Annotated in this window: 60 protein-coding genes (2 of these 60 running past the window's edge); 25 read left to right on the plus strand and 35 right to left on the minus strand. The window is 56.3% G+C overall.

Annotated elements, in window-relative coordinates:
• From C8N30_RS00805 to C8N30_RS00830, 6 genes are all read left to right on the plus strand, one after another.
• Positions 1 to 749: the 3' portion of a glycosyltransferase family 2 protein gene (locus C8N30_RS00805; RefSeq protein WP_025062588.1), read on the plus strand. 307 nt of this gene lie to the left of the window's left edge; only the last 749 of its 1,056 coding nucleotides appear in the window; the start codon falls outside the window, past its left edge; the stop codon is at positions 747 to 749.
• A 101-nt stretch (positions 750 to 850) separates the two neighbouring features.
• Positions 851 to 1,807: a hypothetical protein gene (locus tag C8N30_RS00810; RefSeq protein WP_025062589.1), complete on the plus strand. Its 957-nt coding sequence runs from the start codon at positions 851 to 853 to the stop codon at positions 1,805 to 1,807.
• A 32-nt stretch (positions 1,808 to 1,839) separates the two neighbouring features.
• Complete coding sequence (gene pyrC / locus C8N30_RS00815; RefSeq protein WP_025062590.1) at positions 1,840 to 2,871, plus strand: dihydroorotase; 1,032 nt, start codon at positions 1,840 to 1,842, stop codon at positions 2,869 to 2,871.
• Between the two features lie 72 nt (positions 2,872 to 2,943).
• On the plus strand, positions 2,944 to 3,621 hold the full coding sequence (locus tag C8N30_RS00820; RefSeq protein WP_025062591.1) for an orotate phosphoribosyltransferase: 678 nt from the start codon (positions 2,944 to 2,946) through the stop codon (positions 3,619 to 3,621).
• 143 nt (positions 3,622 to 3,764) lie between these two features.
• Positions 3,765 to 5,261 carry a replicative DNA helicase gene (locus tag C8N30_RS00825; protein ID WP_025062592.1) on the plus strand — a complete coding sequence of 499 codons (1,497 nt, stop codon included), beginning with the start codon at positions 3,765 to 3,767 and terminating at the stop codon, positions 5,259 to 5,261.
• 113 nt (positions 5,262 to 5,374) lie between these two features.
• Positions 5,375 to 6,712 (plus strand): MBL fold metallo-hydrolase, encoded by a 1,338-nt coding sequence (locus tag C8N30_RS00830; protein ID WP_025062593.1) that lies wholly within the window; start codon positions 5,375 to 5,377, stop codon positions 6,710 to 6,712.
• 21 nt (positions 6,713 to 6,733) lie between these two features.
• On the opposite strand, the gene C8N30_RS00835 is transcribed toward C8N30_RS00830, so the two are convergent.
• Positions 6,734 to 8,047, minus strand: a complete 1,314-nt coding sequence (locus tag C8N30_RS00835) for an alpha/beta hydrolase family protein (RefSeq protein WP_025062594.1) — start codon at positions 8,045 to 8,047, stop codon at positions 6,734 to 6,736.
• 153 nt (positions 8,048 to 8,200) lie between these two features.
• Between C8N30_RS00835 and C8N30_RS00840 the strand changes: the two genes are divergently transcribed.
• The 14 genes from C8N30_RS00840 to C8N30_RS00905 all read left to right on the plus strand — a co-directional run bounded on the left by C8N30_RS00840 (position 8,201) and on the right by C8N30_RS00905 (position 20,756).
• Entirely contained in the window at positions 8,201 to 9,016 is an 816-nt protein-coding gene (locus tag C8N30_RS00840; RefSeq protein WP_025062595.1) for a DUF1194 domain-containing protein, read from the plus strand.
• A 54-nt stretch (positions 9,017 to 9,070) separates the two neighbouring features.
• Positions 9,071 to 10,105, plus strand: coding sequence for an alanine racemase (gene alr, locus C8N30_RS00845; RefSeq protein ID WP_025062596.1), 1,035 nt, complete (start codon positions 9,071 to 9,073; stop codon positions 10,103 to 10,105).
• Positions 10,102 to 10,551, plus strand: coding sequence for a paraquat-inducible protein A (locus C8N30_RS00850; protein WP_037967938.1), 450 nt, complete (start codon positions 10,102 to 10,104; stop codon positions 10,549 to 10,551). Before alr ends, C8N30_RS00850 begins: the two co-directional genes overlap by 4 nt.
• Positions 10,552 to 10,704: 153 nt before the next feature.
• Positions 10,705 to 11,514 carry a DNA repair protein gene (locus tag C8N30_RS00855; protein WP_198021478.1) on the plus strand — a complete coding sequence of 270 codons (810 nt, stop codon included), beginning with the start codon at positions 10,705 to 10,707 and terminating at the stop codon, positions 11,512 to 11,514.
• Positions 11,515 to 11,656: 142 nt separating this feature from the next.
• Positions 11,657 to 13,024, plus strand: a complete 1,368-nt coding sequence (gene radA, locus C8N30_RS00860) for a DNA repair protein RadA (RefSeq protein WP_025062599.1) — start codon at positions 11,657 to 11,659, stop codon at positions 13,022 to 13,024.
• 30 nt (positions 13,025 to 13,054) lie between these two features.
• Complete coding sequence (locus C8N30_RS00865) at positions 13,055 to 13,612, plus strand: CvpA family protein (protein WP_025062600.1); 558 nt, start codon at positions 13,055 to 13,057, stop codon at positions 13,610 to 13,612.
• Positions 13,613 to 13,679: 67 nt separating this feature from the next.
• Positions 13,680 to 14,825: a PAS domain-containing sensor histidine kinase gene (locus C8N30_RS00870; RefSeq protein WP_025062601.1), complete on the plus strand. Its 1,146-nt coding sequence runs from the start codon at positions 13,680 to 13,682 to the stop codon at positions 14,823 to 14,825.
• A 104-nt stretch (positions 14,826 to 14,929) separates the two neighbouring features.
• The gene (gene purF, locus C8N30_RS00875) at positions 14,930 to 16,414 is read left to right on the plus strand and encodes an amidophosphoribosyltransferase (protein WP_025062602.1); all 1,485 of its coding nucleotides are present in this window, start codon (positions 14,930 to 14,932) and stop codon (positions 16,412 to 16,414) included.
• 81 nt (positions 16,415 to 16,495) lie between these two features.
• Entirely contained in the window at positions 16,496 to 16,888 is a 393-nt protein-coding gene (locus C8N30_RS00880) for a DUF1801 domain-containing protein (protein ID WP_025062603.1), read from the plus strand.
• A gap of 116 nt (positions 16,889 to 17,004) precedes the next feature.
• Positions 17,005 to 17,271, plus strand: a complete 267-nt coding sequence (locus C8N30_RS00885) for a hypothetical protein (RefSeq protein WP_037968364.1) — start codon at positions 17,005 to 17,007, stop codon at positions 17,269 to 17,271.
• A 42-nt stretch (positions 17,272 to 17,313) separates the two neighbouring features.
• Entirely contained in the window at positions 17,314 to 17,958 is a 645-nt protein-coding gene (locus C8N30_RS00890) for an SDR family NAD(P)-dependent oxidoreductase (RefSeq protein WP_025062605.1), read from the plus strand.
• Positions 17,959 to 18,018: 60 nt separating this feature from the next.
• Positions 18,019 to 18,804 (plus strand): 5'/3'-nucleotidase SurE, encoded by a 786-nt coding sequence (gene surE, locus C8N30_RS00895; RefSeq protein ID WP_025062606.1) that lies wholly within the window; start codon positions 18,019 to 18,021, stop codon positions 18,802 to 18,804.
• On the plus strand, positions 18,801 to 19,466 hold the full coding sequence (locus C8N30_RS00900; RefSeq protein ID WP_025062607.1) for a protein-L-isoaspartate(D-aspartate) O-methyltransferase: 666 nt from the start codon (positions 18,801 to 18,803) through the stop codon (positions 19,464 to 19,466). Before surE ends, C8N30_RS00900 begins: the two co-directional genes overlap by 4 nt.
• A gap of 60 nt (positions 19,467 to 19,526) precedes the next feature.
• Entirely contained in the window at positions 19,527 to 20,756 is a 1,230-nt protein-coding gene (locus C8N30_RS00905) for a LysM peptidoglycan-binding domain-containing M23 family metallopeptidase (RefSeq protein ID WP_025062608.1), read from the plus strand.
• A gap of 68 nt (positions 20,757 to 20,824) precedes the next feature.
• Here the strand turns inward: C8N30_RS00905 and C8N30_RS00910 are convergent, their stop codons facing one another.
• The 4 genes from C8N30_RS00910 to tatA are packed head-to-tail and all read right to left on the minus strand — an operon-like array spanning position 20,825 to position 23,274.
• A complete protein-coding gene (locus C8N30_RS00910; protein ID WP_025062609.1) occupies positions 20,825 to 21,673 on the minus strand; it encodes an ATP-binding protein in 849 nt (282 codons plus the stop codon).
• Positions 21,670 to 22,584, minus strand: coding sequence for a twin-arginine translocase subunit TatC (tatC, locus tag C8N30_RS00915; RefSeq protein ID WP_025062610.1), 915 nt, complete (start codon positions 22,582 to 22,584; stop codon positions 21,670 to 21,672). The genes C8N30_RS00910 and tatC overlap by 4 nt, the downstream gene beginning before the upstream one ends.
• Complete coding sequence (gene tatB / locus C8N30_RS00920; protein WP_025062611.1) at positions 22,581 to 23,048, minus strand: Sec-independent protein translocase protein TatB; 468 nt, start codon at positions 23,046 to 23,048, stop codon at positions 22,581 to 22,583. The genes tatC and tatB overlap by 4 nt, the downstream gene beginning before the upstream one ends.
• Before the next feature lie 4 nt (positions 23,049 to 23,052).
• Entirely contained in the window at positions 23,053 to 23,274 is a 222-nt protein-coding gene (gene tatA, locus C8N30_RS00925) for a twin-arginine translocase TatA/TatE family subunit (RefSeq protein ID WP_025062612.1), read from the minus strand.
• 176 nt (positions 23,275 to 23,450) lie between these two features.
• Here tatA and C8N30_RS00930 point away from each other — a divergent pair, with 176 nt between their 5' ends.
• The gene (locus C8N30_RS00930) at positions 23,451 to 24,116 is read left to right on the plus strand and encodes a helix-turn-helix transcriptional regulator (protein WP_025062613.1); all 666 of its coding nucleotides are present in this window, start codon (positions 23,451 to 23,453) and stop codon (positions 24,114 to 24,116) included.
• On the opposite strand, the gene C8N30_RS00935 is transcribed toward C8N30_RS00930, so the two are convergent.
• The 6 genes from C8N30_RS00935 to C8N30_RS00960 form a co-directional block, all read right to left on the minus strand.
• Positions 24,113 to 24,469: a Lin0512 family protein gene (locus tag C8N30_RS00935; protein ID WP_025062614.1), complete on the minus strand. Its 357-nt coding sequence runs from the start codon at positions 24,467 to 24,469 to the stop codon at positions 24,113 to 24,115. The genes C8N30_RS00930 and C8N30_RS00935 overlap by 4 nt on opposite strands.
• An 8-nt stretch (positions 24,470 to 24,477) precedes the next feature.
• Positions 24,478 to 24,825, minus strand: coding sequence for a Lin0512 family protein (locus tag C8N30_RS00940; RefSeq protein ID WP_025062615.1), 348 nt, complete (start codon positions 24,823 to 24,825; stop codon positions 24,478 to 24,480).
• A gap of 9 nt (positions 24,826 to 24,834) precedes the next feature.
• A complete protein-coding gene (locus C8N30_RS00945) occupies positions 24,835 to 25,920 on the minus strand; it encodes an ABC transporter ATP-binding protein (protein ID WP_025062616.1) in 1,086 nt (361 codons plus the stop codon).
• Between the two features lie 37 nt (positions 25,921 to 25,957).
• Positions 25,958 to 27,313, minus strand: a complete 1,356-nt coding sequence (locus tag C8N30_RS00950) for an SLC5/6 family protein (protein ID WP_025062617.1) — start codon at positions 27,311 to 27,313, stop codon at positions 25,958 to 25,960.
• Between the two features lie 92 nt (positions 27,314 to 27,405).
• Positions 27,406 to 28,527 (minus strand): DNA alkylation repair protein, encoded by a 1,122-nt coding sequence (locus C8N30_RS00955; RefSeq protein WP_025062618.1) that lies wholly within the window; start codon positions 28,525 to 28,527, stop codon positions 27,406 to 27,408.
• Positions 28,527 to 29,306 carry an SDR family oxidoreductase gene (locus C8N30_RS00960; RefSeq protein ID WP_025062619.1) on the minus strand — a complete coding sequence of 260 codons (780 nt, stop codon included), beginning with the start codon at positions 29,304 to 29,306 and terminating at the stop codon, positions 28,527 to 28,529. Before C8N30_RS00960 ends, C8N30_RS00955 begins: the two co-directional genes overlap by 1 nt.
• A gap of 155 nt (positions 29,307 to 29,461) precedes the next feature.
• Between C8N30_RS00960 and C8N30_RS00965 the strand changes: the two genes are divergently transcribed.
• The 4 genes from C8N30_RS00965 (at position 29,462) to C8N30_RS00980 (ending at position 34,944) form a co-directional block, all read left to right on the plus strand.
• Positions 29,462 to 30,472: a Hint domain-containing protein gene (locus C8N30_RS00965; RefSeq protein WP_025062620.1), complete on the plus strand. Its 1,011-nt coding sequence runs from the start codon at positions 29,462 to 29,464 to the stop codon at positions 30,470 to 30,472.
• Between the two features lie 119 nt (positions 30,473 to 30,591).
• Positions 30,592 to 32,211 carry a peptide chain release factor 3 gene (locus C8N30_RS00970; protein WP_025062621.1) on the plus strand — a complete coding sequence of 540 codons (1,620 nt, stop codon included), beginning with the start codon at positions 30,592 to 30,594 and terminating at the stop codon, positions 32,209 to 32,211.
• Positions 32,211 to 33,167 (plus strand): glycosyltransferase family 2 protein, encoded by a 957-nt coding sequence (locus C8N30_RS00975; RefSeq protein ID WP_025062622.1) that lies wholly within the window; start codon positions 32,211 to 32,213, stop codon positions 33,165 to 33,167. Before C8N30_RS00970 ends, C8N30_RS00975 begins: the two co-directional genes overlap by 1 nt.
• 124 nt (positions 33,168 to 33,291) lie before the next feature.
• Positions 33,292 to 34,944, plus strand: coding sequence for a DEAD/DEAH box helicase (locus tag C8N30_RS00980; RefSeq protein WP_025062623.1), 1,653 nt, complete (start codon positions 33,292 to 33,294; stop codon positions 34,942 to 34,944).
• Between the two features lie 82 nt (positions 34,945 to 35,026).
• Here the strand turns inward: C8N30_RS00980 and C8N30_RS00985 are convergent, their stop codons facing one another.
• The 24 genes from C8N30_RS00985 to C8N30_RS01100 all read right to left on the minus strand — a co-directional run.
• Positions 35,027 to 36,694 carry a ribonuclease J gene (locus tag C8N30_RS00985; protein ID WP_025062624.1) on the minus strand — a complete coding sequence of 556 codons (1,668 nt, stop codon included), beginning with the start codon at positions 36,692 to 36,694 and terminating at the stop codon, positions 35,027 to 35,029.
• Positions 36,691 to 37,470, minus strand: coding sequence for a type III pantothenate kinase (locus tag C8N30_RS00990; protein ID WP_025062625.1), 780 nt, complete (start codon positions 37,468 to 37,470; stop codon positions 36,691 to 36,693). Before C8N30_RS00990 ends, C8N30_RS00985 begins: the two co-directional genes overlap by 4 nt.
• A gap of 20 nt (positions 37,471 to 37,490) precedes the next feature.
• Complete coding sequence (locus C8N30_RS00995; protein ID WP_025062626.1) at positions 37,491 to 38,225, minus strand: biotin--[acetyl-CoA-carboxylase] ligase; 735 nt, start codon at positions 38,223 to 38,225, stop codon at positions 37,491 to 37,493.
• Between the two features lie 28 nt (positions 38,226 to 38,253).
• Positions 38,254 to 39,693, minus strand: a complete 1,440-nt coding sequence (gene nuoN / locus C8N30_RS01000) for an NADH-quinone oxidoreductase subunit NuoN (RefSeq protein ID WP_025062627.1) — start codon at positions 39,691 to 39,693, stop codon at positions 38,254 to 38,256.
• 10 nt (positions 39,694 to 39,703) lie between these two features.
• Positions 39,704 to 41,266: an NADH-quinone oxidoreductase subunit M gene (locus C8N30_RS01005; protein ID WP_025062628.1), complete on the minus strand. Its 1,563-nt coding sequence runs from the start codon at positions 41,264 to 41,266 to the stop codon at positions 39,704 to 39,706.
• On the minus strand, positions 41,266 to 43,362 hold the full coding sequence (nuoL, locus tag C8N30_RS01010) for an NADH-quinone oxidoreductase subunit L (RefSeq protein ID WP_025062629.1): 2,097 nt from the start codon (positions 43,360 to 43,362) through the stop codon (positions 41,266 to 41,268). The genes C8N30_RS01005 and nuoL overlap by 1 nt, the downstream gene beginning before the upstream one ends.
• A 4-nt stretch (positions 43,363 to 43,366) precedes the next feature.
• A complete protein-coding gene (gene nuoK / locus C8N30_RS01015) occupies positions 43,367 to 43,672 on the minus strand; it encodes an NADH-quinone oxidoreductase subunit NuoK (protein WP_025062630.1) in 306 nt (101 codons plus the stop codon).
• Between the two features lie 255 nt (positions 43,673 to 43,927).
• Entirely contained in the window at positions 43,928 to 44,530 is a 603-nt protein-coding gene (locus tag C8N30_RS01020) for an NADH-quinone oxidoreductase subunit J (protein WP_025062631.1), read from the minus strand.
• Positions 44,527 to 44,949 (minus strand): carboxymuconolactone decarboxylase family protein, encoded by a 423-nt coding sequence (locus tag C8N30_RS01025; RefSeq protein WP_025062632.1) that lies wholly within the window; start codon positions 44,947 to 44,949, stop codon positions 44,527 to 44,529. Before C8N30_RS01025 ends, C8N30_RS01020 begins: the two co-directional genes overlap by 4 nt.
• The gene (nuoI, locus tag C8N30_RS01030) at positions 44,946 to 45,434 is read right to left on the minus strand and encodes an NADH-quinone oxidoreductase subunit NuoI (protein ID WP_025062633.1); all 489 of its coding nucleotides are present in this window, start codon (positions 45,432 to 45,434) and stop codon (positions 44,946 to 44,948) included. Before nuoI ends, C8N30_RS01025 begins: the two co-directional genes overlap by 4 nt.
• A gap of 1 nt (position 45,435) precedes the next feature.
• Complete coding sequence (gene nuoH, locus C8N30_RS01035; protein ID WP_025062634.1) at positions 45,436 to 46,476, minus strand: NADH-quinone oxidoreductase subunit NuoH; 1,041 nt, start codon at positions 46,474 to 46,476, stop codon at positions 45,436 to 45,438.
• 6 nt (positions 46,477 to 46,482) lie between these two features.
• Positions 46,483 to 46,839: a hypothetical protein gene (locus C8N30_RS01040; RefSeq protein ID WP_037967939.1), complete on the minus strand. Its 357-nt coding sequence runs from the start codon at positions 46,837 to 46,839 to the stop codon at positions 46,483 to 46,485.
• A gap of 23 nt (positions 46,840 to 46,862) precedes the next feature.
• Positions 46,863 to 48,878: an NADH-quinone oxidoreductase subunit NuoG gene (gene nuoG, locus C8N30_RS01045; protein ID WP_025062636.1), complete on the minus strand. Its 2,016-nt coding sequence runs from the start codon at positions 48,876 to 48,878 to the stop codon at positions 46,863 to 46,865.
• A 4-nt stretch (positions 48,879 to 48,882) separates the two neighbouring features.
• On the minus strand, positions 48,883 to 49,284 hold the full coding sequence (locus C8N30_RS01050) for a DUF5333 domain-containing protein (RefSeq protein ID WP_025062637.1): 402 nt from the start codon (positions 49,282 to 49,284) through the stop codon (positions 48,883 to 48,885).
• Positions 49,285 to 49,400: 116 nt separating this feature from the next.
• On the minus strand, positions 49,401 to 49,733 hold the full coding sequence (locus tag C8N30_RS01055; protein WP_025062638.1) for a hypothetical protein: 333 nt from the start codon (positions 49,731 to 49,733) through the stop codon (positions 49,401 to 49,403).
• A 91-nt stretch (positions 49,734 to 49,824) separates the two neighbouring features.
• Positions 49,825 to 50,064 (minus strand): hypothetical protein, encoded by a 240-nt coding sequence (locus C8N30_RS01060; protein ID WP_025062639.1) that lies wholly within the window; start codon positions 50,062 to 50,064, stop codon positions 49,825 to 49,827.
• A 252-nt stretch (positions 50,065 to 50,316) separates the two neighbouring features.
• Positions 50,317 to 50,616, minus strand: a complete 300-nt coding sequence (locus C8N30_RS01065; RefSeq protein ID WP_025062640.1) for a hypothetical protein — start codon at positions 50,614 to 50,616, stop codon at positions 50,317 to 50,319.
• A 3-nt stretch (positions 50,617 to 50,619) separates the two neighbouring features.
• Positions 50,620 to 51,918, minus strand: a complete 1,299-nt coding sequence (gene nuoF, locus C8N30_RS01070; RefSeq protein WP_025062641.1) for an NADH-quinone oxidoreductase subunit NuoF — start codon at positions 51,916 to 51,918, stop codon at positions 50,620 to 50,622.
• A 5-nt stretch (positions 51,919 to 51,923) separates the two neighbouring features.
• A complete protein-coding gene (locus tag C8N30_RS01075) occupies positions 51,924 to 52,148 on the minus strand; it encodes a DUF5337 family protein (RefSeq protein WP_025062642.1) in 225 nt (74 codons plus the stop codon).
• A gap of 15 nt (positions 52,149 to 52,163) precedes the next feature.
• Positions 52,164 to 53,105 carry a hypothetical protein gene (locus C8N30_RS19540; protein WP_025062643.1) on the minus strand — a complete coding sequence of 314 codons (942 nt, stop codon included), beginning with the start codon at positions 53,103 to 53,105 and terminating at the stop codon, positions 52,164 to 52,166.
• Between the two features lie 37 nt (positions 53,106 to 53,142).
• Positions 53,143 to 54,399: an NADH-quinone oxidoreductase subunit E gene (locus tag C8N30_RS01085; protein ID WP_025062644.1), complete on the minus strand. Its 1,257-nt coding sequence runs from the start codon at positions 54,397 to 54,399 to the stop codon at positions 53,143 to 53,145.
• 186 nt (positions 54,400 to 54,585) lie between these two features.
• A complete protein-coding gene (locus tag C8N30_RS01090) occupies positions 54,586 to 54,996 on the minus strand; it encodes a hypothetical protein (RefSeq protein WP_025062645.1) in 411 nt (136 codons plus the stop codon).
• Positions 54,993 to 56,216, minus strand: a complete 1,224-nt coding sequence (locus tag C8N30_RS01095) for an NADH-quinone oxidoreductase subunit D (RefSeq protein WP_198021496.1) — start codon at positions 56,214 to 56,216, stop codon at positions 54,993 to 54,995. The genes C8N30_RS01090 and C8N30_RS01095 overlap by 4 nt, the downstream gene beginning before the upstream one ends.
• Positions 56,216 to 56,502 carry the 3' end of an NADH-quinone oxidoreductase subunit C gene (locus C8N30_RS01100; protein WP_025062647.1) on the minus strand. It continues 325 nt past the right edge of the window, so the window shows 287 of its 612 coding nt (coding positions 326–612); its start codon lies off the right edge, out of view; it ends in the stop codon at positions 56,216 to 56,218. The genes C8N30_RS01095 and C8N30_RS01100 overlap by 1 nt, the downstream gene beginning before the upstream one ends.

Here is a 56,502-nt window from a genome sequence, read left to right on the forward strand (position 1 = left end):
GCGATCACACGCTCTCTGCCCTTCACACAGCCATCCCAGACGCCACAGCGATCACCCTGACATGGCGGCTCTTCGGGGCAGCATCGCAAGTACGCTACGCCGATACCCCCGTGCTTGAGACATTCACCCGCGCTGCGCCCGCTGTATTGTACTGGCCCTGGCGTGCATCGATGTTCAAAACGCTATACCGCAACGATGGCGTTTATAAAAAACCAGGGGTTCATCGCCCCCGCGACAGCAATGAGAAAAAGCTGGCCAAAGCACGTTGGTATGATGGAAATGGAACGGTCTTGCCGGAGCAATTCGCCACCAAACGTATATTCTCGAATTTCGGGCAGGATAATTACGGCCTCGTCCAGCTCAACCACTACCCCCTTGGCGCGATGGAGAGCTACGTCCTCAAAGCTGACCGCGGCCGCGCTGTGCACAGCGATGATTTGCTGGGGCTGGACTATTGGGTGGAGCGGAATTTCAACACTGAGGAGGACCTCACAATCCAGTCCCTCGCCGGACCGCGCAATGCCGCTCTCAAGGCGCTCAAAAGCGATCCAGCCCTGGCACAGATGCACGAGGACTCAGTTTCTTGGCGCAGCTCCAGATTTAGCCAGTTGCTGCAAAAAGAACCTTTTCGTGCGTTGTTTGGCCGCCTGATGATGACCCCGCCCTCACATCCAGTGACGCGACAAGCTGCGCAATTTATGATAAAACACGCCAATCTTGGCCGGAAAGTCCACAAATCCGCGCCTTAATATGGCGCGAAGTTTACGCAATTTTGCCCTATTTCTCTGCTAGCCCCTGTTATGAAACCGCCTGCAATCTATGCCATGCGGATCAACATGAGGACGCAGACATGGCGCAGGACAGCCTGAATTTCGAGACATCGCTTGCCGGTATGAAAAAAGCTGACTGGATCGCAGCTGTTGAACAACTCTGCGATGTTGACGGCTATTTCGAGCATCTGGGTCAAAGGCACTATGCCGCGTTTATCGAAAAATCCCCGATATTGCTGGTGTCCTTCGAGACCCTTCAGGGAATTCCCGCATTGTCATCGCTGGCGCAACCGCTGGGCTGGGAGATGATGCTCGAGCATGGATGGTCGAGTTTGTGCATCGCATCCAACGGCGACACATGGTTCCGCGACCAGTCGGTTTACGGCTTTTTCGACAAACTCATTGATGACGGATTCTTTGACGATTTTGAACAGGTCATTTTTTACGGTGCTGGGCCTTGTGGCTATGCCGCCGCCGCCTATTCCGTGGCATCGCCCGAGGCACGCGTACTGGCCGTACAGCCGCAAGCAACGCTCGATCCGCGCATCACGGAATGGGACGACCGTTTCACCGATATGCGCCGGACAGATTTCACATCGCGCTACGGATATGCGCCCGACATGCTTGATGCTGCCAACGCGGCATATGTCGTCTACGATCCCCGCGCGCATCTTGATGCGATGCATGCCGCCCTGTTCACCAAACCACATACGCGCAAACTACGATTGCGTCACATGGGCGATGCCATCCAGACCGACCTGCTGGAAATGGAGCAATTGGCCCCCCTGCTGTTCGCGATTGCAAATGGCAAGCTGGACGAGCTGACCTTTGCGCGCATGATGCGGGCACGCCGGATGCACCCGCCGTATCTGCGCAATCTACTGGCAGCACTTGATGCAGACGGGCGCGAAGAATTCGCGCTGGCACTGGCCCGCAACGTCACCGCAAGGATGCACGCACCACGGTTTGCCCGACGCCTTGCCAGCAGCGCTAAAACCAGCGCCGCTTCTAAAGACGAGGACAACGAAGAAGACTAGCGCGTCAAACGCGTGCGTGCTAGCACGCTGCCATGACAAAAACACTCACGATCCGCCGTCCAGACGACTGGCACCTGCATCTGCGTGACGGCGATATGCTGCGCGCTGTTCTGCCACACACATCCCGCCATTTCGCGCGGGCGATCATCATGCCCAATCTGGTGCCGCCTGTTGTGACAGCTGCCGATGCCCGCGGCTACCGCGACCGGATCATGGCCGCTCTGCCTGAGGGTGATGATTTCACTCCTCTCATGACACTTTATCTGACCGAAGACACCGATCCCGCCGATGTCGCAGCCGCGCATGCCGAAGGTCTGGTCACTGCCGTAAAATTGTATCCCGCTGGGGCTACAACAAACTCGGCCTCCGGTGTCTCTAATTTCGCCAATGTCGCTAAAGTATTGGAGAAAATGGCCGAAATCGGATTGCCGCTGTGCACACATGGCGAAGTTACGGATCACAGCGTTGATATTTTCGATCGCGAAGCCGTATTTATCGACCGCATCCTTGGCCCGATGCGCCGCGACCATCCCGATCTGCGCGTGGTGATGGAGCATATCACCACATCTAATGCTGTTGATTACGTACGCGCTAACGACAAGAACCTCGCCGCAACAATCACAACCCACCATCTGGTAATAAACCGCAACCACATACTCGCGGGTGGCATCAAGCCGCATTACTATTGTCTGCCCGTTGCCAAGCGTGAGGAACACCGCCTTGCCCTGCGCGCTGCCGCAACCTCCGGCGATGCACGCTTCTTTCTTGGCACTGATTCCGCCCCCCACACAGACGCCAACAAGCTGCTGCCCTGTGGATGCGCAGGCTGCTTTACCGCCCTGAACACAATGTCGATCCTCGCCGAAGTGTTCGAGCAGGATGGCGCACTGGATACGCTTGAAGCTTTCACCTCCCGCAACGGAGCCGCCTATTACGGCCTGCCGGTCAACGAGAGTACGTTGACCCTGACACGGACTGCACCCACACATCCGGCGCAGATCCATACGTCCGAAGGGCCTGTTACGGTATTTGACCCCGCCATTCCTCTCCACTGGTCTGCCTGATCACCGCGCTTACCAGATTTTCCTTCCTTCCCTAGAACTCTCTTCAACCTCTGCCGCCAAGGACCAGCTGCCATGATCCCCACCACTTATCCCGACGCGTCCGAGATTGCCCGCCTGACTGCCCGCATGCTGCTGGAAATTGGCGCTGTAAACTTTAATACAGATACGCCCTATACGCTGGCATCTGGCTTGCCCTCGCCCAGCTATATCGACTGCCGCAAGCTGATCTCCTATCCACGCATCCGCTCGACACTGATGGACTTCCTCACCATCACTGTCATGCGCAACGCGGGCTTTGAGGCATTTGACAACATCGCAGGGGGCGAGACGGCGGGCATCCCTTTCGCCGCGCTCGTGGCCGAGCGGATGGCCCTTCCCATGACCTACGTTCGCAAAAAGCCAAAGGGCTACGGCCGCAATGCCCGTATCGAGGGCGACATGAGCGAAGGTCAACGTGTATTGCTGGTTGAAGACCTGACCACCGATGGCGGCTCTAAACTAAGCTTTGTCGATGCGATCCGCGAAACAGGTGCAACCTGCGGCCACACTGCCGTAATTTTCTATTATGATATCTTTCCAGAAACACGCAAAACGCTGGGGGACCATGGGGTCGAATTGCACCATTTGTGCACATGGTGGGACGTACTCGCCGAGGCTAAGGACCAAGGCATATTCCCTGAAGAAACACTCGCAGAGGTGGAAAATTTCTTGAAATCTCCCCGTATTTGGCAGGACGCTCGCAAGACCTGACACCACTGGTTGACACGGACCCTCCTCGCAACCCAAGATGTAGAGGCGCTGAAACCTACCCAAGGTTATCCACAAAAACATACAATTTGCGCACCACCTTCCCCTTCGCTATGACGACCAACGGGGATCAACGGGGGTACAATATGAACGAGATTTCAACGCTGGGCACGACCGGCATCGCGATCCAGTCCGCTGAAACCATGCCGAACTCCATCGAGGCAGAGCAGCAATTGCTGGGTGCGATTCTGACGAATAACGACATCTATGATCGTGTTGCGTCGATCATTGGCCCCAAACATTTCTACGACCCCGTGCACGCCCGTATTTTCGAAATCGCAGCAGCACGCATTGCAAAAAACAATCTCGCGAGCCCTGTGACGCTAAAGGCGTTTATGGAAGACGACGAAGGGCTGAAGGAACTTGGCGGGCCTGCATACCTCGCGCGCCTTGCCGGTGCAGCTATCTCCGCCTTCGCGGTTCGTGACTACGCGCAGATGATCTATGATCTGGCCGTCCGCCGTGATCTTATCTCTCTTGGGCGCGACATTGCCGCAAAGGCAGCCAGTGTCGATGTCGCCAACGAGCCGCGCGAGCAAATCGTCGAGGCAGAGCAAGCGCTTTACAAACTCGCCGAGCAAGGGCAAACCGAAAGCGGATTTCAAAGCTTTCTCAAAGCCGTAACAGACGCCGTTAATGTGGCAAACGCCGCATACCAGCGCGACGGTGGTCTGTCCGGCGTCTCGACCGGCCTGATTGATATGGACAAAAAGCTGGGCGGTTTGCACCCCTCCGACCTCTTGATCCTTGCGGGTCGTCCTTCGATGGGGAAAACCTCGCTGGCGACAAACATCGCGTTCAACGTGGCCAAAGCTTATAAGCGAGGCACGCTGCCTGACGGAACGGAAGGTGCCGTAGATGGCGGTGTCGTCGGATTCTACAGCCTTGAAATGAGCGCAGAGCAACTTGCTGCGCGGATCCTGTCGGAAGCTTCTGAAATCCCGTCCCAGCAGATCCGCTCGGGCGACATGACAGAGCAGGAGTTCCGCCGTTTCGTTGATGCGGCCAAGGCTCTGGAAGCCTGCCCCCTTTATATTGATGACACGCCCGCGCTGCCGATCTCGCAGCTGGCCGCCCGTGCGCGCCGGCTTAAACGGACCCACGGCCTTGATGTTCTGATTATCGACTATCTCCAGTTGGTGCGCGGCACCGGCAAGAACGAGAACCGCGTGAACGAGATCTCCGAGATTACCATGGGCTTGAAGGCGATCGCCAAGGAGCTGCACATCCCTGTGATCGCCCTGTCGCAGCTGTCGCGTCAGGTTGAGAACCGCGAGGACAAGCGGCCACAGCTTTCCGACCTCCGCGAATCCGGCTCGATCGAGCAGGATGCCGACGTGGTGATGTTCGTGTTTCGGGAAGAGTATTACAAAGAGCGTGAAAAACCCGGCGATCACGAGCTGGACAAAATGGCGATCTGGCAAGAAGAAATGGAGCGCCTGCATGGTCGCGCCGAAGTTGTAATCGGCAAGCAGCGTCACGGCCCCATTGGCACCGTTGAGCTCAGCTTTGAGGGTCGCTTTACCCGCTTTGGGAATCTGGTCAAACCATGGCAGCAAAACGGAGACGAGCAAGAGTTCTAGCGCCAGTGGATAACATTGTGCGCAAGATTGGAACGATCCATACTTAGGCAATATTAACAATAGACTGCGGTGCATTCCTCATGTGTGTGACCAAGGGTCAATAGCGAGGTATTATGCACATCGAATTCGTAAATCACGCCTCTGTTCTAATCCGCCACGGCAACATCGGATTGCTCAGTGATCCATGGTACGAAGGTCCAGCGTTTCACAAAGGCTGGCGGTTGCTGGTTGAGACCGACGCGCCCGAAGTCGAAGCTTTGCTAGGCCGTACCACCCATATCTGGGTCAGCCACGAACACCCCGATCACTTCTCTGTCGGCTTTTTTAAACGCTTCGGCCAGATTATTCGCGACCGTGGCATCACCTTGCTGTTTCAGGAAATCGACGACCAGCGCGTTGCAGATTTCCTGCGCGCAGAGGGGTTCACGATCATCTTCCTGCCGTTTGGACACGCTGTTGATCTGGGCGATGAGGTCTCGGTCACCTGCATCAAGGACGAGTTTATCGACAGCGCCCTCTCTATCCGCGCGGGGGATACCCATATCCTCAACCTTAATGATTGCAATGTGGGGACCATCGCGCGCGCGCAAGAGTTCCGCGATGCCGTCGGTACCTGCGATATACTCCTCACCCAGTTCAGCTATGCTGCCTGGAAAGGCGGACGCGATAATCGTGCCTGGCGCGTGACGGCGGCACAGGAAAAGCTTTGTAATATCGCCGTGCAGGCCGAGGTGCTGCAACCGCGCATGATCATTCCCTTTGCCAGCTTTGTAACTTTCGCCCATGAGCGCAATCACTACCTCAACGATGCTGCCAACACCCCCGACACAGTCGTTGCTAATTTTCAGGCGGCCCCTTTCGCTGTGCAGGTCATGGCGCCCGGTGATGTGACCGATGGCACCACCGATCCCGCCGCAAGTGCCGCCGCATGCGGTTGGTGGCGCGGCAAGTACGCCAAGGCGTCTGATACGCTGATGACCTACGAAAGCGTTCAAGCCTCTGCGCTGGAGGCCGCTTTTGCCAAATGGCGCAAACGCGTTTTCCAGAACAACAGTGTGGCGACAATGAAGTTCGCGCAAAAATTCAGCCCTGTAAAAGTATTGCAGCCTGTGGTGGTCGAGTTGGACGATCTGGTCAGCAGTTGGCAGATCGATCCACCCAAGGGCACATTCACGCGAACAGACGCCCCTGCGGACCTGATCATGCACTCAGAATCGCTTGAGTTTATGTTTCTCAATTCATTCGGGTTCGACACCCTCACCGTCAGCGGAACCTTCGAAGAGGCGCGCGATGGCGGGTTCAGCCGTGCCGCCCGCTCCATCGCGATCGAGAACCTGAATAATCTGGGCATCCGCTTTGGTATGGGGCTTTTGTTCAACCCTAAAATCATCGCCGTCATTCTGGAGCGCCTGCGCGGTGTCAGCGCCAAAATGGGTCGCAAGGAGGCCTAACGCCCCCTTGCGCGCTGTCGCTTATTTCGGTGATTTAACTTCGTACTTCAGTCCCTTGGCCGTACCTTTGGCAAAGCCCTTCCAGTGGGAATGATCCTCTTTTTCAGTGCCGTCTTCGTTCATTGACCAAACCCCCGCATTCGAATCCTCGACCAGTGTCAAGTATTCGGCGGCGGTGGCATCCCCTTTGAGTTGTTCATTCATCCACGCGGTTACAAAGTGCTGCGCGATGTTGTTCATCCGCACTGTATCCCAAACCTGATCGCTGTAGTGCTCGGAGATGTTAAATCCCTTCTCCTCGTTGAAGTAATAGCTTTCTTTGGGCGCTGGCATAGGGGCCGCGGCGTTGTGACCAGCGTTCACATACGTAAGCAAGGCAGTGTCGACGCCGCTTACATTCTCCCAGATTGCGCGAACGCCCTGCTCGTAGAGCGATGTCTCGTCCTGCGAGCCCGCGATGAACAGCATCGGGATCTGCACACCGGCGAGGCCCTCTGCGTCCCAAAACCCTGTATTCATGCCCCAAGGGCCGATGGCAACAGCGGTTTTTATACGCGGGTCTGGCAAAGCGTTATGCGTGTCCGAGCCTGCGAGGTGAATGCCCAATGTGCCATGTGGCCCGCCCCAGCTGTAATCAACGGATGCCTGCGTGACCCCGCCACCGGCTGTGATGATCGCGCCGTAACCGCCCATAGAATAACCGATAAGACCTGCATTGCTTGCATCATAAAGCCCCGCAAATTCAGCACCCTCCGCCGCCTTACCTGCCATTTCTTCGAGGACAAACAACTGGTCCAGCGAGCGGTTCACCAGTGTCGAGCCGAACGCCGCCTGCGTCTGGTAGGTGCTGTCGGTATGGTCGATTGAAGTCACGACATAGCCCTTGGAAGCCAGATTTTCCGCCAGATGCGACATCAGGAAACGGTTTCCGGGATAGCCATGGCTGATCAGCACCAATGGATAGGGTGTGTCGGTGGCCGCAGGGGCCGCATCGCGCATAGCACGGCCTGTCAGCGTTACCTCGGTCGTACCATCCCGCAAATATGCACGGAATTCATTTGAGCCGGTAGCATCAGCCGCCGCCGGATACCACATCTCGACCGTAAGAGGGCGATCATAGCGTGGCAGTTCCGCAGGTTTGTCAGCCGCCGGATCAATTGCCAGAATATTGATCTGGTCAGGGTTCACCAGCTCGATCTGACGCACACCAACGGGTAGATCACCATATGCAGCAAGGGTGGGCGCATTAGGCAATTGTCCATCAACCGGATTGGCCATTGCTGCTCCCGCAACCATCATCGCGGTCGGCACCAGTGTTTTCACAAGCGTTTTCATTGTCGTATCCTCCTCTGTTTTCGGTACTCTAGCGAGGTTAACCACCCTCACAAGCAATTGTTTGTCTGACGTTACGAACCAAGCTTTGTGTCAAAAGGAAGCGGGGATAAAACGTGATTGGACAGAAAGCGCACGAGTTGCCAACCTCCTATCATGCTCACCTTTACGCTCCTCTTCTGGACCAGTTTGCTGTGGGGCCTGTTTCCGCCCGCTGCGGCCTTTGCCCGTGAAGTGGATTTGGAGTTGGTCCTGGCGGTGGATGTTTCCCGCTCAATGTCGGCAGAGGAACTTGAACTGCAAAGGCGCGGCTACGCCGAGGCACTTGGATCACCGGAAGTAATAAAGGCCATCGAGGGCGGTTTGCTGGGCCGCATTGCTCTCACTTATCTGGAGTGGGCGGGCGCCGGTAGCCAGCGGGTGATTGTCCCTTGGACCGAAATTTCGGATGCCACGCAGGCCGGAGCGGTGGCGTTGCGGATCGGAAGCTACTACGATGCAAGCCTGCGCCGTACGTCGATCTCCTCTGCGCTGCGCTACAGTGCGCGCAGCATCGAGACGAATGGTTTCGAGGGAATGCGCCGTGTGATCGACATATCAGGCGATGGCCCTAACAATATGGGCATTCCTGTTGCTGCCGCGCGCGATGAGGTCGTCGCACGCGGCATAACCATCAACGGCCTGCCCCTGATGACCGAGGATATTCTGAGCGAGATGTGGGGCATTCCCGATCTAGATCTCTACTACACCCGCTGCGTGATCGGCGGGGCCGGTGCGTTTGTGGTGCCGGTGTTGACGTGGGATGCCTTTCCCGCCGCCGTGAAACGCAAAATGGTTCTGGAAATCGCAAGCGCACCCGCAGCCCCCCCCATAGGTGCACAGCTTTTCAAGGCACAGGAGAAAGCGCCCTATGACTGTCTTGTGGGCGAAAAAATGTGGAAACAGAATCGCACCTATTTTGATATTCCGTAGCCGTGCTGCGCAGATGATCTTGACGCCGCGGGCAAGACGGTCAAAACCAGAGCCATGAGTACAGGCACCCTGACAATCGACCTAAACGCCATTGTTGCCAACTGGCATGCGTTGGCAAAACTTGCGCAGGTCGAGGCAGGCGCGGTCATCAAGGCGGATGCCTACGGGCTGGGTGTTGACCGTGTAGGGCGACACCTTGCAGCAGCCGGAGCGCGCCAGTTTTTTGTGGCTGTAGCCGAAGAAGGCGTGGCCTTGCGTCGCGCCATCGGGTCCGGTCCGTCGATCTCGGTGTTTTCGGGCCACATGGCCGGCGATGCGGATATGATCGCAGGTGCCAACCTTACGCCGCTGATCAATTCAGTCGACCAAATGCTGCATCACGTCGAATCCCTGCCTGGGCACCCTTTCGGTCTTCAACTGGATACCGGCATGAACCGTCTGGGGATGGAACCGGCCGAGTGGTCGGCCCTGCGCGATATCGCCCTTGCCCAGAACCCGACACTGCTGATGTCACATTTGGCCTGCGCGGATGAGCGGGACCACCCCATGAACGAACAACAGCGGATGGTGTTCGAGGATATGACCGAAGGCCTCGACATTCCGCGCTCGCTTTCGGCGACAGGCGGGACATTACTGGGTGAGGCCTACCATTATGATATGGTGAGACCGGGCATAGGCCTTTATGGTGGGTTGCCATTTGTGGACGCTGTACCCGTCGTTACACTCGACCTGCCGGTGGTTCAGGTGCGCGATGTCCTCGCTGGTGAAACAGTCGGTTATGCAAATGCGTGGAGCGCGAAAGTGAACTCCAGAATTGCGACGGTCTCGGGCGGCTATGCGGACGGCTTGCTCCGGGCAATGGGGCCAAACGCAAAATTCCACCACAACGACATCGCGGTGCCTGTCGTGGGCCGCATCTCGATGGATCTGATAACCGTGGATGTAACAGCCCTGCCCCAAGCGCCTTCCAGCCTGCAACTTATCGGCATGAACCAGTCCGTCGATACCGCCGCCGATTTTGCTGGCACCATCGGCTATGAAATTCTCACCAGCCTCGGGTCACGGTACAAACGCGTCTGGCTGGAATGACACTGCTAAAACCTGCGAACCTGTTGCTGCTGGTTCTCTATCCAGTCGCATGGTTTGCGCCACTTATGCGCGCGGGCCTGCTGCCGCTTTTTGGCCTGAGTGAAATTTCCGTCATGACGGGTCTGCAATCGCTTTGGGGCACTGACACCTTTCTGGCGATCGTGGTGGCCACGTTTGCACTCGTGGCACCTTATGTGAAAACGATTGGTCTGTCCCTCATCCACTTTGGCCTGATCGGTCCCCGCATCACTAAATTGCTCGAGCTTTTGGGAAAGCTCGCTATGGCTGATGTTTTTTTGATTGCGCTCTACATCACCCTGACAAAGGGAATCGGCGTCGGGCGCATCGAAGTTGCGTGGGGACTGTACCTTTTTACTTTCTGCATCCTCACGTCGCTTTATATCAGCTGGAAAACGCACCAATTAACCCGAAAAGACCTGAATTGAGTGGCATGAGGGAAACAGTCACGACTCATTGCGACCATTTATAGTCCCTTTTTCCTTTTCAGATCAGCGCAAGCCCTTTACTCTCATACTCAAGGGTATGAGCGAGACCTTGCTCATTGGGCCATCTGCCAAATCGGCCATCTGGGGATAATGATGCAACAGATGAAAACCCTCGGGTTTCTTCTTCAATATATAATGCAGCGTCTGGCGCTGGTATTTTTCGCGGCTTGTGCGGCGGCTCTCACGACGGCCACTATCATGGCAGCCTTGGGCAACTGGGCATGGGTTGAAGTTCCGTTAGGATATTCGGGTGAACCCGTCGAGAACGCGGGTATGTATCTGCAGATCGGCGCGACTGTACTGGCCGCAGGTATCTGCTTTTTCCTGCCCGCAAACGCCCGCATCATGAAGCTCGAGAATTCGCACCGCCGTTTCACTGTTTCGATGGATGATGTTGCCCGCGCTTATGGCGCTGTCCATGCCGCCGATCGTGGTCGGAATTTTCAGCTCAGCTCGGAATTTGATGCTGTGCGCGAGCGCCTTGCCTATTTGCGCGATCATCCTGATCTCAGTACGCTCGAGCCTGCCCTGCTGGAGACCGCCGCCCAGATGAGCCACATCAGCCGCGAATTGGCGGAGATTTACTCAGACGAAAAAATTGGCCGCGCCCGCGACTTCTTAAAACAGCGTCAGGAAGAAATCAGCCAGTTCAACAGTCGTCTTGATCAGGCGAAGTCAATCTCTACAGAGATGAAGCACTGGCTGCACGAGGTCGAACTGGAAGAAAGCGTGGCCGCTGCCCAGCTTGCCCGCCTTGCCGAGGAAATGAACGAGGTGTTGCCCCAAATCGGCCGCCAAACAGTTCTGCGCGTGCCTACCGTCAACGCTCCTGTTGAAGAAGCCCCCCTTGACAGCACAGCTCTCGACAATTCGCTCTACGAGCTGCCTAAGGCCGCTGAATAACGCCATTGCCGCCGCCCGACTGACACTCGCAGCGTTACAAGCGCCCTTTTCCTAGAGCACTGGCAAAGATTTTCAGCGCCTTTGTCCCTCTTTTGTTCCGTTTGTCATTGATCCCGTTCGCAACGCGGGGCATCAACACGTCATGGCAAAACCGATCAAAAACTTTTCCTGCACGAAATGCGCTGCGACATTTTCCAAATGGTCCGGCCGTTGTGACAATTGCGGCGAATGGAACACCATTCAGGAAGACAAAGGCATAAGCGCAGGCCCGCCCTCCAAATCACTGGGCGCGCGGCGCGGCTCTGCAATGGCCTTGATGGATCTCGCCACTGAAGAAGCCCCACCACCGCGCACCATGTCAGGCTTGGGAGAGCTTGACCGTGTGCTCGGCGGTGGTCTGGTCGCGGCATCGGCTATTCTGGTTGGCGGTGATCCCGGCATCGGTAAGTCAACGCTTCTGCTTCAGGCCGCTGCGGCGTTTGCCAATCAGGGGCTCAAGGTGGTCTACATCTCGGGCGAAGAGGCCTCCGCGCAGGTGCGCATGCGCGCGCAGCGGCTTGGCCTGTCGGACGCTGCCGTGAAGTTGGGCGCCGAGACCAACCTGCGCGACATCCTGACCACACTCGACAAGGAGCGGCCTGCCCTTGCTATTATCGATTCGATCCAGACTATGTGGGCCGATAACGTCGAAAGCGCGCCGGGCTCCGTTTCTCAGGTCCGCGCCGCTAGCCATGAGCTTACCAGTTTTGCCAAACGCACCGGCACCTCTGTAGTCTTGGTCGGCCATGTCACCAAAGAAGGACAGATCGCCGGTCCGCGCGTGGTCGAGCATATGGTTGATACCGTGCTCTATTTCGAGGGTGAGCGCGGGCATCCGTTCCGCATACTACGCTCCGTCAAAAACCGCTTCGGCCCTGCCGACGAAATCGGCGTGTTCGAGATGACAGGACGTGGCTTGGCGGAAGTTACCAACCCCTCTGCCCTTTTCCTGTCCGAGCGCGGTGCACCAAGCCCTGGATCAGTGGTGTTTGCTGGCATCGAGGGCACACGCCCTGTGCTGGTCGAGATACAGGCGCTCGTTGCGCCATCGCCCCATTCTCAGGCCCGCCGTACTGTCGTGGGGTGGGATGGCGGCCGCCTGGCGATGATCCTTGCGGTGCTTGAGGCGCGCTGCGGGATTCCCTTTGCAGGGCTTGATGTATACCTCAATGTGGCAGGTGGCATGAAAATTTCCGAACCTGCCGCCGATCTCGCGGTTGCTTGCGCGCTTTTGAGCGCACGCGAGGATACAGCATTACCAGCAGAAACCGTGGTTTTCGGGGAACTTAGCCTCTCTGGAGCGCTCCGGCCTGCCACCCAGACCGAAAACAGGTTGAAAGAGGCGCAAAAACTTGGTTTTACCTCGGCAATAGCTCCAAAGGGCGGCAAGGCAGTTGTTGTTGACGGGATCGCGATGCGCCCGATGACCGACCTTACCGAATTTGTGGGCGAGATATTCGGCGCAGGCTAACGCGCCCCTCAGACAAAAGGCGAGACGAGCATGGAAGGTTTTACCATCATTGACGGCGTGGTTGCGCTGGTCATTGTGATGTCGGCGCTGCTCGCCTATGGCCGCGGATTCGTCCGCGAGTTAATGGCAATTGTTGGTTGGATCGCCGCTGCTGTCCTCGCTTATCTTTTTGCACCGCAGGTTGAGCCGCTGGTACGCGAAATTCCAGTGGTCGGTGATTTCCTCGCCGACAGCTGCGAGCTGTCAATCATTGGGGCCTTCACGCTGGTTCTTGCTGTTACACTCGTAATTGTATCGCTGTTCACACCGCTATTTTCATCGCTGGTACAGCGGTCGTTTTTAGGGGGCTTTGATCAGGCGATGGGGTTTGTTTTCGGGGTGGCGCGGGGCATTTTACTGGTCGCAATCGCTTTCTTTGTCTACTCGACCGTCATCACAGGACAGCAATTTACAATCGTTGACGAAAGCCGCTCGGCGCTGGTGTTTGGCCGCTTTTCTGACGATATCCAGAACTCCGATCCGGATCAGGCACTTGGCTGGATCACAGGCCGCTACGAGCAACTGGTTTCGAGCTGTTCCGCAGGCTGAGACGCCCAGTTTAAGCAAGTCGTAACTGTCAGCGGGTATGCATCTTTCCAAAGCGGAGAGATCACGGATGGCACTAGACGAATTTTTCAAGCTGATCGACTGCGTGCCTACGCCTATCTTCGTGATGGATGTCACACCGGGCCAGCTGCCCGTCTATGCGCACTATAACGTCGCCGCGCGGGAAAAGACGGGGCGCAAGCTTGAAGATATTGTCGGAAAAAACTCAATTGAGGTATTCGGTCCCACGTTTGGCGCAGCGGCCTGTGAAGAGCAGCGCTTGACGATTCTGCACCGCAAACAGCGCGAATATGAATATGAGATCCCGCTTAAAGACGAAATCCGGATCGTTCGGACGACAATGAACCCTCAATTTGACGCGCAGGGCAACGTGATACGCCTTATCGGCAATCCCACAGATATCTCCATTGAATGGATGGCTCAAAGCGCCCAAACAAAGCTTGAAACGATCACGACGGAGGTAGAGCAATTTATCGCCATGGCCGCGCATGACCTGCGCACGCCAATGCGAAATGTTTTGTCGCTTACAGAAATGCTGGAAGAAGGGTTTGAAAACCACGGCGACGGCAAGCTTGAATTAATCAAACTACTCAAAGAAACATCAGAAAAATCAATGGATTTGATCTCCGATGTGCTCTCTTACGCCAGCACTCTCAATCTGGCGAATACCCATACACTATATCCTCTACAAAAGATGTGCGCCAATCTGATGGAGGTTCTTGATCCACACGGAAAACACCGCATCACTGCGACTGATATTACCCTCTCGGGCGAGAAAAACGTAATGCAGATCGTCCTGCATAACCTGATTGATAATGCGCTAAAACACGGAAATAGCCCGAAACTGACACTCAGATGCGATGCTGTATTACTCGGCACCTCCCAGATCGAAATTACAATGCGCGATGATGGCGCCGGCTTTGACAATCCCGGAAAGCTTTTCCTCGAAACTGGCGAGTTTCTCGTCGACAGCGGTTACGGGCTTCTGGCCGTGCGCAAGCTTGTCCTCGCACGCGGCGGGACGATCACGGCTTTTAATGATCCGCATACGGGTGGCAGCGCCGTGCGCTTCACCCTCCCGAACAAAGCCGTAACCGTCTCCAAAAGCCTTAAACCCTTCGAGCACGACCACAATCCGCCGAGCGCGCCTACTCCGGCAACTGCTCTCATGCACCATCCTGTGTCCGGCGGGTGAATTTCGAGATTAGCAGCGTGACTCTTCGCTCAAGGTCTCGTAAACCCCCCGCATCCCTTGTCGGTCGCAGGAGCGCTCCCTTGTCCCATATCCCGCCCAAGAAAATGCCGCCCGCCCATCCTTTCGACAGTACGTACTTCTCGGACTTCGAGGACGGTGACAAACTGAAGGAAGAATGCGGGATTTTTGGCGTTGTCGGTGTCGCAGATGCCGCAAATTTCGTAGCTCTCGGACTGCACGCGCTACAGCATCGCGGTCAAGAGGCCGGGGGAATCGTGACATACGACCCCGAAGCAGGTTTCCAATCTGCCCGGCGCTTTGGCTATGTACGTGACAACTTCACCAGCCAAAAAGTGATGGAAACCCTGCCCGGTTCGCTCGGCATTGGTCACGTGCGTTATTCCACCTCCGGCTCCAAGGGGCAGACCGCAATCCGCGATGTACAACCCTTCTTCGGTGAGTTCGCCATGGGCGGTGCTGCGATTGCGCATAACGGTAACATCACCAATGCCAACGCTCTGCGCCGTGAACTGATTGGGCGTGGCTCGATCTTCCAGTCTTCATCTGACAGCGAATGTATCATCCATCTGATGGCCCGCTCCCTCCAGCAGACCATTCCCGAACGGATGGAAGACGCGCTGCGCCGCGTCGAGGGTGCATTTTCGATCGTCGCGATGACCCGGACAAAGCTGATCGGTGTGCGCGATCCGCTTGGCGTGCGCCCGCTGGTGTTGGGCAAACTTGGTGACGGATACGCCCTCAGTTCCGAGACCTGTGCACTTGATATCATCGGCGCTGATTTCGTGCGCGAGATCGAGCCAGGTGAGATGGTCGTCATTACGGAGAAAGGCATCCAAAGCCATTTCCCGTTCCGCCGCCAGCCATCGAAATTTTGCATTTTCGAACATGTCTATTTCTCCCGCCCCGACAGTATTCTTGGTGGCAGGTCGGTCTATGAGACCCGCGAGGCGATTGGCCGCGAACTTGCGAAAGAGGCGCCCGTCGATGCCGATATGGTCTGTCCTGTGCCCGATTCAGGGACGCCTGCGGCCATCGGATACAGCCTCGAGAGCGGGATACCCTATGCCATGGGGATCATTCGGAACCAATATATGGGTCGTACGTTCATTGAGCCTACGGAGAGCATCCGCAACATGGGTGTGCGCCTCAAGCTCAACGTGAACCGTGCGCTGGTGCGTGGCAAACGCATCATTCTGGTTGACGATTCTGTGGTGCGCGGCACCACCAGCCGCAAGATTAAGGAAATGATCCTTGATGCTGGTGCTGCGGAGGTACACTTCCGCATTGCATCCCCTCCGACTGCATGGCCTTGCTTTTATGGCGTCGACACGCCGGACCGCGACAAGCTGCTGGCCGCGACCATGTCAGAGGACGAGATGCGCGAGCATCTGGGTGTGGACAGCCTCAAGTTTATCTCGCTCAACGGGCTATATCGCGCCGTGGGTGAGGCCGAGGGGCGTAATAAATCCTGCCCTCAATATTGCGATGCCTGCTTCTCAGGAGAGTACCCTGTAGTACCTTCCGATAAGGTCGAAAGCGGCTTTGTCATGAAACCGGCTGCAGAATAAATAGGCTTTCAGGCCGTGCAATTGTCGCGCGGCCTGAACCTTTGCAAACTGCCTCTGCCAGTTTTGTGCTAAAACTCCCTCATGACCGATATATTCGATGAAACCGTCGCGATGTGGCCTTTAGGGGCACGGAAAAAATTTAACACGATGCGTGCACTGATTCTCACTTCAGCTGTGCAAGCAAATGCAGGACCCATAGAGGAGAGCCTAAAATGGGGCGAGCCTGCATGGCGTCCAAAACGTCCGAAACAGGGTACGACTCTCCGCTTATGTTGGCACAATAAATCGCCCTCCACGATTGCGCTGTTGGTCGGTTGCCGCACAAGCATAAGTGCTACCATGCAGGAGGTTTATCCAACTGTTTTTCAATATGAATCCAATCGCGCCTTGCGTCTAGGTCTGGGTGATCCACTGCCGGTTGAAGCTCTCGATCATCTCGTGCGGCTCACGTTTACCTACCACCGCAAACCGTAACAGGCACACCTCCGCCGAGGCTGTGGCAACCATTTGCTGACAGCAGGCACCCCCTCTTTTTTCCAGCCTGAACAAGGCCTAGCTCCGCGTAGAGATAACGCACAGGAGCCGAAATGATGGCCACGCAAACCGACGGTACACCCACCCCGCCCGAAGTAGAAAAGCACGCAACCGAAGAGGCAAAGCTGGAGCGGCTGGCCCTTTTGGGTACGTTTGGTGCTTCTCATGCACCGCGTGCGCTTGTGCGCCTGCGCCGCGGCGCAACCCAAACTGTCAACATCGGGGACAGCGTAGACGGGCGCACCGTGCAGGCCATCGGCCATGGAGAATTGGTGCTGATGCACAACGGGACGGTGAAAATCCTGCGCATGCCGCAGGTTTGAGCCCCCCTTGACGGCGCGGACTGGCCCGCGCATATCCCCTTTATGACAGAGAAAACCGCATTGATCACCGGCGCGTCCCGCGGCCTTGGTGCAGCCCTCGCCGAGGCGCTCGCGCCCACTCATCATATCATCGCCGTCGGCCGCACCGTAGGCGCGCTGGAGGAGCTTGACGACAGAATCAAAGCCCGCGGCGGCAGTGCAACACTGGCACCGATGAACGTGAATGATACTGGGGCTATGCAAACCCTGTGTCGCGGCATCCACGACCGGTGGGGACACCTTGATATGTGGTTGCATACGGCAATTCATGCAGCGCCGCTGACCCCCAGCCACCACATTGATACCAAAGATCTGGAGAAATCCGTAGCAGGTAACATCACGGCAACGGCCACCCTGATCAATTATATCAGCCCCCTGCTAGGCGAGGCGGGCCAGGCTGTGTTCTTTGACGACCCGATCGTAGGTCAAAAGTTCTATGGCAGCTACGGCGCAACAAAAGCCGCGCAAATCGCGCTGGCACGCAGCTGGCAGGCCGAGACGGTACGCATTGGGCCACGCGTCGATATTTTAACACCTCAGCCAATGCCCACCGCCACCCGTGCGCGCTTCTTTCCGGGCGAAAATCGCGAAGGCCTACACGATATCCACACCGAAGCGGCCCGCCTTTTGGCAATCCTCCAGAAATAAGCGCGCCCTCGCTTGCCCGCGCCGCAGCCCTCGCCTATCAAGGTAAAAAGGGGCAATTTGATGCGTATACTGGTTACCAATGACGATGGCATAAATGCACCGGGTTTACGTGTGCTCGAAGGTATCGCGGCCACCTTGGCCGGACCACAGGGCGAAGTATGGACTATCGCGCCCGCATTCGAGCAATCAGGCGTGGGCCATTGTATAAATTACACCAAACCGACCCTGATCACCGAACTTTCACCGCGCAGGTACATGATCGAAGGTAGTCCCGCCGACTGCATCCTATGCGCCCTTTACGACCCGATGAAAGATGCACTGCCCGATCTGATCCTGTCCGGCGTAAACCGCGGGAACAACGCCGCCGAGAATACGCTATACTCCGGCACCATCGGTGCGGCTATCGAGGGGGCGCTTCAAGGTGTGCTGTCGATAGCATTGTCCCAGTTTTATGGCCCTGAAAACCGCGATCTTGACGACCCGTTCGAGGCGGCTGTCGAGCATGGTGCAGATGTGTGCCGCCGGATCCTTGCGCAAAAACGCAACGATGCAAACGGCTATAGCGTGTTCTGGAACGTGAACTTCCCGCCAGTTGCCGCTGCCGATGTAAAGGGTATCCGCCTTGCGCCGCAGGGGCGCAGACCCGGTGTCAACTTTTCGACTATACCCCATGACGCCCCAAACGGACGTCGCTTTTTGTGGATCTCCGGCGGCAACCAGCAAATCGCCCCCGCAGACGGTACAGATGCTGCCATTAATCTAGAAGGCTACATCTCTGTCACGCCCATGCGTGCAGATCTGACAGCTCATGATGTATTCAGCGGCATTACGGACCTCGACACATGAACGACGGGCACGAAGAGGCCGTCACCGAGGCAGAGCGCAAGATGCAGTTTCTCTATGCTCTGCGCTCCAAGGGGGTGACCGACAAGGACGTGCTCGGCGCGATGGAATCGGTGGACCGTGGCCCCTTTATCCGAGGATTGTTCGCGGGGCGCGCTTATGAGGACATGCCACTCCCAATTGCCTGCGGGCAAACCATAAGCCAGCCGTCCGTGGTAGGCCTGATGACCCAGGCATTAGAGGTGACGCCTCGCGACAAGGTTCTCGAAATAGGCACCGGCTCGGGCTATCAGGCAGCAATCCTGAGCAAACTTGCGCGGCGCGTTTACACGATCGACCGCCACCGCCGTCTCGTTCACGAGGCCCGCGTGGTGTTCGAGGCATTGGACCTCAACAATATTACTGCCATCACGGCCGATGGCAGTTTCGGCTTACCCGAACAGGCCCCCTTTGATCGCATCATTGTGACAGCCGCCGCAGAAGATCCCCCCGGTCCGTTGCTGGCACAACTCAAGGAAGGCGGCATCATGGTGTTGCCAGTAGGTCAATCGGACGCCGTTCAACACCTGATCCGTGTGCGAAAGACCGCAGAAGGGCTGGAATATGACGAAATGCGCGCAGTTCGCTTCGTTCCGCTTCTCGAGGGGTTGGGCAAGGACACATAATCTGGTATAGACACTCAAAATCTCGGGTACACGAGATGGGCAGTGACAAGGACAACCCAGATGAAACTTTCAGACATGCGCGTATCTGTGCGCGTCCCGCTCCTTACGGGTGTTGCATGCATCACGCTTGCCGCCTGTAACCAGCCACTTGATTTTGACATGCGTGGCATAGGTGGCGGCTTTAGCACGGCGAATGCTGCACAAGCTGCCTTGGACGGGCGCCCCGCACCTGACGATCGCGGCGTCATCTCCTATCCGAACTATCAGGTTGCCGTTGCGCGGCAGGGCGACACACTTGTGGATGTTGCAAACCGCCTTGGGCTCGACGCGCCTCAGCTAGCACGCTTTAACGGGATCAACCCCAATGTACCGCTGCGCAAGGATGAAATCATCGCCCTGCCATCACGTGTGGCAGAGCCATCCCCCGCAACCGGCGCCATCGGTACAGGTCCCATCAAACCTGTCGACATTTCCACAGTTGCAGGAGGTGCGATCGCGCGCACGCCGGCCACGCCCGGTGTTCAGACGACCACCCTGGCTCCGCTACCAGCAGCCAAGGCCCCGTCGCAAACCGGAAAAGAACCGATCCGCCATAAGGTCGAGCGTGGTGAAACTGCGTTCACCGTTGCGCGGCTATACTCCGTTCCAGCCAAAGATCTGGCCGAATGGAATGGTCTGGGCGCTGATTTCGCAATCCGCGAAGGTCAGTATCTGCTGATCCCTGTCCCCTCACAAAACCCACCAAAGGCAGCACCGGCACAAAGCGCGTCTGCAACAACGCTGCCTGGTGTTGGCTCGGTCACGCCGACGCCACCATCAGCAACGAAACCCCTGCCCGCAGAAAAGATCGAGCCGGCTGCACAAACGAAACCGGTCCAAACTGCGGTGGTAACCCCGAAACCGGTTGCGGATGTCGGTAAAACAACTGCACCTGCCGCTACCGGCAAGCTGGTTAAGCCGGTCAGCGGAACGATCATCCGCGACTATGCTAAAGGCAAGAATGAGGGCATCAACATTAAGGCAGCTCCCGGCACAGCGGTAAAAGCGGCTGATGCTGGAACGGTCGCAGCCATCACTCAAAGCGCGGATGGTGTGCCCATCATTGTGGTTCGTCACGCTGATAACCTGCTCACCGTCTATGCAAACGTGACCGATGTGGGCGTGAAGCGCGGCGATACTGTCTCGCGCGGCCAGAGCATCGCGAAACTGCGCGGAGGCGATGATTCTTTTGTTCATTTTGAAGTGCGTAAAGGTTTCGACAGCGTCGATCCAAACCCCTTCCTAAACTAGGTATCGTATTTCAGGTCAGTGGCATTGATGCCCGGTCCGGTATTCTCACCGAACCGGGCGTTTTCATTTCAGCCGCTAATCGTAACACCCTGCCGCCCAGCAAGGTCGGTGAAAAACTGCCACGCAACGCGCCCCGAACGACTGCCCCGCGTGGCTTGCCACTCGATCGCCTGCGCACGTAAATCAGCGTCGTTGATTGCCACACCATGTGCGTCGCAATAGCCGCGGATCATCGCAAGGTATTGATCCTGATCGCAGGCATGAAAACCCAGCCAAAGGCCGAAGCGGTCTGAAAGAGACACCTTCTCTTCTACTGCTTCGTTGGGGTTTATGGCTGAGCCGCGCTCGTTCTCGATCATGTCACGGGCCATCAGATGGCGGCGGTTCGATGTGGCATAAAGGACTACATTCTCGGGCCGCCCCTCGATCCCGCCATCCAACACAGCTTTCAACGATTTGTAATGGGCATCGTCATGGTCAAAACTCAGATCATCGCAAAACAGAATAAAGCGTTCCGTATGCGCACCGCGAAGCATATTGAGCAATCGTCCGACCGACGGCAGATCTTCGCGCTGTAATTCGACAACCTTGAGATGGGGGTATTCTGCATCAAGTGCGCCATGCACTGCCTTAACAAGGCTCGACTTTCCCATGCCGCGCGCCCCCCACAAGAGCGCATTGTTCGCAGGCAATCCGGCTGCAAACTGTCGGGTATTCTGCAAGAGTGTATCGCGCGCACGCGCAACCCCGAGCAGCAGGTCGATGTCCACCCGCGAGACATGCGCCACGGGCTCTAGACGGTCAGGCGACGTGTGCCAGACAAATGCCGAAGCGCTGGTGAAATCGGGCGCGACAACAGGCGCTGGAGACATCCGCTCCAGCGCCTGTGCAATGCGGTCCATCGGATCATCGATCATATATCGCGTTCCTTGGTTTCCTCGACGATCGGATCCTCGCGGTCGATATCGTCATAATCCCCCTCGTCCTCGTCATCGTAAAAGCCATCAGCGCGCAGTTCTTTTTCGCGCTTGGCATCCACACGGGACACGAGGAAAATCGAAATCTCGTAGAGGCCGTAAACCACAACAAACAGGATCAGCTGTGTCACCACATCCGGTGGCGTCACCAATGCAGCAAGCAGCAAAATTCCCACAAGCGCATATTTGCGCACATTGCGCAGGCCCTCGGCAGTAACAAGCCCTGCCTTACCCATCAGCGTAAGCAGCACAGGAAGCTGGAAACAAAGCCCGAAGGCCACTATCATTTTAAGCGTAATATCGAGGCTTTCGTTCACTTTACCGTTAAAAACGATGTCGATCCCCGAGGTTTTCGTCTCGCCGTTGGCCAGCATTGCAGACAGGTAAGAAGCCGCATCCGAGAACCCAAGAAAGAACTGCATCGCCAGTGGCACAACCACGTAATGCGCAAAAGATGCCCCCAAAAGGAACAGTAAAGGCGAGGCGATCAAAAAGGGAAGAAATGCGTTCTTCTCGTTTCTATAAAGCCCCGGCGCAACGAAGCGCCAAAGCTGTGTTGCTATCACCGGAAAACTGATTGCGAGGCCACCCACCATCGAAATGCGAACGAGCGTGAAAAAATATTCCTGTGGTGCTGTGTATTGCATTACAGGATTAGGGTTCCCCAGATCGCGCATCGTATTTTCAATCGGCACCAGCAAAAAATCAAGGATCGCGCTGCCGAACGAAAAACAGATAATCATCCCCACCACAAACGCGAGGACGGAGCGGATCAGCCGCGTACGCAACTCCGCCAGATGTTCGATCAGCGGGGCTGCGCTGTCGTCAATGTCGTTATCCGAGGCACTCATGAATCCGCTTTCTTTTGCGCTAGCTTTGCCTGTAACGAGGCATCCAGTTCGTCGGCCTTGGCCAATGCTTCCGCAGCTTCGCGTGCCTTGCGCTCTGCAGCAGCCCGTGCCGTGCCCGCCTGAATACGTGCTACATCCTCCGCCCGTTTGGCAGAGAGTTTGCCTGTTTCGCTATCGGGTTCGACCTTCGTGAGCGAGCTTGCCGCGTCTTTCACGCCGTCCATCGCCGTGCCAATCGGGTTACTTGCTGCTTTGAGCGATTTGCTCAGGCCCGAAGACACCTCACGCATGCCCGACTGGTCCGCCGCATCGTTCATTGCACTGGAAAACTCCCGCGCCATGCCTTTGGCCTTGCCGACAAACTGGCCCACGCGGCGAAACATCACCGGCAGATCCTTGGGGCCCACGACGATCAGCGCCACAACCCCCACCACCAGCATTTCGGTCATGCCAATATCGAACATGGTGTTACACCTTGTCCTTAGGCTCGACATCAGGCTGGGGCACATCAGCCACATCATCTGCCTTGGAATCGAGCAGCTCTTTCTCACCCTCATTGATGCCTTTTTTGAAGCTGGTAATTCCCTTACCCACTTCGCCCATCAACGAGGAAATCTTACCCCGACCAAACAGCACCAATACAACCACCGCGATGAGCAGCAGACCCGGCAAACCAATATTGTTCAGCATATCTTTTCTCCTATCAAAAATATCTGGCCCGCCAGCGACGACGGGATGTTGGAATTATGAATATCAAAAGTGCCGCACTGCAAAAATGACAAACGTCTGATTCGCGCATGAAACGTGATAAAGGCCGCCATTTTTTTGATCTTGTCGGAGGCAACTGACAGGTCTATGTCAGGAGCATGCCCCGTTCTGATCGCCTTTTTGATATCATCCAAATCTTGCGCGACGGAGAAGTGCACAAGGCGCAAGATCTTGCGGTGGATACAGGCGTATCTGTGCGCACCCTCTATCGCGACATGGATACTCTTGCCGCTTCGGGTGTTCCGGTTGTCGGCGCACGCGGCACCGGCTACCGGCTACCGCCCGGCATCACATTGCCGCCACTCACCCTCACCCCAACCGAGCTTGAGGCGCTGAATCTGTGTCTTGCCATCGCTGCGGAAGTGGCCGATCCCGACCTGAAAACCGCAGTTCAAACCCTCATCGAAAAGTTTGATGCTGTGTTGCCCGAAACCGCCGTGGCCGAGGCAGATGCATGGCAATTTGCCGTGACGCCTTTTTCGGATGCTGCGCGGGGGTTTGCCCGCATGCCAACAATGCGCGCAGCGATCAAAGCGCGCCAAAAGCTGCGGATAACCTACACATCACAAGGCGGCACTGTGACCACCCGCACCATAAGGCCGCTCCATATGGAATATACCGGACGTATCTGGACCCTGATTGCGTGGTGTGAGTGGCGCAAGGAACACCGCGTTTTCCGCCTTGACCTCATCAACACCGCCGAAGCCCTGCCACAGCTTTTTGGCGACGAGGCGGGAACGATGCTGGCCGATTACAGGCGTTAAACTTTGAGCGCCCAACCGTCCTGCGGGGATAGAAACGCCTCCACGCTGGCTTGTGCAATTACGATGGTCTCGCCGTTTGACGGTACATTGAGGCCACCATGAACGGCACGCACTTCCGCACGCCCCCGTGGCAGCACAGCACGGAGCACCTCCAGATCTAGGGCATCGGGTTCCTGAACTCCGACGGTCACCTGCACGCGCATCGCGTCATGCGGCAGCTCCAGTGCGCCGAACAGGGGCAGAGAGGAGTGGCGCAACGCGTCCTCAATAGCACGTTTGGCAGCCTTGGTGTAATCCATACCGTGCAGGTCATTGCCCATGCCCATCTCGATAATCACACGTTGTCCGATCATTGGATCGCTCATCTGCGTTTCTCCATATCAAATCCGACAGACAGTGCGACATTGGCCATGATCGTCGGATTGCCAGTGCCCTCGGGCCGTGGCACATCCAGACCGCCCTTGACCACATTCACCGTGACTTGCCCGTATGGAAACACGGCTCGAAGAACGTCTGCATCCACCGCATCCGGCTTTTGCACGCCTACATCCAGCGTGATGCGCATATCCGCTTTGTCAAAGCCGAACAGCTCAGCAAGGTTGATCGAGTTGTGCCAAAGCGCGTCCTTTATCGCCCGCTCGGCGGCTTGGGTATAGTCCCCGCGCCGCAATGAGGTGCCCATCCCGAATTCTACCAACAGCTTTTGCATCGTAGTCCCCTATTTCCCGACACCAAAAACGAAACATTTGTCCCGCCGGATTGTCAGCCACATCACAGTGCCCGCACTGGGCATGAACACGTTCGGCACCGTCGCCCTGAGCAAGGAGCCATCGTGATCCATACGGTATTCGATCAGACTCTCGTTTCCCATAAACCGCGCCCGCTCGACGACAGCGCGGGCAGGCGTTCCATCGGCGGCTGTGGGCAGCGGCCCCTTGCCCGCACGGTCAAAATCAATGCGCACATGCTGGGGCCGGAAAACAATATCCACCGAGGTACCATCAGGAATACCAGGGGCTAGAAACCGCCCAAAGGCAGTGTGCGCCAGCGCACCCGATACTTCAGCACGCACAACATTTGCATCCGAAAAAAATGCCACCGCCGCACGGTCCAAAGGGCGGGTATAAACGTTATAAGGCGCGCCCTGCTGGACGATCTTGCCGTCCCGCATCAGGGCAATCTCGTCGGCCATCCGCATCGCCTCGTCGGGCTCATGCGTTACCAGCAGAACCGCAGTGTCCTCTTCTTTGAGAATGCTCAACGTTTCGTCGCGGATGCCATCGCGCAGGCGGTTATCGAGGCCGCTGAACGGCTCGTCCATCAGCATGATACGCGGACGCGGGGCCAATGCACGGGCGAGTGCGACGCGCTGCTGCTCGCCACCAGACAGCTGGTGCGGATAGCCGTCGATAAAGCGCTTGAGGTCCACCCGCTCCAGCAACTCCTCCACCCGCGCCCGCTTGGACGCTTTGTTGCCGCGAAGGCCGTAGCCAACATTATCGGCTACACTCAGATGCGGAAATAATGCGAAGTCCTGAAACATCAGGCCAATCTCGCGCCGTTCGGGCGGGACGCGAAAGATCGTATCGCAAATCAGCGCACCGTCCACATGGATGGTACCGCTATCCTGCATTTCGACCCCGGCAATCATGCGCAGCGTTGTTGATTTCCCGCACCCCGAAGGCCCCAGAAGGCAAGTCACCTGCCCCGGCATAATCTTGAGGCTCACGTCGTCGACAACAGCGCGACCGTCAAACCGGCGCACGAGATTGCGAATTTCCAGACGTGGCGTGTCAGACGGCATGGGCGTTAATCCGATCATTTCTGTCGGATAGCAGGTATCAGCGCTGCCGCGCACCTGCAAGCACCGCCGCAAACCCGCTGACCAGAACACAGGCACAAATCAGCAAAAGCTGCTCGTATTTATGCCCTTCCATCAGCCATGGCGTCACAAAATCCGATGTACGCACAAGATAGATCAGCGACCCGAGCATTGCCGACCCAAACGCCACAACATAAGCCCAGAGTTCGATCTGACGCCCCATTACCAGCCCGACAATCAGGATTGGCGTCAAAAACATCGAGGCAGTCCCGCTTACAGCCACCGCATCAAACAGAGTGGCATTGCCCCAAAGTGTGAGCAATGTTCCCCCCAGCATAAACGCCACCATAACGGCCCGTCCAGAAGTAAGGGTGCGTGGCAGGCCGCCTTCCTCGACCACCAGCCGCGAGGCGGAACTGAGCGCAGAATCGAGTGTGCTAAGCGCCGATACCAGCAGCGAGATCATCAGCAGCCCAAACACCCATGACGGGAACATGGTCGCCCATGTGCCGATCAGCTCCCCCTCGTAGGCGGCACCAAGAAGGCCAGCCTGAATGCCGAAAAAACCGAACCCGATAATGCACAGCGTGCTGATCCAGAAGGCGTGCCTAAACGATGCCCGCGTGGTGGCACGGTCCGCTATGAATCCACGATCCATCATCACCGGATCGTGCGCGGGGTAGCTGAACACCTGCAACGCGGCCACAGCCAACAAGATCCAGCCATTGTAGCTACCCGAAGTTCCCGGTGCCGTCACCACCGCGCCCAGATCAAATGCAGGGCTGGTCACCAGCGCGCCAAATGCCACACCGAACACTACAAGGAAAACTATCATCTGCACCACATCTGTGCGCAGCGCCGCCGACAGCCCGCCCCATGCGGAATAGGCCAACCCCAATACAGCGACGATCCAGATCGCAGTTGTCCCGCTCCCCTCCAGAACAGCGTTAAAAATGAGGCCAACAACAACCAGATTTGCAAACACCTCCGACAGCAAGCGCAGGGCAATTACAAAATTATAGCATGCGTTACCAATGCTGCCAAACCGCACCCCGAGCCAGTCCTGAACCGAGGTTGCACCGCCCTCGCGCAGTCGCTCGACAATATATCCCCCCGTCAGGAACGAACCATAGTAGGCTGCATAGGCCAGCGTACCTATTATTCCGTAATAGTAACCAAGGATCGCGGCATTCATCAGACTTCGCGCGAAAATCCATGTTGTCACCTGACTGAGGACCAGAACCCAAAGGCCAGGACTACGCCCCGAAGCCCCCGTCCCACCGAAAAATCCGTCGATCGTGGCGCGGCGCGGCGCGGCCAGCACGGACGCAACAAGGATGACGCCAAAGGCGGCGATCAGGACAACGGGGTTCATGGCGGACCTTTCATAAAAACCTTCACCAGCGCTATGCCAGCCAAAGCCCGCAATCCATCAAAAATTCTACTACTGTCAAAAATGTGAAGAGCTTAGGCTACCAGCGTAAAATCCGCTTGAGCCGCATTGCGCCCGTTAACCTGCACTGTGATCACATGCGCGCCGACGTGTAGAGCAAATGTGCTCATCGTTCCGTTGAACTTGTGTGATTTGGGAAGGGTCAGCGGCACCCCTGCGACGATCATCACCGCCTTGAGCTTGAAAACCTTTTGCGCGACCTTTCCGGACGCACGCGCGAAAGTAATGCAGTAGTCGACCAGTACGGGCAGGTCTGTATCGCTGTTCAGAACCACATCGAACACAAGCGCATTGCCCATGGCGACGCTGGTCTGCGCAAGCGTGAGCGTGGCGCGCACTGGCGCATCTGGTTCATACCCTAGTACAGTCATCGCCCCGCTGTGGCCCTTCTTTACCAGTGTGCGCAATGCGTGGCGCCTGATCCAGTCAAGCTCTTTCGCATCTTGTTGGCTGCTGTCACGCCAGCTTTCCAATCGCGCCAACACGGCATCGGGATCAATCTTGCTTAGATCATTCAGATGATTCGCAACCGAGCGCGTAACATAGCGTGTCCGGTCACTGTGCAGTTCATCCAGCAGTGGCAATCTTTGCGCAGTCGTCAGACCCACATTAACCGCCCACGGCAGGCGCGGTCGCGTGCCCTCGCTCACCAATCGGCGCACGTGGTAATTTTCATCATGTGCCCAGCGGGTCAAATCCGCAAGTGTCTCCTCGGGCCATCGGTTAAGGAAATGGCGGATGTAGAATTCCATCGAGAAGCGCTGCGTTGCCTCATGGATCAAGGCCATAGCACGGGCGCGGTGATGCTCCAGACCGTGACGTGCAGCTAGGATACCAGGTACGGCATGGATAAACCGGCCAAAATCACCGTCTTGCCTGTCAGGATCGAGACGCGGCGGCATCGACGCCTCCAGCTGCACGGCCATCGTAGGAAAATCATCCGCCAATTGCACGGCGATGCAATCGGCAAGCCACTCCATCCGCGCCATCAACTCACGCTCGGGCAAACCGGCCATGGCTTGCGCCATAAATGCTGCCGCGTCAAAGCCGGAGACGCCGGCGGCAAATTCTGCCGCCAGCTGCCCGACTGTCTGCGCGTTGAACAGATGGTCCTTAAGCGAGAACTTTTCAGCCATCACATTGTGATGTTCGTCGCCCCACCGTCCAGCAGGATTGATTGCCCCACGATGAACCCTGCATGGGTGGAGCACAAAAACGCACAGGCCGCACCAAATTCGTCGCGGGTGCCATAACGCCCTGCAGGAATGCCTGCTGCCCGCTCGGTCCGCGCCTCTTCCAGCGTGATGCCCTTGGCCTTGACCACACCACCATCAAGCGCATCTGCGCGATCGGTCGCGTGGATACCAGGCAGAAGATTGTTGATCGTAACCCCCTTACCGGCTACCTGCCGCGAGGTGCCCGCCACATACCCCGTAAGACCAGTACGCGCCGAATTGCTCAGGCCCAGAACGCCGATGGGCGCACGTACCGATTGCGACGTAATGTTGACCACACGCCCCCAACCACGGTCCATCATCGCAGGCACCAGCGCCTTGATAAGCGCGATAGGTGCCAGCATATTTGCATCAAGCGCTTTGATGAAATCCTCACGCTCCCAATCTGTCCACATGCCAGGAGGCGGGCCGCCAGCGTTATTGACCAGAATGTCAACGCCCTGCGCCGCTTTGATCACTGCGGCCTGACCCTCTTGCGTGGCCACATCGGCAGCAACCGTTTCAATGCTCACGCCGTATGTGCTGCGCAACCGCTCGGCTTCGGCTTCAAGGGCTTCTGACCCGCGTGCGTTCATCACCAAGTCAACACCCGCAGCCGCCAGATGCTCGGCACAGCCCAGCCCGAGGCCCTTTGAAGAAGCGCAAACCAGCGCCTTTTTTCCTTTGATCCCCAGATCCATTTCGTATCTCCCTGTTTGGTTGTCGCGATTTCGGGTGGCCCCAGTGCTAGCGCAGCCCGAACCTGCGCGCCAGCAAAACACCGCCGCATTGACCGTAACCTGCCATAATTCTAGTGTAGGGCCACGTCCAAGCAGTTCTAAAAAAGAGACTTCAGATGTCCACAGGCTCCCTCTCGTCCACCAGCGTTCCGGTCTATGTCTCGGGGCAGATCCGTGCAACGGACGGTGCAAATACTGGCGATGTTATCTCGTTCTCGAGCGAGCTTATCCTCGATGACATATACGAGATGGAGTTCGGCGCAGAGCCTGCACGCTTGTCGCTGGTGGCGCGTGATGATGCCAGCTTTGCCATCGGGCATGACACCACTATCGGCATTCCCGGTGCAGTGGTTCACCTCGATAGCGCACTTGTGTTTATGTCACCTGATGGAAGTATCTCGGACGCGCTGCTGCTGGTCGAAGTAGATCCGCAGGGCGATGTGGCTGAAATTTACCTTCTGCCTTTCAGCGCACTTGCTCCCAAGGTTGAATACCGCCTCGTCGGGATTGACCGCGAGCATGCACATAACAAATTCGCGCAGGTGGCCTGCGTCAGCTTTACCCGTGGTACCCAGATCACAATGGCGTCGGGTGCACAGTGCCCCGTGGAGGATCTGGTCGTGGGTGACCGCGTTCTGACCCGTGATGATGGGGTGCAGACCCTGCGCTGGATCGGGACCTCGACCACCCGTGCCGTGGGCGAATTTGCCCCGATCCGCATCGCCGCAGGCACATTGAACAACACTGCCGATCTGCTGGTGAGCCCCGATCACCGCCTGTTCATCTATCAGCGTACCGACGAACTGGGCGCAGGCCGCTCAGAGCTTTTGGTAAAAGCGCGCCATCTGGTCAACGGCACCTCGGTAACAGTGGATGAAGGCGGCTTTGTCGATTACTTCCAGCTGTTGTTCGACAGCCACCAAATTATCTATGCCGAAGGCATCGCCGCCGAAAGTATGCTGATCAACAGCCGGACCCGCCCCGTCCTGCCCGCCGACATGGCACAAAGCCTTGGATTGCATATTCCGGGCCATTCAGACCTGCCCCATGCCGGAATGGATGTGAGTGAGGGTTTGCTCAAACACCCCGACACCGCCGCGTTGCTGAAAAAAGCTTCCGGTCGCTGAGCTGCGGCCGCGGCCTGTCTTGCGTCTGGGCCTGTGTAGGTTATGAGTAGCGCCCGATGCCACAGCGCCACCCGTGCAGCGGGTTTTGCCCGAAACACAGATCAGGATTGACCCGTACCATGCCGGACACAAACACAAACCGCCCTGATCTGCCGCCCGAGATTGCGCGCAGACGCACGTTTGCGATCATCAGCCACCCAGACGCAGGTAAAACCACGCTGACAGAGAAATTTCTGTTGTTCGGTGGGGCGATCCAGATGGCGGGACAAGTCCGTGCAAAGGGAGAGGCACGACGTACGCGCTCTGACTTTATGGCGATGGAAAAAGATCGCGGCATTTCTGTCTCGGCCTCGGCAATGTCCTTTGACTATCAGGGCCGCGACAAGAACTACCGATTCAATCTTGTAGACACCCCCGGTCACTCGGATTTCTCGGAAGATACCTACCGCACACTGACGGCGGTCGATGCTGCTGTGATGGTGATTGACGGCGCCAAAGGTGTGGAATCGCAAACCCAGAAACTGTTCGAGGTCTGCCGGATGCGCGACCTCCCGATTCTGACGTTCTGTAACAAAATGGATCGCGAGAGCCGCGATGTTTTCGAAATTATCGACGAGATCCAGCAAAACCTCGCGATTGACGTGACCCCTGCCAGCTGGCCCATCGGAGTGGGCCGCGACTTCATCGGCTGTTATGATATACAGCGCGACCGGCTTGAGCTGATGGACCGCGCCGACCGGAACAAAGTTTCCGAAAGCATCAAAATCGAAGGTCTTGATGATCCCAAATTGGCCGAGCATGTGCCTGCCGCCCTACTGGAAAAACTGCGTGAAGATCTCGAAATGGTGCGCGAACTGATGCCGCCGCTTGATCCTGCCCTAATGGCCGAGGGATCGCTCACCCCGATCTGGTTCGGCTCTGCAATCAATTCTTTTGGTGTGAAGGAATTGATGGACGGTATCGCCACTTTCGGACCCGAGCCGCAGATACAAAAGGCCCAGCCCCGCGAAATTCTGCCCGAAGAAAAAAATGTGGCCGGATTTGTGTTCAAAGTGCAAGCAAACATGGACCCAAAGCACCGCGATCGCGTGGCGTTTGTACGCCTCGCCTCCGGGCATTTCGAACGCGGTATGAAGCTAACGCATGTGCGCACAAAAAAAGTGATGACAATTGCCAGTCCGGTGATGTTTCTCGCCGCAGATCGCGAGCTGGCCGAGGAAGCGTGGGCGGGCGACATCATCGGTATCCCCAACCACGGCCAACTGCGCATCGGCGACACCCTTACCGAGGGCGAAGCGATCCGTGTGACCGGCATCCCGTCATTCGCGCCCGAACTTTTGCAGGGTGTGCGCGCAGGTGACCCGCTCAAATCCAAGCATCTGGAAAAGGCGCTGATGCAATTTGCCGAGGAAGGTGCGGCAAAAGTTTTCAAACCCTCTATCGGGTCCGGGTTCGTGGTTGGCGTTGTAGGCCAGTTGCAGTTCGAAGTTCTGGCCAGCCGGATCGAGCTGGAATACGGTCTGCCGGTCCGGTTCGAGCAATCGCAATTCACTTCCGCCCGCTGGGTTACCGGGGCGAAAGCAGCCGTGGACAAATTCACCGAGGCCAACAAACAGCACATCGCCCACGACAATGACGGCGATATTGTCTACCTTACCCGCCTTCAGTGGGACATTGACCGCGTCGACAGAGATTACCCCGATATCAAGCTGACAGCGACCAAGGAAATGATGGTCTGATGCAGACGTGGGGCATTGTTGCGACCGTCAAAGCGGATGCACCCACAATTTTGCGGTTCGTGGCTTACCACCTTGAGCTGGGCGCACACCGGATCTTTATATACCTTGATGCGCCCTGCCCCGAGGCGCAGGAGGCATTGCGCGCGCATCCGAGATGCCGTGCGGTCCTTTGTGACGAAGGGTATTGGAACCGCCACAACAACGGAACGCGCCCCGCGATGCACCAACCGCGCCAAACAATAAACGCCACCCGCGCGTATAACCGCGCCGACGGCGAGGTCGACTGGCTGATGCATATGGACGTGGACGAGTTTCTTGTAGCCGAGGGGAATGTTGCTTCATGCCTTTCTGCGCTGCCCTCCAATATCAAATGTGCACGGGCGCGCCCGATGGAACTGTTGGCTGGCGGCGATCCACAAACGGGTGCCGCGTTCAAGACATTCATTCCCGCCGGCAAAGAGCGCGAGCAAATCGTTTCAGTGCTGTATCCGACCTTCGGCCAACACCTCAAAGGCGGCTTTCTGAGCCATATCGCAGGCAAGATATTTGTACGCACCGGCGTGAAGGGCCTGAAATTCCGAATTCACAATGCCTTTCTGGCCGGCGAAACGAACCCCGATCATTTCGAGATGTCCAATATACGTCTGGCCCATTTTCATGCAACCAACTGGGAAACGTGGCTCGCCCATTTTAACTACCGACTTGCGCAAGGATCATACCGTGCAGATCTGGGCCCTGCGCGCAGCCGCGAACGTGGCGGTATCACCACCCACGAACTGTTCACAGCCATCCGCGACGAAGAAGGCGAAGCGGGCCTAGCCGCATTTTTTGACGAAGTTTGCGCAGATACTCCCGCCCTGCGCGGCCGCCTAAAAGCGGTGGGACACCTCCATTGCGCCAGCTTCCCATTTGACACAAGCCTCACCAAACATTTCCCAGACTTCGCAATAATTTGACGCCAGTTGTACAAATTGCTATGGGCAAACCAGATATGTCGCGGCAGGTGCCGCCCCTTGGGCCAATCGGGCCGTCATAGATGCTGCCGCGGGCCGTATAAGTGTCCGCAACTAACGGATACACATGATAAAATTTTCTGATTTGAGTCTGAACCCGAAGGTTCTGAAAGCCATCGAAGAAGCGGGTTACGATACACCGACACCGATTCAGGCAGGAGCAATTCCTCCCGCCCTCGCCGGACGTGACGTTCTGGGTATCGCCCAAACCGGCACCGGCAAAACAGCCAGCTTCACACTGCCTATGATCACTATGCTGGCCCGGGGCCGCGCACGCGCACGGATGCCGCGCAGCCTTGTGTTGTGCCCCACACGGGAACTGGCCGCGCAGGTTGCCGAGAATTTCGAGACCTACGCCAAGTACACAAAGCTGACAAAGGCACTGCTTATCGGCGGCGTCTCGTTCAAGGAACAAGACAAGCTAATCGACAAAGGCGTGGACGTTCTTATCGCGACACCGGGCCGCCTGCTAGACCACCATGAGCGCGGCAAACTGATCCTTACTGATGTTAAAGTCATGGTTGTAGACGAAGCCGACCGCATGCTGGACATGGGTTTCATCCCTGACATCGAGCGGATATTCGGTCTCACACCCTTCACCCGCCAGACGCTGTTCTTCTCCGCCACGATGGCCCCCGAAATCGAGCGGATCACGAACACTTTCCTGAGCAACCCCGAGCGGATCGAGATGGCGCGTCAAGCGACCACCTCCGAAACGATCACCCAAGGGGTGCTGATGTTCAAAGCCTCGCGCAAGGATCGTGAAGCCGCAGAAAAACAAAACGTTTTGCGTGCGCTGATCGATGCCGAGGGCGATAAATGCACAAACGCCATCATATTTTGTAACCGCAAGATGGACGTGGACGCCGTTGCCAAATCCCTCAAGAAAAACGGTTATGACGCGGCACCGATCCACGGCGATCTCGATCAAAGCCAGCGCACAAAAACACTCGACGGGTTTCGTGCTGGCACACTCAAATTCCTGATAGCATCCGATGTTGCGGCCCGCGGACTGGACGTTCCTTCGGTAAGCCATGTATTCAACTTTGACGTGCCAAGTCATGCGGAGGATTACGTTCACCGCATTGGACGCACGGGTCGTGCCGGCCGTGATGGCAAAGCGATCATGATATGCGTCCCGCGCGACGAGAAAAACTTTGAGGATGTCGAGCGCCTTGTGCAAAAGACAATCCCGCGCCTCGAGAACCCGCTTGGTGGTGACGCCCCGACAGCGGAGCCGTCCGAACCCCGCGAGGAGGCAAAGTCCGCTCACAAGGTAGAAGACAAAGGTGCGGACAAAGCCGGCGACAAGCCAAAGCGCACCCGCTCGCGCAGCCGCAAGCCCTCTGATGCGACCAAGGCCGACGCACCCACGTCACAAAAGGCTCAAGAAGGTGATGCACCCGCAGCGGCAGATGCGCCTGCCCCGAACACGCGCAGGTCAGCACCGCCAAAAGCCAATTCGCGCGCTATGGAAGCGCCTATGGAGGCACAAAAGCCCCAGACCGATACAGCGCCCAAGCAGACCGCGCCACAAGCGCAATCGCCCAAGCCTGATACCGAGAAGGACGCTGATACTTCCGATCGCCGCGCCTCCCGCAGCCGCGGTGGGCGCAGCAATAACAGCAATAATGATCGCGGCGGCAACACTGTGGTCGGTTTGGGGGATCATATCCCCACGTTTATCGAGCTGAGCTTTGCAGACCGCCCAAAAGACTAAGTCAGAAAAATAAAACGAAAAAAAGCCCCGCAAGTCATGCGGGGCTTTCTTTATTTACGGGAAGCAATAAACCTCCGAGGGGTCAGCTCAAGCGGCTGACCACAACGGTGACTTCCGGCTTTTTGCCGATTTCATTTTGTGCGGACTGGCGTGCGACCTTGCGCAGACCCTCATCAAGCGCCTTGTCGTCGCGCATGGTTTTTGCACCGGCACGGCCGAGCCACTGGCTCAGATCCTGTTCGACGACATCAATAAGCGCCGCCTTACTCACACCCATTTCCGGCAGACCCATAGTATCGACCCAAGGATCGCCCAACGGCTCGTCCTGCTCGTCCATAAGCACAGTGATCGTCATATGCCCGTTTAGCGCCATGCGGATACGGTCACGTACCACACCGTCAAGCGCGCCAACCTGCACAGAGCCGTCCAGATAAGTACGTCCCGTCTCTACATACTCCGCAACCTTGGGCGCATTGCCAGACAGGTCGATCATCATTCCGTTGACTGCCATAACACCGGTGTAGCCTTTGCTATTGGCGATCTTCACGTGCTCGCGCAGGTGACGGTGCTCGCCATGCATCGGAATCACGGCTTGTGGTTTCAACAGATCGTGCAGTGTCTCGATATCGGGACGGTTTGCATGGCCAGAAACGTGATACTTGCCCGAGCTGTCATCGACCACATCAACGCCAATTTCTGAAAACTGGTTCATGATGCGGATAACGCCACGCTCGTTGCCTGGAATGGTCTTTGACGAAAAGAGGAACATGTCCCCCTCCTGCATCGTCAGGCCCATATATTTGCCACGGGCCAGCTGCGCAGAGGCTGCACGGCGTTCGCCTTGTGATCCGGTTACCAGCAACAACAAATTCTCGCGTGGAACGTCACGCGCCTGTTCGGGGCTGATCGTCGGCGGGAAGTCTGTCAGCACGCCTGCCTCGACCGAAGCTTCTACCATCCGCTTCATTGCACGTCCCAAAAGCACGACAGAACGGCCAGCCTTGGCACCCGCAACAGCAAGTGTTTTCACACGGGCCACATTAGAGGCGAATGTCGTTGCCACAACCATGCCTTTAGCACCCGACACCAGCTCGGTGATGGCGTCAGGCAATGTCGCTTCAGAGCGACCTGCCTCCGGGCTGAAGACATTTGTACTGTCGCAGACCAGCGCCTTGATACCATCCTTGGCGATCGCCTCGAAGGCAGCGGGATCAAATGGCTCACCCACGCCGGGCGTAAGGTCGACTTTGAAATCACCCGAGTGCACGATCCGGCCTGCTGGCGTGTCGATGATCAATGCAGAGCTTTCGGGAATCGAGTGCGAGATCGGCTGGAAACCCACCTTGAACGGACCTGCGTCAACCTGATGCGGGAAAGTACCCACGATCGTTACTGCGTCCTCAGGGTGGTTATATTCGGCCATCTTGCGACGGGCAATATTGGCCGTAAACTTGCGCGCATAAATTGGCGCTTGCAGGCGGTCGTAGGTATGGGCAATTCCGCCTACGTGGTCCTCATGGGCATGGGTGACAAAAATCGCCTCGATCTGCGTCTTTCGTTTCACCAGCCAGTCGATATCGGCAATGATGAGGTCAACGCCCGGAGAAGTGTCCATGTCTGGGAATGCCACGCCAAGGTCGACAACGATGAGCCGCTCCTTACCGGGTTTACCGTAGCCGTAGACATAGGCATTCATGCCAATTTCGCCTGCCCCACCGAGGGGAAGGTAGATTAATCTTTCAGTGCTCATTCGCTCACTAATTCCTTGTTATATTTATGTATCACGGTCAGGCCGTGCATCGTCAAATCATCTTGATATTCGTCAAACAGGGCTTCTGCCTGTTGAAACAGCGGGGCTAGCCCGCCAGTGGAGATCACACGCATCTCGCGCCCACGCTCCGCCTTTATCCGCGCACATATCTCACGCACGAGGCCGATGTAACCCCAGAATACGCCCGATTGCATACAGGCCACAGTATTCGTGCCCACCACATGGGCCGGTTGGCTTATGTCGATATGCGGCAACGCGGCGGCAGCATTGTGCAGTGCTTCCAAGCTTAGGTTTACGCCGGGCGCGATCACACCACCGATATATGCCCCATCGCTATCGGAAACATCGAATGTTGTCGCAGTCCCAAAATCCACGATGATAAGATCTCCACCGTAGAGGTCATAACCGGCCACAGTGTTCACCAACCTGTCCGGTCCGACCGCAGTGCCCGCATCTACCCGCACATCCACCGGCAGTGTGCATTCGGGCTTACCCACGACAAGGGGCCGCGTGTTGAAATAACGATCCGACAGCACCCGAAGGTTCCAAACGACACGCGGAACGGTGGATGATATGATTACATCCGATATGTCCGCCTCTATGCCACGCAACTTCAGCAATGTGCTGAGCCAGACATAATACTGGTCCGCTGTGCGCTTCCAATCGGTCGCCGTGCGCCATGTGGCAATAAATTCGGATCCATCCCAAATGGAAAAGACCGTATTGGTATTGCCGCAGTCAATCGCCAGGAGCATCGAACGCCCTCCCTCGTAAATCAGAAATAAACATCTGCCGCAGTGATCGCCACGCGGCCTTTCGCCGTCATAAGCACGAGGTTACCGTTTGCATCCACATCCTCAAAGACGCCAACAGTCTCGTCACGCATTGTGCGGGCGGTAACCACCTCCCCCTTGCGCGCCGCATGCTCAAGCCAGGCAATCCGGATCGGGGCAAACCCGTAAGTCGCAAACTGATCCTCAAGCCGCGCATAAGCGCACGCAAGGACATCAAGAAACATGTCAGGCGCCACACTGATCCCTGTTTCGGCCAGCACACTCACCGGTGTTACCGCCCCCGGTTCTACCTGCGCCGCCGATGGCGCATGAGCAAGATTAACACCAATGCCTATCACCAGCGCGCTTCCCACTGTTTCCAGCAGGATGCCGGCCACTTTACCACCGCCCAGCAAAACGTCATTTGGCCACTTGAGAGCAAACGCTGCCTCCTGACCTGTTACCGCAACGAAGGCTTCGCGCAGCGCAAGGCTGGCCACAAAGCTGCGCAATGCAGCATCTGCGGGTGTGCCCGTTCGTTGCATAATCAGGGTTCCGGCAAAGTTACCACGCGGTGTGGACCACGCACGCCCGCGCCGGCCCCGTGCTGCCGTCTGCTCAAGGGCCAAAATCCACGCGGGACCTGTGAGTGTCGGCGCCATGCGTGCCGCCTCGGACAATGTGGAATCAAGGCTGTCAAAAACATGCCGGCTGTAGCCCGAAGGCCATTCGCTCATGACGAACCGACCTCAGCCATGAATGCCATTAGTTAACAAGGGTCGCTGCCGCCAGACCTGCCGCACCTTCGACGCCGAACATATTGATAATGCCCACCACCATGATCACCGCAGAAGCCACTAGAAAGCCGCCAAGGATGCCACCGCGGTTGTTGTCCAACGCATCGGATTTATCCTCACCGAAATACATGAAGAAGACGATCCGAAGATAGTAATAGGCACCAATCGCAGAGGCCACCGCACTTGCAATCACCAACCATGCAAGGTCAGCTTCGAGTGCTGCACGCCAGACATAAAGCTTACCAAAAAATCCGAGGAACGGCGGCACACCAGCCAAACTAAACATCAGCACCAGCAGCGTGAGCGCTCGGCCCGGATTGTTCCGCGAATACATATTGAGCGACGAGATCTCGGTAACGGGCTGGCCATCTTTTTCCATCAGCAGGATAAATGCGAATACACCAACGTTCATGGTGACATAAATCGCCATATAAATCAGCATCGCCTGCACGCCGAACGCAGTTCCCGCTGCCAATCCCATCAGGGCATAGCCCATATGCGCAATCGACGAGTAGGCCATTAGCCGTTTGATATTTGTCTGCCCGATTGCTGCAATCGCTCCGAGGAACATCGACAGGACAGACAAAAGCGCGATGATCTGCTGCCAGTCCCCTACTGCATTACCAAACGCATCATGCAACACGCGCGCGAAAAGCCCCATCGCCGCAACCTTTGGCGCAGTTGCGAAAAATGCCGTAATCGGAGTTGGCGACCCTTCATAGACGTCCGGTGTCCACATGTGGAAAGGCACCGCTGACACTTTGAACGCCATGCCCGAAATCAGGAACACAATGCCGAAAAGCATGCCGATCGACATATTGCCAGCCTGAGCTACCGTAATAATCCCCGCAAACTGCGTTGTTCCGGCATAGCCGTAGACCAGCGACGCACCGTAGAGCAGCAAACCGGATGAAAGCGCGCCAAGGACAAAATACTTCAGACCAGCTTCGGTAGATTTGACACTATCGCGGCGCAGCGAGGCCACAACATATAGCGCTAGCGACTGAAGCTCGAGCCCCATATAAAGCGCCATAAGGTCTCCGGCAGAGACCATCACCATCATGCCGACAGCGCTGAGCGCAACCAGAATGGGATATTCGAACCGCAACAAGCCACGCTTGTTCATATAACCTTCTGACATGAACAGGACGCAGGCTGCCGAAACGAGTATCACAACCTTGGCAAACCGCGCAAATCCGTCATTCACAAACATCCCGTCAAACGCACGGACCGTTGTGCCGGATGTTCCTGCGACCATCAGGGCAACCACAATCAACGCCGCAGAAATGCCCCACAGAATGGGCCGCGCCAGTTTGTCCTGCCCACCGTAAGCACCGACCATCAGTGCCGCAATCGCACTTAACGCAAGGATAATTTCGGGCAGGATCACAAGGATATCGTCAGTCATTTCTTTCGCCTCAATTCAGGGCTTCGGCAGATTGTGTCACAGCCTGCGCTGCGGCAACTGCCGTATCATAATTTTCAACCAGTGCCGCAACGGACGGCCCTATTACATCAAGAATAAGCGCGGGATAAACACCCAGAAGTAGCGTCATTACCACCAGCGGGGCAAAGATCCATTTCTCGCGGGCATTCATATCGGTGATGGCCTTTAGGCTTTCCTTGATCAGATCACCCATCACCACGCGACGGTAAAGCCACAGCGCATAAGCAGCCGAAAAGATGACACCTGTAGTTGCAACCGCAGCAACCCACGTATTGACCTGAAAAACAGCCATCAGCGTCAGGAATTCACCCACAAAGCCTGACGTGCCCGGCAAGCCCACGTTTGCCATCGTGAACAGCATAAACAGCATCGCATACACCGGCATCCGGTTTACCAGACCACCGTATGCATCAATCTCGCGGGTGTGCATGCGGTCATAGATAACGCCCACTGCCAGAAACAGCGCGCCAGAGATAAATCCGTGGCTAATCATCTGGAAAATCGCGCCATCCAAGCCTTGCTGGTTGGTCGAGAAGATACCCATCGTCACGAAACCCATGTGCGCCACAGAAGAATACGCGATCAACTTTTTCATATCGTCCTGCACCAGGGCCACCAGCGATGTATAGACAATCGCAATAGCAGACATCCAAAGGATCACTGGGCCGACTACTTCGGAACCCACCGGAAACATCGGCAGTGAAAAGCGCAGAAAGCCGTAACCGCCCATCTTGAGCAGGATCGCCGCTAGAACCACGGAGCCCGCCGTTGGTGCCTGAACATGCGCATCCGGAAGCCATGTGTGCACTGGCCACATCGGCATCTTGACCGCAAAGCTGGCAAAGAAAGCGAGGAACATCAGCGTTTGCATACCGCCGACGATCTGGAAGCCCATGACGCTGAATGTCTCTGACCCAAAGCTATGTGTAATCAAACTAATCGTGCAGCCGCCGATGCAGGTCGTGCCGGCATCCGCAAACATGGCTACCATTGCCACCAGCATCAGAACCGAGCCAAAGAAGGTGTAGAGGAAGAATTTGAAGCTGGCATAGATCCGGTTTGCACCGCCCCAGATGCCGATGATCAAGAACATCGGGATCAGGCTTGCCTCAAAGAACAGGTAGAACAGGATCAGATCGAGCGATACGAATACGCCGATCATCAATGTCTCGAGGATCAGGAACGCGATCATGTATTCCTTAACGCGGGTGCTCACATCCCATGACGCCGCGATCACCAGCGGCATCATAAACGTGGTCAGCATCACAAACAGGATCGATATACCGTCAACACCGACGCGGTACTTAAGGCCAAGCAGCCAATCGGCCTCGTCCACCAACTGAAAACCCGTATTCGCGCTGTCGAACTGTGAGTACATCACGACAGATGCGATGAATGTCATTGTCGTGGCAAAGAGAGCCAGCCATTTGGCGTTCCGTTGCGCGGCCTCATCTTCACCGCGCAGGAACACGCCCAATATCAACGCCGCGAATGCAGGAATAAACGTCACGATGGACAACAGATTATTTTCCATCAGTTCGCTCCTCCGCTCATCGTCATCCAAGTCACCAGAACCGCAATTCCGATCACCATGGCGAAGGCGTATGTAAAGATATATCCCGACTGAGCCTTGCCACTAAGCCGTGTGAAGAAGGGGATAATTCCCATAGCGAGGCCGTTCAAGCCACCGTCAATCACATCGCCATCGCCGCGTTTCCACAAGAAGCGGCCAATCGCTTTAGCAGGTTGCACAAAGATAAAGCCGTAAATCTCGTCGAAATACCATTTATTCAGGAAAAACTGGTAAAGCGGCTTTTGCTGGATGGCCAGACGTGAAGGCAGGCTCGGGTTCCAGATGTAGAACCACATGGCCATGACAAAGCCGAACAGCATTGCGATAAACGGGCTGACCTTGACCCACTTTGGCGCGCTGTGCGCATCCTCCAGCACTGTGTTATCCGGCGCGAAATGAAGTGCCCCCTCACCCGGTTTCCCTGCAAAGCTGGCACCGTGATGCGCGCCTTCATGATCCTCAGAACCTGCTGCAGCATGGCTTTCCTCTGCCCCGTCAACGGTTCCTTCGCCATCCGCCGCCATTTCTACCACCGGAATACCGTAGAATTTGCCAACATACTCGGCAGAGCCAAAGAAACTTTTGTAGAAAATCATACCCGAGAAGATCGCACCGATCGCCAGCACACCCAACGGAATCAACATAACCATAGGGCTCTCGTGTGCATGCTCGTGCGTGTGCTTGTCGCCGCGCGCCTCGCCAAAGAACGTGAGGAAGATCAAGCGCCAGGAGTAGAAAGAAGTCATGGCAGCAGCGATCACCAGCATCCAGAAGGCGTACATCGCACCGCCGCCCCACGCGCTCTCAATGATCGCATCTTTTGACAGGAAACCCGCAAAACCGAAATGCGTGAGCGGAATACCGACACCGGTGATTGCCAGCGTACCTATCATCATTGCCGCGAAGGTCACGGGGATCTTCTTACGCAGGCCGCCGTAATTACGCATATCCTGCTCGTGGTGCATTGCATGAATGACCGACCCTGCCCCAAGGAACAGCATCGCCTTAAAAAATGCATGCGTCAGCAAGTGGAACATCGCGGCAGAGTACATGCCGACACCAGCAGCCACGAACATGTAACCAAGCTGGGACATGGTTGAATACGCAATCACGCGCTTGATGTCGTTCTGTACCAGACCGATGGTCGCCGCCACAAACGCTGTGGTCGCGCCAAGGAACGTAACAAACATCATCGCTTCAGGCGCGTATTCCATCAACGGTGACATGCGGCACACAAGGAAAACACCCGCAGTAACCATCGTCGCGGCGTGGATCAGCGCGGATACAGGGGTCGGCCCCTCCATCGCGTCCGGCAACCATGTATGCAGAAACAGTTGGGCCGACTTACCCATCGCACCAACAAACAGAAGGAATGCAATCAGATTGGCCGCATTCCACTCGGTCCAGAGGAAGGTGATCGACTGTTCGGCGAGCTGCGGCACAGCGGCAAATATATCGTCGAATTTGATGCTGTCCGTCAGCATGAAGATAGCAAAGATCCCGAGCGCAAAGCCAAAGTCGCCAACGCGGTTTACCACAAATGCCTTGATCGCGGCAGCGTTCGCGGAAGGCTTTTTGTAATAAAACCCGATGAGAAGATAGGAGGCAACGCCCACCCCTTCCCAGCCAAAGAACATCTGGACCAGATTGTCTGACGTCACGAGCATCAACATCGCGAATGTAAAGAAGGACAGGTAAGCAAAGAAGCGCGGCTTATAGCTCACGCCTTCACCAAAATTCTCGTCATGGGCCATGTAGCCGAAGGAATAGAGGTGCACGAGGCTCGAGACTGTTGTGATGACGATCAGCATAATCGTGGTCAGACGGTCCATCCGGATGGACCAATCCGTAGACAGTGACCCGCTCTCGATAAAGCGCAGGATCTGGATGGTCTCCGTCGTTCCGTCAAAAGTTAGAAAAACGATCCAGCTCAAAATTGCAGACAGAAACAAACCTGCGGTTGCAATTGTACAGGCCGCATTTTCGCCAAAGATCTTCCAACCAAAACCGCACAAAAGCGAACAGACCAGCGGTGCAAAGAGCAGTGTAAGTTCCATTTCCTCAGCCCTTCATCACGTTGACGTCTTCCACGGCGATAGTGCCGCGGTTCCGGAAGAAGCAGACAAGGATCGCAAGGCCGATCGCAGCTTCAGCCGCGGCTACTGTGAGGACAAACAGCGTGAACACCTGTCCAACCATGTCTCCGAGAAAACTGGAAAATGCGACAAGGTTGATGTTCACCGCAAGCAGCATCAATTCAATACTCATCAGCAGGATGATCACGTTCTTGCGGTTCAAAAAGAGCCCGAAGATGCCAATGACGAACAGCGTTGCCGCCACCGTCAGATAATGTTCCAGTCCGATCATGTCGTCCCTCAGTTTTCTCGCCCGATGTTCAGGGCGTCGTCGTCAATCAGCGCCAGTGGCGTAATGGCGCCGCGTATTTCACATGAAGCTATAGCCGCCAAGCACAATGATCAGAACTACAATAAGGGCGACCAGCAAATTACGTGACATCGTCATTCTTCCTTGCATTTTCCGGCTTCTACCTAGGTTCAAATACTGAAACGAGCCCGGAATATTTTCAAAAACTCCGCACCGGATCGGTACGAAACTGGTAATTTACAGTCCCTGCCCCGGTTTTACATCCGTAAGCTTCATCGCCTTGGCCGGATCGCGCATCATCTGTGCAACCACGTCCTGACGCTTAACATCCTTGCGGTGGCGAAGCGTAAGGACGATCGCACCGATCATTGCGGTGAGAAGGATCAGGCCCGACAGCTGGAACAGCAAAAAGTATTCATCATAAAGGATCATGCCGAGAGCTTGCGTGTTCATCACGTCGGGGTCTGTCACCTGCTGACGCAGACCTTCCGCTGCGGTGTTTGCTTCCCACGCGCCAAAGGCCATTACAAACTGCATCAGAATAACCAGACCGATCAACAGGGCCAGCGGCATATATTTCGCCATCTCGGCCTTGAGCTCGGCAAAGTCGATGTCGAGCATCATCACGACAAACAGGAACAGCACCGCAACCGCACCCACGTAGACAATAATCAAAAGCATGGCTACAAACTCGGCCCCCAGAAGGACGAACAGGCCGGCAGCGGACAAGAACGACAGGATAAGCCATAGAACAGAATGCACCGGATTGCGGCTAATCACCGTGAACAGCCCACCTGCGATCACACTCACCGCAAAAAGATAAAATGCAAAAACGCTCATGCGTCACCTTCCTTATTCGTGTTCGCCGCGGCCGACATCTCGTCCAGCACCGGCTGTGCAACTGCTGTTGCTTTCTGCATCGCCGGAATACCGGCAAACAGCGCCATCTGGCCTATTGTCTCGATGATTTGTTGCTTGTGCGCGCCTGCTTCCATCGCGTGACGCACGGTCTGACGTATCGCAATTTCGTTCTGCGCACCCTGCATGGTCAGCCCCGCCAGCGTCAGGAGCAACCGCGTCTTTGCATCAAGCCCGTCAGGATTGAGCCGATTGCCAAAAAACGTTTCCATCATGTCTTTGGGCATCATACCCAGCATCGATTCAAACCCTTTAGGCGTAAACGCATCCATAGCAGGAAAGGCCTTTGCCATTTCCTGCGCCTGACGCATCATATCTTCCCATGGGTTTTTATCGGTCATCGGTAGGGTGCATCCATCTCGAGGTTACGTGCAATCTCAGATTCCCAGCGGTCGCCGTTCTCTAGAAGCTTGCTTTTGTCGTAATACAGCTCTTCGCGTGTCTCGGTGGAGAACTCGAAGTTAGGCCCTTCGACAATCGCATCCACTGGGCAGGCTTCCTGACAGAAACCGCAATAGATACATTTCGTCATGTCGATGTCATAGCGCGTCGTGCGGCGGGAGCCATCTTCGCGCGGTTCCGCATCAATCGTGATCGCCTGTGCCGGACATACGGCCTCGCACAATTTACACGCAATGCAGCGCTCCTCGCCGTTGGCATAGCGGCGCAATGCGTGCTCGCCACGAAACCGCGGGGATAGTGGCCCCTTTTCATGCGGGTAGTTGATCGTCGCCTTCGGCTTGAACATATATTTAATGCCCAGCTTCATGCCTTGGTAGAAATCCTGCAACAGGAAGTATTTCGCGTGGCGGGTATAATCAGTCATATCAGCCTCCTACCGTATAACGGGCATAGATGCCCCAGAACCATTCAAACTTTGCGGCGAAAGCTACGAAAACAACCCAGAATAGCGAGAACGGCAGGAACACTTTCCAGCCAAGACGCATCAACTGGTCATAGCGGTAGCGCGGTGTGATCGCTTTGATTAGCGAGAAGAAGAAGAACACGATACCCATCTTCGCAATCATCCAGAAGATGCCGTCCGGGAGGCCAGGTACAGGCGACAGCCAGCCACCAAAGAACATGAGCGAGATCAGCGCGCACATAAGCACCACCGCAACCAACTCACCGATCATAAACAGGAGGAAGGGCGTCGAAGAGTATTCAACCTGATAGCCCGCAACCAGTTCTGATTCCGCTTCGGGAAGGTCAAACGGTGGGCGGTTTGTTTCGGCCAAAGCAGAGATGAAGAACAGGATCAACATCGGGAAATGCGGCAGCCAATACCAGCTCAGCAAGCCATAGTCGCTTTTTTGTGCTTCCACGATCCCGCTGAAGTTCATCGAACCGGTAGAGATAATCACACCGATGATAATCAGACCGATGGACACCTCATATGAAATCATTTGCGCCGCCGAGCGAAGCGACCCGAGGAAGGGGTATTTGGAGTTGGACGCCCAACCACCCATGATCACGCCGTATACCTCCAGCGAGGAGACCGCGAAGACAAACAGAATTGCCACGTTGATATCCGACAGGACCCAGCCGTCATTGAATGGAATAACCGCCCAAGCGACTAGCGCCATAACAAGGCTCACCATCGGGGCGAGGAAGAACACCGGACGATCCGCACCCGCAGGAACTACGATCTCCTTCACGATGTATTTTCCGAAATCCGCGAATGACTGCAGCAGGCCGTAAACGCCAACCACGTTCGGGCCACGCCGCAGCTGGACCGAGGCCCAGATCTTGCGGTCCAGATACATCAGGAACGCCAGCGCAACGAGCAAGGGAATCACAACAAGGAAAATCTGACCGACGATCAGAAGGATCATCCCCAGTGTGGTGTTAAAAAAGAAGTCAGCCATAGGTCCTCACACCGTCGGGATGCCTTTTTCGCGGCAGTTTTGCGTAACCACCTCGGCATCAATAGTCTTCAAGCCTGATGGCAGGCTCGGCGAGATCGTGTAAACAGCATCGGCCCGCCAAACGCCACCCTCAATTGCCACATTTGTACGGACATGACGTGCAAAACCGTAGCCGCGTATCAACGTGTACTGCGCAGCAGCACATTCAGCGTAAGCCGCCACATTTTCAGAGGCCATTGCCTTGGTCATTGCCACATTGAACTGCACCAGATCACCGTCCAGCAGCACAGTCTCCACCCCTTTGTATTCAGGGATAAAATCCTCAGCTGTGGGGATCGCCGGGGTACATGCACACAGTGCCATCACCCCTATCCACCCTGCCCGCTTCACTCTGCCGCCAACGCCTCCATACGACGCGCTTTTGCATTCGCTGACAGTTCCGCCATCAGGCTCGAGGCGCGTGCAATCGGATTCGTCAGGTAGAAATCGCTGATTGCATTGGTAAAAGGTGCATCCGACATCTTGCCTACAGGCTCCAGTGTCCATCCGTTTTCAGCGACGACATCGACCTGACCCAGATGCTTGTGCGCTTTAACCAACGCCTTGCGCAGCGCAGCAAGTGAGTCGAACGGCAATGCCGCACCAGTCTCTGCGCTCAACGCGCGCAGAATCGCCCAGTTTTCTTTGGCCTGCCCCGGTGCAAAACCGGCGCGCTGTGCCAACTGGGGCCGCCCTTCTGTATTGACGAACAGACCGCCCTCTTCGGTATAGGCAGCTGCCGGCAAGATGATATCTGCGCGATGTGCTCCGCGATCACCATGCGAGCCCTGATAAATGACGAACGGTCCTGCCGGAATGTCGCCCTCGTCGGCGCCCATGTTATAGATCACCTCGGCGGCCAGCACATCTGCGATACCGCCCGCTGCCGTGGCATCGACATCCATTGCACCCACACGCCCCGCCGCTGTGTGAAGAACCAACAGCTTGGCACCTGATTTATCACAAACTGCCTGCACAGTCGCCAGAACGGCCGCGCCATCCTCGGACGCCAGTGCACCCTGTCCCACGATAACAAGAACATTTTTCTCTGCCATGGACGCCATATCAAGGTCGAGCAGATGCGATAACGCAGCACGGTCCGTGCCCATATGCTCGTATTCATAGGTAAGGTTCGCCGCCTCACCCACCAGGCTCACATCTGCGCCACGTGACCATGCCTTGCGGATGCGCGCATTCAGCACAGGCGCTTCTACGGCTGGATTTGTGCCTATCAGCAAAATCTTCTGCGCGGCGTCAATGTCTTCAATTGCCGCTGTTCCGACATAGGCGGAGCGGTTGCCCGCTGGCAGCTTTGCGCCGTCCGTGCGGCACTCAACGACACCGCCGAGTCCCTCTATCATCTGCTTCAGAGCAAACGCCGCTTCGACGCTGGCCAGATCGCCAACCAGACCGCCCAGCTTCTTACCCTTCATCGCAGCAGCCGCAGCAGCCAGCGCTTCGGGCCACTCGGCCTTCCGTAGCTTACCGTTCTCGCGGATATAAGGTGTGTCCAACCGCTGCTTGCGCAGGCCATCCCAGACAAAACGGGTTTTATCGGAAATCCATTCCTCGTTCACACCATCATGGTTGAGCGGCAGGAAGCGCATCACTTCGCGACCTTTTGTATCGACGCGGATGTTTGAGCCAAGGGCGTCCATAACATCAATCGACTCAGTCTTGCTCAACTCCCAAGGGCGCGCAGTAAATGCGTAAGGCTTGGAGACCAACGCGCCTACCGGACACAAGTCGATAATGTTGCCCTGCAGATTGCTGTCCAGAGTTTCGCCGAGATAGGCGGTAATCTCGCTGTCCTCGCCGCGCCCTGTCTGGCCCATCTGGTGGATGCCCGCAACTTCGGTGGTAAACCGTACGCAGCGCGTGCAAGAGATACACCGTGTCATATGCGTCTCGACCAATGGACCCAGATCGAGGTCCGTGCTTGCGCGCTTTGGTTCACGATAGCGGGAAAAATCCACGCCATAAGCCATCGCCTGATCCTGCAAATCACATTCGCCGCCCTGATCGCAGATCGGGCAATCAAGGGGATGGTTGATCAGCAGGAATTCCATCACGCCTTCGCGCGCCTTTTTGACCATAGGCGAATTGGTTTTGACGACCGGTGGCTGGCCTTCGGGACCGGGGCGCAAATCACGCACCTGCATCGCGCAGGAGGCGGCAGGCTTGGGCGGGCCACCCACGACTTCCACAAGACACATCCGGCAGTTGCCCGCTATCGTCAGTCGCTCGTGATAGCAAAAACGCGGCACTTCGACGCCTGCCTGCTCGCACGCCTGAATGAGCGTCATCGCCCCTTCGGCTTCAACTTCTTTACCGTCGATGATGATCTTGCGAATGTCACTCATGATATCACTTTTCTCTTAGCATAGAGCCGATCCGGCTCGCTTTTTGAATCTCTTTGCGCCCGAGCGCGCAATAACTTTGCGGGTCCGAGATCACAACACCATTGGCCCGCATATATGCCTCGCCCTTGGCCCGCATCCTTGCCTTTTCCATATCCGAGTCGGCATAGGCCTCTATCTCGTCGTTGGAATAACCCAGTTCGCGTGCGAGTTTGCGTGTCTCGCGGTATAAAGACAAGGCGGTGATCAGCCGGGGTGCCATCTGGGGGCACTTCTTGCGTATCTGATCTGCAACGGCAACATCAAAAACCGCATTATCAATACGTGCGACATCACGCAGCGGCGGCTTGGCGATCGCCGCGCCGGTGGATAAGGCAATCAAACTGACCGTAAGAATGAAATGGCGCATGGTACTCTCCTCAAATGCTAGCGGGGCTTTTGCCCTTGTGTGCATGTGTGGGGTAGCCGGTTGCTATGCAATAACATGGCATGTCCCAGGTCGGTATCGCTCCCATGGTGATCTCTTTAAAGGGCGTTGGGACAACGTCCCTGCAACAGCAACGTATCATTCGTGATATTAAGTTGGGATTGCGGCGCATCGGGGCCTGCCGTCCAGATAACATCGGAACTGCCAAACGAATTAACGCAGTGCACCGTCGCCTCATAGCGCCCTGCCTCAAGGGCACCCTCCAGCGACCGCGACACCGGCTTTACCGTGACGGTAAAGACATCGCGCTGACGCTCGACCTTGCGCAACTTGGCGTTAAAGATCTGACCATCAAAATAAATGCGGTCCTCCGACGATGTACATGCCCCAAGCAGCCCCGCACAAAGCACCATACCCGTCAATATCTTCATCACCGTCTCCTCCACACAGCTTCGTGCGGTTATTTCCAGATCTTAGCGCCTATATTGCGCAAATATGCAGTCAGGGCCAGCGCTTCTTGTGTCAGTTTCGTTTGCGATCACGCAGGGGGGCCACCCCGTCCAGTGCTTTGCGCAACAACGCTATGGCCAGATTGAGACCTACGTACAGCATTCCCACCAAAGGAACGTAAACCCACGCCGTAACCAGACCTCCTGTTACCGCCGTAAATGTGGCCCATGCAGGCGCGCCAAAGACGACCAGCGTCAGTATAAACGCCCCCAAGCTCAGCAAACCATCCCATATATTGCGAAAAAAACCCATTAATCTCCCCTTCCACTCCCCCGCGCGTATCAATCGGGGCTATGTCAGGCGGTCATACCCCTGCAAGAGCGCGAAAACCAGCGCGTCAATCTGGAAGAGTCAGACAAGAGAACCACAAAACAAAAGACTTTGCGGGGGCTTCAGGTAGCGACGTTACCCTACGGCACGTTCGCGTCCCGCAGCGCACTCACCCTGCCAAACCTCACCGACATATTAAAGCTACAACTTCAGACGAATGAAGCTAACCACGCCCTAGCGTGATAACACAGAGGGCCAACGTACCGTCGCCAGAATAAAGAGAGGAATGAAGCCAATCAGCACCATCAAAAGCTGGTAAATCGGGATAACCAACGGGATAGGCCCCAGCACCTCGTAGAAGGCGATCCAGCCACCGGCGAGATATATCCCAACAAGACAGGCCACAGGCACAAACGGAAACACAGCGGTCCAGCGTGGCAATCCCGCTTTACCAAGTACAACCGCAAATATGGCGCATTCAATCACCGCAATCACCAAAGGGATTGCGATGAAATTTAGAGCTTCGAGAAACACTTTTTATTCCGCCGCAACCGGCGTGACGCTGGCGCTGCGCTTATGGGCAATTCGATCTTCAATATCGCCACGGAAGTGACGGATCAGACCCTGAATAGGCCAAGCTGCCGCATCACCAAGGGCGCAAATTGTGTGGCCCTCAACCTGCTTTGTCACGTCAAGCAACATGTCGATCTCTTCCGGCTCGGCATCGCCCTTAACCAGACGCTCCATCACACGCATCATCCAGCCTGTGCCTTCGCGGCAAGGCGTGCACTGTCCACAGCTCTCATGCTTGTAGAACTTTGCCAGACGCCAGATCGCTTTGATCACATCCGTTTTCTGGTCCATGACAATGACCGCTGCTGTCCCGAGACCGGATTGCAGCTCGTTGCGCAAATAATCAAAATCCATAGTCGCGCCGCGCATCGCCTTGCCAGGCACCATTGGCACCGACGAGCCACCCGGAATTACCGCCTTGAGGTTGTCCCAGCCGCCTCTGATCCCGCCGCAATGCTTCTCGATCAATTCCTCAAAAGAAATGCTCATCGCTTCCTCGACAACGCAGGGATTGTTCACATGCCCCGAGATGGCAAACAGCTTTGTACCGGTATTATTAGGCCGCCCAAAACCTGCAAACCATGCGCCACCACGGCGAAGGATCGTTGGGACAACAGCAATGCTCTCGACGTTGTTTACAGTGGTCGGACAGCCATAAAGGCCCGCACCCGCCGGAAACGGCGGCTTCATCCGCGGCATGCCCTTTTTTCCCTCGAGCGACTCGAGCAAGGCAGTCTCTTCGCCGCAAATATACGCCCCCGCACCGTGATGCAGGTAGATGTCAAAATCCCAGCCTGACTTCGCAGCGTTTTTACCGACAAGACCCGCCTCATAGGCCTCGTCGATGGCTGCTTGCAGAGCTTCCTTTTCGCGAATGTATTCACCGCGGATATAAATATAGCAGGCCTTCGCATTCATCGCGAAGGATGCAATTAGACAGCCCTCAATCAATGTGTGCGGATCGTGACGCATGATCTCGCGGTCTTTACACGTACCCGGCTCACTCTCGTCCGCATTCACGACCAGATAGGAAGGGCGGCCATCGCTTTCTTTGGGCATGAAAGACCATTTTAGACCGGTCGGGAACCCCGCGCCGCCACGGCCTCGCAGGCCGGATGCCTTCATCTCGTCGATGATCCAGTCGCGGCCCTTTTTAATGATCGCGGCTGTGCCATCCCAATGACCGCGCGATTGCGCGCCCCTCAGAGTGCGGTCATGCATACCGTAGATATTGGTGAAAATGCGGTCTTTGTCCTGCAACATTGTACTCATCCGTCTTTCTCAGATTGGCGTAACCGCCACATTCTGAATGCTTGTATAAACACCCACAGGAACACGGCAGCAATGCCAAGCTCCAGCAGGCCCATTGTCTGGTTGGACCATCCATAGATCGTCCCTGCCGCCTCGATCGCGATAAACGCGAAGGCGCACAACACACTTACCAAGGCAAGGCGCCGCCCGTCCCGTGACAGTTTGTCATTCTGTTTGGTCACGAGCGGCCCCTCACACTAACTTTTGTTCTTACCTTTGGAAAACGCGGTTTCCCCGCCTTTTGCCAGAACCTTGGCCTGAGACATCCAATCGTCTCGTTCGATCCGGCCTTTGAAGCGTAGGCGCGCATCTACCCAGGCGATGTCTTTCTTCTTGAACTTGGCGACCTGATCGAAATGGTACACCCCCAGATCATTCAGCGTCTGCTCTAATTTGGGACCAACACCGCTGATCAGTTTCAGGTCATCCGCACCCTCGGCCCGCGCCGAGGTTAGCAAAACCGCTGGCTTTGTATCACTCTCTAGAGCGACGGCAGCCTTAGGTGCTTTTGACGCTTTATCTGCCCTCGGCGCTTTCGCAACCTTAGGGGCTTTCCCCGCTTTGACAGCCTTGGCTTCCGCTGCGGGTGTACTCATGACACCTGAAGGGGTTGAGTGAACACCTGACCAGTTGCCTTCAGGCGCGGTTGTATCCACCGCATCCGCAGCGATTGTCCCAGCTTCGGGGCCGCCAACGGTGGTTGCCTTGCTGGTCGCGTTTGCGGAAACCCCTGTTGTCTCACCTGCTGAACCTGGCTTTACACCTGCTGTTCCTGCCTCTGTGCCAGCCGTTCCTGCAACAACACCGGCAGGCAGTGCATCGTCAGCCGTGGCGGGCGCAACAGCGTGTGCTGTGGCATGAGATGTTGCATTCTCCGCCTCCTCCTCTGCGGACTGTGCGGCATAGCGCGTTGCCGGCTTATCTTCCGATGCAAGATCTTGCGCAGATGTCTGCGACGAACAGACGGTAAAAATAAGCAGTAATCCCAGAACCGTCCCGATCAGACCGCCGGTGAAAATTGCCTGCAACGCGTCAAATCCGGCCATCCAATACAGCAGAACCATCGCCATCACACCCGCAACGCCGGCAACCCCCCAACAGGTAATCATACACTCTGTGTTATTTTGTTTCGAAGCCATGGTCTAAATCTATCCCCCAGATGGATTATGGTGCGCGCTAGTTAGAACGCCCGTCTTTACCGGCCTTCGCGGAGAATTCAGTCTCCTCCCCCCTCGCAAGCCGCCCTGCTTGGTCTACCCAGCTATCGCGCGATGCGCGCCCCTTGAATCCCTCAAGATTCTGGTCAACCCAAGCAAGCTCATCTTGCCCCCATTTCGCGATTTGGTCAAAATGGAAAAAACCCATCGTATTCAATAGATTTTCGAGCTTGGGACCTACGCCCTTGATCAGCTTGAGGTCATCAGCCCCAGACTTGCGCGGTGCACTCATGGTCCGTGGCTTTTTGCCTGCGGGTGCAACGCCCGACTGGGCGTTGATCAGCGGCTCGCTATTGGGGGCTACATCGCCCCGTTTTGGTTTCGCCATTGATTTTGCGCCCGGCGCTTCGCCTTCAGCTTCCGAGACACCATCAGATGCCGCGCCACGACTACGGTTCGCGGCACTTTCTGCCTTGGTACGTCCGCCCTGTGCCCCGTCCGGTCCGGCGGGCGGCATCATATCATCACGTTCGGCCTTGGCTGTGGGCTTTTTGCCCTTACTGGCCGTCTTACCCTGCCACGGTGCAAGCAATGGCACTTCGGTTCCGTCAATCCGCTTAACCGTGTCTCCGATATCAGTGGCTAGCTTGACGCTGGCGTTATACTGCGTTCTGCCACTTGCGTGATCCGTGAGCGAGCTCAAACCGCTCAAAGGTTCAGAGGCATAGCGGCCGTTTTGCGGCCCTGGCACCGGCACCTTGCCCGCCGCCAGTTCGTCCAGCATCTCTGTGAACCGCTCGGCGGTCAAATCCTCGTAATAATCTTTGCCGATCTGGGCCATCGGCGCGTTCGAACACGCCCCCAGACATTCGACCTCTTCCCACGAGAACTTGCCGTCAGCCGACAACTGATGTGCTCGCGGTGCGATCTTTTCCTTGCAGATACCGATCAGATCTTCAGCACCGCAAATCATGCATGACGTGGTGCCACAGACCTGAATATGCGCAATCGACCCAACGGGTTGAAGTTGGAACATGAAATAGAACGTCGCCACCTCAAGCCCGCGAATATAGGCCAGCCCCAACATCTCTGACACATGTTCGATCGCCGGACGGGAGAGCCAGCCTTCCTGCTCCTGCGCACGCCACAAAAGCGGGATAATCGCCGACGCCTGCCGGCCTTCTGGATATTTGGTTATCTGCGCTTCGGCCCATGCCTGATTGGCTGGGGTAAAGGCAAACGCTTCGGGCTGGTCGGGGTGTAATCTACGCAACATATTCTGGTTTCCTTGCGCTTTATGCTTTGCACTCGGGCAGCAAAAGCAAAAGCGTTTTATCATCACTACCGAAGGCATCGTGGCCTTCCGCTATTATATTGCCGAAACGTGTAACGGCATCATTTTGTCAAATCGTCAACACGGGCAACACAAAAGAACCGACAAATACCACCGCACCCCGACCGCTCAGTTGGACCGGATTAGGGTACAGACATCGCTGCCCCGTCCCATCAAAACAGCAATTTGACCGCTCTTACTCACCAGTTGCGCCTTACGCTCCAATGATCCTGTGACCGGCGTACAGCTTTTATCCGCCACTGCCTGACTGCTCACAAATGTATCAAGCACGAGCTGCACGGTTGTATCGTCTATCGCGCTACGCTCGGTAGGTGTCTTGTTCAGGACCGGCAACAGTGCGGCCTCACGGGTCGAGAATGATTTGCATTGGGCAGCAGACAACGCACAAAGCTGTCCTGCCTGTTTCGCAGGGGCTGCCGACGCTACCGCCTGCCCCGAAACAGAAGATCCCGTCCTTTCGTCACACGCGACAAGCGCAAAAAGGGAGATCAAAGCAAAGGTGGAGCCGATTAGTTTCATCTGTCCACCTCACCAAAAACGATATCCATCGTCCCGATAATCGCGGCGACATCGGCCAGCTGGTGACCTTTGGCCAGATAATCCATCGCCTGCAAATGCAGATAACCCGGAGCGCGAAGTTTGGCGCGATAAGGTTTGTTTGATCCATCTGCCACCAGATACACGCCAAATTCGCCTTTTGGCGCCTCGACGCAGGCATAAACCTCACCCGCTGGCACGTGGAAACCTTCTGTATAAAGCTTGAAGTGGTGGATCAGGCTCTCCATCGAGGTCTTCATGTCCGTGCGCTTGGGCGGAGTGATCTTGCCACGGGCAAGAATATCACCCTTCCCTTCGGATGCGCGCAACTTTTCAATTGCCTGAAGCATGATGCTTGCCGATTGACGCATCTCTTCCATCCGCACGAGATAGCGGTCGTAGCAGTCGCCATTCACGCCTGTCGGAATCTGGAAATCAAACTCGTCATAACACTCGTAAGGCTGCGAGCGGCGTAAATCCCACGCAAGGCCTGAGCCGCGCACCATCACACCTGAGAAACCCCAGTCCTGAATGTCCTGCTCCGTCACAACACCAATATCAACGTTACGCTGTTTGAAAATACGGTTCTCCGTCAGCAGCGTGTCAATATCGACCATAAACCCGCTCAGGAACTTATGCGTCCAAGTTTCGATGTCATTCAACAGCGCTTCAGGCAGGTCCTGATGCACACCACCGGGGCGGAAGTACGCCGCGTGCAGACGCGCGCCACAAGCCCGCTCATAGAAAATCATCAAATCTTCACGCTCTTCAAAACCCCACAGCGGCGGGGTCAGCGCGCCGACGTCCATTGCCTGCGTCGTTACGTTGAGAAGATGAGACAGAATGCGGCCAATCTCGGAATACAAGACTCGGATCAGGCTCGCACGACGCGGCACTTCCACACCTGTCAGACGCTCGATCGCCAAGCACCAAGCATGCTCTTGATTCATCGGGGCTACATAATCCAGCCGGTCAAAATACGGCAGGTTTTGCAGGTACGTGCGCGATTCCATCAGCTTTTCGGTACCACGGTGCAGCAGGCCGATGTGCGGATCGCAGCGTTCTACAATTTCGCCGTCCAACTCCAACACCAGACGCAAAACGCCGTGGGCCGCAGGGTGCTGCGGACCGAAGTTTATGTTAAAATTGCGGATTTTCTGCTCGCCTGTCAGGGCGTCTTCGAAACCTTTGGTGCCGTCCATCATTTGGAAGCCTCTTTCGTCTTCTCGTCACCCGGAAGGATGTACTCGGCCCCTTCCCACGGTGACATGAAATCAAACTGGCGGTATTCCTGAACCAAACTCACAGGCTCATAGACAACCCGCTTTTCCGCTTCGTCATAGCGTACTTCGGTATAACCAGTAGTCGGGAAATCCTTGCGCAGAGGATGGCCGCGAAAACCGTAATCCGTGAGCAGACGCCGCAAATCGGGGTGACCGGAAAACAGGATGCCGAACATGTCAAACACTTCCCGCTCGAACCAATTGG

The sequence above is a fragment of the Sulfitobacter guttiformis genome (assembly GCF_003610455.1).
Classification (GTDB): domain Bacteria; phylum Pseudomonadota; class Alphaproteobacteria; order Rhodobacterales; family Rhodobacteraceae; genus Sulfitobacter; species Sulfitobacter guttiformis.

Bases quoted from the DNA above. Each gene is read 5' to 3' on its own strand.
- C8N30_RS01020 (WP_025062631.1), bottom strand. From the start codon at position 44,530: ATGAGCGTTTTTGCATTTTATCTTTTTGCGGTGAGTGTGATCGCAGGT.
- C8N30_RS19540 (WP_025062643.1), bottom strand. From the start codon at position 53,105: ATGGCTTCGAAACAAAATAACACAGAGTGTATGATTACCTGTTGGGGG.
- radA (WP_025062599.1), top strand. From the start codon at position 11,657: ATGGCAAAACCGATCAAAAACTTTTCCTGCACGAAATGCGCTGCGACA.
- C8N30_RS00870 (WP_025062601.1), top strand. From the start codon at position 13,680: ATGGCACTAGACGAATTTTTCAAGCTGATCGACTGCGTGCCTACGCCT.
- nuoK (WP_025062630.1), bottom strand. From the start codon at position 43,672: ATGATCGGACTGGAACATTATCTGACGGTGGCGGCAACGCTGTTCGTC.
- nuoI (WP_025062633.1), bottom strand. From the start codon at position 45,434: ATGACTGATTATACCCGCCACGCGAAATACTTCCTGTTGCAGGATTTC.
- C8N30_RS00905 (WP_025062608.1), top strand. From the start codon at position 19,527: ATGAAACTTTCAGACATGCGCGTATCTGTGCGCGTCCCGCTCCTTACG.
- C8N30_RS00840 (WP_025062595.1), top strand. From the start codon at position 8,201: ATGCTCACCTTTACGCTCCTCTTCTGGACCAGTTTGCTGTGGGGCCTG.
- C8N30_RS00945 (WP_025062616.1), bottom strand. From the start codon at position 25,920: ATGCCGTCTGACACGCCACGTCTGGAAATTCGCAATCTCGTGCGCCGG.
- C8N30_RS00950 (WP_025062617.1), bottom strand. From the start codon at position 27,313: ATGAACCCCGTTGTCCTGATCGCCGCCTTTGGCGTCATCCTTGTTGCG.
- C8N30_RS00835 (WP_025062594.1), bottom strand. From the start codon at position 8,047: ATGAAAACGCTTGTGAAAACACTGGTGCCGACCGCGATGATGGTTGCG.
- C8N30_RS00880 (WP_025062603.1), top strand. From the start codon at position 16,496: ATGACCGATATATTCGATGAAACCGTCGCGATGTGGCCTTTAGGGGCA.
- C8N30_RS00995 (WP_025062626.1), bottom strand. From the start codon at position 38,225: ATGAGCGAATGGCCTTCGGGCTACAGCCGGCATGTTTTTGACAGCCTT.
- C8N30_RS00810 (WP_025062589.1), top strand. From the start codon at position 851: ATGGCGCAGGACAGCCTGAATTTCGAGACATCGCTTGCCGGTATGAAA.
- C8N30_RS01040 (WP_037967939.1), bottom strand. From the start codon at position 46,839: ATGGCACTGTGTGCATGTACCCCGGCGATCCCCACAGCTGAGGATTTT.
- C8N30_RS00930 (WP_025062613.1), top strand. From the start codon at position 23,451: ATGCCCCGTTCTGATCGCCTTTTTGATATCATCCAAATCTTGCGCGAC.
- C8N30_RS00825 (WP_025062592.1), top strand. From the start codon at position 3,765: ATGAACGAGATTTCAACGCTGGGCACGACCGGCATCGCGATCCAGTCC.
- C8N30_RS01090 (WP_025062645.1), bottom strand. From the start codon at position 54,996: ATGAAACTAATCGGCTCCACCTTTGCTTTGATCTCCCTTTTTGCGCTT.
- C8N30_RS00885 (WP_037968364.1), top strand. From the start codon at position 17,005: ATGGCCACGCAAACCGACGGTACACCCACCCCGCCCGAAGTAGAAAAG.
- C8N30_RS01095 (WP_198021496.1), bottom strand. From the start codon at position 56,216: ATGGACGGCACCAAAGGTTTCGAAGACGCCCTGACAGGCGAGCAGAAA.
- nuoF (WP_025062641.1), bottom strand. From the start codon at position 51,918: ATGTTGCAGGACAAAGACCGCATTTTCACCAATATCTACGGTATGCAT.
- C8N30_RS00820 (WP_025062591.1), top strand. From the start codon at position 2,944: ATGATCCCCACCACTTATCCCGACGCGTCCGAGATTGCCCGCCTGACT.
- C8N30_RS00850 (WP_037967938.1), top strand. From the start codon at position 10,102: ATGACACTGCTAAAACCTGCGAACCTGTTGCTGCTGGTTCTCTATCCA.
- C8N30_RS00965 (WP_025062620.1), top strand. From the start codon at position 29,462: ATGTCCACAGGCTCCCTCTCGTCCACCAGCGTTCCGGTCTATGTCTCG.
- C8N30_RS00955 (WP_025062618.1), bottom strand. From the start codon at position 28,527: ATGGCTGAAAAGTTCTCGCTTAAGGACCATCTGTTCAACGCGCAGACA.
- tatB (WP_025062611.1), bottom strand. From the start codon at position 23,048: ATGTTCGATATTGGCATGACCGAAATGCTGGTGGTGGGGGTTGTGGCG.
- alr (WP_025062596.1), top strand. From the start codon at position 9,071: ATGAGTACAGGCACCCTGACAATCGACCTAAACGCCATTGTTGCCAAC.
- C8N30_RS01060 (WP_025062639.1), bottom strand. From the start codon at position 50,064: ATGGGTTTTTTTCGCAATATATGGGATGGTTTGCTGAGCTTGGGGGCG.
- C8N30_RS01005 (WP_025062628.1), bottom strand. From the start codon at position 41,266: ATGGAAAATAATCTGTTGTCCATCGTGACGTTTATTCCTGCATTCGCG.
- pyrC (WP_025062590.1), top strand. From the start codon at position 1,840: ATGACAAAAACACTCACGATCCGCCGTCCAGACGACTGGCACCTGCAT.
- C8N30_RS00970 (WP_025062621.1), top strand. From the start codon at position 30,592: ATGCCGGACACAAACACAAACCGCCCTGATCTGCCGCCCGAGATTGCG.
- C8N30_RS00910 (WP_025062609.1), bottom strand. From the start codon at position 21,673: ATGATCGATGATCCGATGGACCGCATTGCACAGGCGCTGGAGCGGATG.
- C8N30_RS00935 (WP_025062614.1), bottom strand. From the start codon at position 24,469: ATGATCGGACAACGTGTGATTATCGAGATGGGCATGGGCAATGACCTG.
- C8N30_RS00855 (WP_198021478.1), top strand. From the start codon at position 10,705: ATGCAACAGATGAAAACCCTCGGGTTTCTTCTTCAATATATAATGCAG.
- C8N30_RS00980 (WP_025062623.1), top strand. From the start codon at position 33,292: ATGATAAAATTTTCTGATTTGAGTCTGAACCCGAAGGTTCTGAAAGCC.
- surE (WP_025062606.1), top strand. From the start codon at position 18,019: ATGCGTATACTGGTTACCAATGACGATGGCATAAATGCACCGGGTTTA.
- C8N30_RS00900 (WP_025062607.1), top strand. From the start codon at position 18,801: ATGAACGACGGGCACGAAGAGGCCGTCACCGAGGCAGAGCGCAAGATG.
- purF (WP_025062602.1), top strand. From the start codon at position 14,930: ATGCCGCCCGCCCATCCTTTCGACAGTACGTACTTCTCGGACTTCGAG.
- nuoG (WP_025062636.1), bottom strand. From the start codon at position 48,878: ATGAGTGACATTCGCAAGATCATCATCGACGGTAAAGAAGTTGAAGCC.
- C8N30_RS01085 (WP_025062644.1), bottom strand. From the start codon at position 54,399: ATGTTGCGTAGATTACACCCCGACCAGCCCGAAGCGTTTGCCTTTACC.
- C8N30_RS00865 (WP_025062600.1), top strand. From the start codon at position 13,055: ATGGAAGGTTTTACCATCATTGACGGCGTGGTTGCGCTGGTCATTGTG.
- nuoN (WP_025062627.1), bottom strand. From the start codon at position 39,693: ATGACTGACGATATCCTTGTGATCCTGCCCGAAATTATCCTTGCGTTA.
- nuoH (WP_025062634.1), bottom strand. From the start codon at position 46,476: ATGGCTGACTTCTTTTTTAACACCACACTGGGGATGATCCTTCTGATC.
- C8N30_RS01025 (WP_025062632.1), bottom strand. From the start codon at position 44,949: ATGACCGATAAAAACCCATGGGAAGATATGATGCGTCAGGCGCAGGAA.
- C8N30_RS00940 (WP_025062615.1), bottom strand. From the start codon at position 24,825: ATGCAAAAGCTGTTGGTAGAATTCGGGATGGGCACCTCATTGCGGCGC.
- C8N30_RS01050 (WP_025062637.1), bottom strand. From the start codon at position 49,284: ATGCGCCATTTCATTCTTACGGTCAGTTTGATTGCCTTATCCACCGGC.
- C8N30_RS00890 (WP_025062605.1), top strand. From the start codon at position 17,314: ATGACAGAGAAAACCGCATTGATCACCGGCGCGTCCCGCGGCCTTGGT.
- C8N30_RS00985 (WP_025062624.1), bottom strand. From the start codon at position 36,694: ATGAGCACTGAAAGATTAATCTACCTTCCCCTCGGTGGGGCAGGCGAA.
- tatC (WP_025062610.1), bottom strand. From the start codon at position 22,584: ATGAGTGCCTCGGATAACGACATTGACGACAGCGCAGCCCCGCTGATC.
- C8N30_RS00830 (WP_025062593.1), top strand. From the start codon at position 5,375: ATGCACATCGAATTCGTAAATCACGCCTCTGTTCTAATCCGCCACGGC.
- C8N30_RS00975 (WP_025062622.1), top strand. From the start codon at position 32,211: ATGCAGACGTGGGGCATTGTTGCGACCGTCAAAGCGGATGCACCCACA.
- C8N30_RS00990 (WP_025062625.1), bottom strand. From the start codon at position 37,470: ATGCTCCTGGCGATTGACTGCGGCAATACCAATACGGTCTTTTCCATT.
- nuoL (WP_025062629.1), bottom strand. From the start codon at position 43,362: ATGGAACTTACACTGCTCTTTGCACCGCTGGTCTGTTCGCTTTTGTGC.
- C8N30_RS01055 (WP_025062638.1), bottom strand. From the start codon at position 49,733: ATGAAGATATTGACGGGTATGGTGCTTTGTGCGGGGCTGCTTGGGGCA.
- C8N30_RS00960 (WP_025062619.1), bottom strand. From the start codon at position 29,306: ATGGATCTGGGGATCAAAGGAAAAAAGGCGCTGGTTTGCGCTTCTTCA.
- tatA (WP_025062612.1), bottom strand. From the start codon at position 23,274: ATGCTGAACAATATTGGTTTGCCGGGTCTGCTGCTCATCGCGGTGGTT.